Origin of the sequence: Sphingomonas sp. (assembly GCF_035998645.1) — a bacterium.
Lineage (GTDB): Bacteria > Pseudomonadota > Alphaproteobacteria > Sphingomonadales > Sphingomonadaceae > Sphingomonas.
The window spans coordinates 227998-283339 of sequence record NZ_DASYHL010000004.1 but is presented as its reverse complement, the minus strand read 5'-3'; the positions used below and the strand labels follow the sequence as shown (position 1 = coordinate 283339).

Genomic DNA, 55342 nt, shown 5'->3' with positions numbered 1-55342 from the left:
GCCACGTCCAGTCGGTGGTCGAGCGGCGCAATACCATCCCCATCCTGTCCAACGTGCTAATCGAGGCATCGCTGGACGGATCGCTGCGCCTGATGGCGACCGATCTCGACCTGCAGATCGACGAAACGGTGCCGGCAGCGGTGGATCAGGCAGGCGCGATCACCGTGCCTGCGCACACGCTGTTCGACATCGCACGCAAGCTGCCCGAAGGGTCGCAGGTCGAGCTGACCGCGGCCGACGGTAAGATCAAGGTCAATGCCGGCCGCGCGAAGTTTGAGCTCGGCACGCTGCCGCGCGACGATTTCCCGGTGATTGCGGAGGGCGAACTGCCCACCGTGTTCGAGCTGCCGGCCGAAACGCTCAAGCAGATCATCGACAAGACCCGATTCGCGATCTCGACCGAAGAGACGCGCTATTATCTCAACGGCATCTTCCTACACGTCGCCGACGACATGCTGAAGGCTGCCGCGACCGACGGCCACCGCCTCGCCCGTGTCACCGTGCCGCGTCCCGAAGGCGCCGAAGCGATGCCCGACGTGATCGTGCCGCGTAAATGCGTGGCCGAGCTGCGCAAGCTGCTCGACGAGGTCGACGGATCGGTCGGCGTGTCACTGTCGGGATCGAAGATTCGTTTCGACCTTGGCGCAGCGATCCTGACCTCGAAGCTGATCGACGGCACCTTCCCCGATTACAGCCGCGTCATCCCGACCGGGAACGACAAGATCCTGAAGATCGACCCCAAGAGCTTCATGCAGGGCGTGGACCGCGTCTCGACCATCGCGACGGAAAAGACCCGCGCGGTGAAGATGGCGCTCGACCGCGACCGGATCACCTTGTCGGTCACCAGCCCCGACAATGGCACCGCGGCCGAGGACGTGCCGGGCGAATATGCCGCACAGCCGTTCGAGATCGGGTTCAACTCGCGCTATCTGATGGACATTCTCGGCCAGATCGAAAGCGATCTGGTCGAAGTCCACCTCGCCGACGCCGCTGCGCCGACGCTGATTCGTGAGAATGATAAGTCGCCCGCGCTCTACGTGCTGATGCCGATGCGGGTGTAAGGATTTGGTGCCGCTGTGGCGGCACCCATTCCTATAATTCGCCAAGCCCGCGACGCGTGCCGATGACTGCCGAGGCGACAAGATAGGTCCCCATCAGCACGGTCACCATCGTCCAGCTGTCGATATCGGCGACAAGCACGAGCTTGGCGAGCACTGCCCAAACGAACAGCGCCAGCTGCAAGCCAAAGAAGCACCACGCGCCCGCGATCATCGAAACCTGGCGAACCATCTCGTCGCTTTCGCGAAACACACGCCAGTTGAGCCAGGTCTGGAACGCAAGCACCAGCAAGATCACCACCGCGGCCAGCATCCGCGCGCTGTCGGTCAGGCCAAGATGCACGACCACCGGGGGCGCAGCGAGGAGCGGGCCAGCGAGCATCAGCACATAGGCCTGCCGCCGCAGCCAGGGCAGCGACTCGGCGTCGGCTGGCTCGGTCCCCGGCTGCCGATAGGCGACGATCTTTCGGTAGCGATCGATGTTGCCGGTCATGAACGCCATAAACCCGCCCAGCACCAACAACATCAACGCGATGGCGAGCGACGCGAACTCGGCAACCGTCCAACGCTCGACACCCGTTTCCATGACGAAATAAGCGCCGCCAAAGCCCATCGCCGCGCCGAACACTGCGCCGATCGTCGCTTCGATCAGATGCCGGGTCCACCTCTTCTCGCGGCTCAACGGCTCAGTCACGGGCGGGTGCGATCCAGTCATCGAGGAAGATTTCATCGACTGCCACTCCAAAGATTTTCGCCATCCGCAACGCCAGCGGCAGGCTGGGGTCATATTTGTCGGTCTCGACCGCATTGATAGTCTGACGCGAGACGCCGAGCAGCCGGGCAAGGTCACCCTGACTCAAGTCCGCCTCGGCACGCAGGACCTTGAGCCGATTGTTCACAACTTCTGTCCAGAGGTCTTGTCCATATGACAAGAGTTCTTGTCATAACGGCGAACGGCCTGTCAAGAGGTCTTGTCATGCTTGCACTGCGGCCGGTAATCACTTATTGACACGATTGTCAGTAAGGACGGTCTATGGCGACGCAAGCAATCGACTGGAGCAAACCCCGCAGGCGCGAATGGGGGACCGCGCTGGCCGCGCTGCGCCGCCTGCTCGCCAATGGCGATGATACCGTGCAGGTGTTCCGCATCATGCGCGCGCTGAACGGCGACACGCTGGCGCGCAACTACCGCAGGCTGCTCACCACCCCCGAAGGCGGGCGGATCGCCTACCGCCGGACCGAACTCGCCGAGAAATTCTCCGACCACGCATGGCTCGAGTCGCTGCCCGCAGGCAGCGTCGGCGCGGCCTATCGCGCCTTCCTCGACCGCACCGGCTATTCAGCGCAGGGGCTGGCCGATGTCAGCTATGCCGATGCTGATGTCGAGCGCGGGATCGAACATCCGCACGCTTGGTATGGCCGGCGTGAGCGCGACGTCCACGATATCTGGCACGTGATCACCGACTACCAGGCCGACGAGCCGCTTGGCGAGGCTTGCCTTGTCGCCTTTTCCTACGCGCAGACCGGCGGCCTCGGCTGGGCATTCATCGCGGTCGGAGCGGCGCTCAAGAGCTTGCGCGTCACCGGATCGCGCAGCTTCGCCAAGGCGGTGCGCGAAGGCTATCGCCACGGCAAGGCCGCACGCTGGCTGTCGGGCGAGGATTATGAACTGTTGCTCGCCGAACCGCTCGATGCCGTTCGTGCGCGGCTGAACATCGGCGACCCGGCGCTGTACCGCGCGGCACAAGCCGAATTGCGCGACAAGGGTCTGATCGGGATCTAGCGCCTCCCCCGCAGGCGCTATCGCGCGGCGAGCGGGACCGCTAAGGCGCAGCGATGGCCCTCACCCGCCTTGTCCTGACCGACTTCCGCAATCATCGCGACACGATCCTGACCCCCGGGCCGGGCTTCGTTGTGCTGGCGGGGGACAATGGCGCGGGGAAGACCAATGTGCTGGAGGCAGTCTCGCTGCTCGCCCCTGGCCGCGGGCTGCGCCGCGCACCGCTGACCGAGATGGCGCGGCAGGGCGGAAATGGCGGGTTCGGGGTGGCGGCCCAACTAGATGGTGAGATCGAGATCGGCACCGGCACGCAGGCCACAGCGCCGGAACGGCGAATCGTGCGGGTCAACGGCGCCACCGCCGCTGCGACCTCGCTCGGCGAATGGCTGACCGTGCTGTGGCTCACCCCCGCGATGGACCGGCTGTTCGCCGAGCCCGCGAGCGAGCGGCGACGCTTCCTCGATCGACTGGCGCTCGCGCTCACACCCGGCCACGCGCATCACAGCGCGCGCTACGAAGCCGCGATGCGCGAGCGTAACCGGTTGCTCGGCGCGGAGGAACCCGCCGATCCCGATTGGCTCACCGCGCTTGAAGCCCGCATGGCCGAACATGGCGCAGCGATCGACACCGCGCGCCGCGACACCGTGGCGCAGCTTGCCGAAGCCCTTGCCGGACAGCCCGAAGGCCCGTTCGCACGCGCCGGTCTGGCAATCGAGGGCGACGACGCCAGCGACCTCGCGGCCCGCCTGCGCTCGGGCCGGGCGCGCGATGCCGCTGCGGGGCGCACATTGGTCGGGCCGCATCGTCAGGACCTCGCGGTTACGCACCTGTCCAAACGACAGCCGGCGCATCTCTGCTCGACCGGAGAGCAAAAGGCGCTGCTGCTCGCCATCGTCCTTGCCCATGCCGAACTGGTCGCGGCGCGGACGCAGCGCGCGCCGATCCTGCTGCTCGATGAGGTCGCCGCCCATCTTGATCCTTCGCGCCGTGCGGCGCTGTTCGATCGGCTTGCAGGGCGGGGACAGGTGTGGATGACGGGTACCGAGCCGGGCCTGTTCGCGAACATGCCGGGCCCGCTCCGCCACTATCGCGTCACGCGCGGAACGCTCGACGAGAGGTGAGCGCCCATCTTGTGCCAAGTACCGGCGACTGAACTTTTTCAGATCGCGTGCGTATCGAAGGCTGTTGAAGAACCGGAGCATCGATGACCAGAGCCACCCCCGCCAAGCTCGAAATCCGCAACGCGACGCCTGAAGACATCCCCGGCATCCTCGCGCTGACTCGCAAGACCTATCGTAACGTCGACAATTACAGCGTCGGCATGATCCGCGGACATATCAACAATTATCCAAGCGGCGTATTCGTCGCGCTCTATGAAGGTGAGGTGGTCGGCTATTGCGCCGCGAGCCGGATTGACGAGGAAGTGGCGCTCGCCCCGCACGATTGGGAATCGATCACCGGCAACGGATTTGGCAGCCGCCACGATCCCACGGGCGACTGGCTCTACGGCTATGAGATGGTCGTGGCGTCGAAGCAGCGCGGATTGCGCATCGGCAAACGGCTATACGACGCGCGCCGTGTGCTGGTCGAGCGCCTCGAGCTTAAGGGAATCGTGTTCGGGGCGCGGATTCCCAATTACCGCCGCTTGATGGCCAAGGTTGACGGTCCCGCCGATTATATCGAGCGCGTCGTCGAGGGCGAGATCCGCGATCCCACGATCGGTTTCCAGATCGCCAACGGCTTCCGCCCGATCGGCGTGCTTCCCGACTATTTGCCGGAGGACAAGCCATCCGGCGGCCATGCCGCGCACATGATTTGGCGCAACCCCTATGTCGATCCGAACGAGCCGCCGACCCATCGCGTGCCGCGCGACATCGAAAGCGTGCGCCTCGCGACCGTCCAGTTCCAGGCACGCGCCGTGAAGGATTTCGACGAATTCACGCGCAACGTCGAATATTTCGTCGATGTTGCGGCAAATTATCGATCAGACTTTGTCGTCTTTCCAGAGCTGTTTACCCTGTCGCTCCTGTCTTTCGAGGGCCGCGACCTCTCCCCCGCCCAGGCGATCGACCGGCTGACCGGCTGGCGCAAGCCGCTGGTCGAGAAGCTGTCGAATCTGGCCTTGTCCTATAATGTCAACATCATCGGCGGGTCGCACCCGACCTATACCGAGGATGGCGAGATCCAGAATGTCGCCTATGTCTGCCTGCGCGATGGCTCGGTCCATGCGCAGGAGAAGATCCACCCCACCCCAGACGAGGCCTATTGGTGGCGGATCAAGGGCGGCGACAGCGTCGATGTGATCCAGACCGACTGCGGCCCGATCGGCGTTCTGATCTGCTACGACAGCGAGTTTCCCGAACTCGCCCGGCGGCTGGTGGACGAGGGCGCGCGGATCATCTTCGTCCCCTTCTGCACCGATAGCCGCCAGGGCTATATGCGCGTACGCTATTGCGCGCAGGCCAGGGCGATCGAAAACCAGTGTTTCGTCGTCATGAGCGGAAATGTCGGCAATTTGCCGGGCGTCGAGAACATGGACATCCAGTATGCGCAAAGTTGCATCCTGACTCCGTGCGACTTTCCGTTTGCGCGCGACGGCATCGCCGCAGAGGCGAGCGAGAATATCGAGACGCTGACGATCGCCGATGTGAACCTTGCCGACCTGACCTGGGCACGGGCGGAGGGCACGGTCCGCAACCTCACCGATCGCCGTTTCGACCTCTATCGAATCGACTGGACGCAAAGCCCCCGTGGCGAGCAAAAGATGCCGATCGGCCATGGCCATGAAAAGAAGGGGCCGGGCGGGGGGTAAAGCGCCGTGCAGGCCCATTTTGCTTCCGTTTTGTGACCGCTGATCCTATATGCCGGGCATGGCATCCCAAGACGATAAAACCCCCGAAAATACCCCCAACGCAAACGCCTATGGCGCGGATAGCATCAAGGTTCTCAAGGGCCTCGACGCGGTGCGTAAGCGGCCGGGCATGTATATTGGCGACACCGATGACGGGTCGGGTCTGCACCACATGGTGTTCGAGGTCAGCGACAACGCGATCGACGAGGCGCTGGCCGGGCATTGCGACAGGATCATTATCCAGCTGAATGCCGATGGCTCGGTTTCGGTCGAGGATAACGGCCGCGGCATCCCGACCGGCATCCATAGCGAAGAAGGCGTATCGGCGGCCGAGGTCATCATGACCCAGCTGCACGCGGGCGGTAAGTTCGAGAATACCTCGGACGACAACGCCTACAAGGTGTCGGGCGGTCTGCACGGCGTGGGCGTGTCGGTGGTCAACGCGCTGTCCGAGTGGCTCGACCTCAACATCTGGCGCGACGGCGAAGAGCATTATATGCGCTTCGCGTTCGGCGATGCAGTCGCCCCGCTCAAGGTTGTCGGTCCGGCCGTCGACGAGAACGGCAACCCCAAGAAGGGGACGCGCGTCACCTTCCTCGCCTCGCCCGCAACCTTCAAGATCACCGAATATGATTTTGAAAAGCTCGAGCATCGCTATCGCGAGCTGGCGTTTCTGAACTCTGGCGTCCGCTTGTTTCTGCGCGATGCGCGGCACGAGGAAGTCAAGGAAATCGAGTTGTTCTACGAAGGCGGGATTGCCGCGTTCGTAAAATATCTCGATCGCAACAAAACGGCGCTGATGCCCGACCCGGTCGCGATCGCCGGAACCCGCGACGACGTCACGATCGACGTCGCGCTGGAGTGGAACGACAGCTATTACGAAAATGTCCTCTGCTTCACCAACAACATCCCGCAGCGCGACGGCGGGACCCACCTCGCCGCCTTCCGCGCGGCGTTGACCCGCACGATCAACAATTATGCGGACAAGTCGGGGCTGTTGAAGAAGGAAAAGGTCACCCTCACCGGCGACGACATGCGCGAAGGACTGACCGCGATCGTGTCGGTCAAGCTGCCCGATCCGAAGTTCAGCAGCCAGACCAAGGACAAGCTGGTCAGCTCAGAGGTGCGCCAGCCGCTCGAAAGCCTGATGGCCGACAAGATGAGCGACTGGCTGGAAGAAAATCCCGCTGTTGCAAAGCAGATCATCCAGAAGGTGATCGACGCCGCCGCCGCGCGTGAGGCGGCGAAGAAGGCGCGCGAACTGACCCGGCGCAAGGGCGTGATGGACATCGCCTCGCTCCCCGGCAAGCTCGCCGATTGTCAGGAGCGCGATCCCGCCAAGTCCGAACTGTTCCTGGTCGAGGGTGATTCGGCAGGTGGATCGGCGAAGCAGGGCCGCGACCGCCATTTCCAGGCGATCCTCCCCCTGCGCGGCAAGATCCTGAACGTCGAGCGCGCGCGCTTTGACCGGATGCTGTCGTCCAAGGAAATCGGCACGCTGATTCAGGCGATGGGCACCGGCATTGGCCGCGACGACTTCAACCTCGAAAAGCTGCGCTACCACAAGATCGTCATCATGACCGACGCTGACGTCGACGGCGCGCATATTCGCACGCTGCTGCTCACCTTCTTCTACCGCCAGATGCCCGAGATCATCGAAGCCGGGCATCTCTTCATCGCTCAGCCGCCACTGTACAAGGCGACCAAGGGCCGGTCGGAAGTGTATCTGAAGGACGATGCCGCGCTCGACGATTATCTGGTCGAGGCGGGGGTCGGCGGCAACCGGCTGGAGACTGCCGCGGGGACGCGCTTTGGCGACGACCTTGCCGGGCTGGTCGACCATGCCCGCCGCATGAAGACGCTGATGCGCTATGTCCCTCGCCGCTATGATTCCTCGATCATCGAGGCGCTGGCGCTGGGCCGTGCGCTCGATCCCGAAGCGACGCGCGAGCAGCGCGCCGAGCGGCTGGCGGCAGTGACGCAGCGGCTCGACCTGACCGATGCCGATGCGCGCTGGACCGCGCGGGTGACCGAGGATGGCGGCTTCCACTTCGAGCGCTGGTGGCGCGGCGTTACCGATCATCACATCATCGAAGCCGCGTTCCTGATCTCTGCCGAGGGACGCAAGCTCCACACGCTCGCCGCCGAACAGGCCGACAGCTACGCACAGGTCGCCAAGCTCGTTTCGGCAAAGGCAGCGCAGGCGGAGGACGCCGCTCCCGCCACCGAGGGCGACGAAGATCTCCCCGTCGCTGCGGCGAAGGGCGAGACGCTGGTCGCGCGGCCGAGCGAATTGCTCGACGCGATCCTCGCTTCGGGCCGCAAGGGCCTGTCGATTCAGCGCTACAAGGGGCTGGGCGAGATGAATGCCGAACAGCTGTGGGAAACCACGCTCGACCCGTCGAACCGGTCGATGCTGGTTGTCCAGGTCGATCAGGCCGATGTCGCGGATGAAATCTTCACCCGCCTTATGGGCGACGTGGTCGAACCGCGCCGCGAGTTCATTCAGGAAAATGCGCTCAGCGTCGCCAATCTCGACGTTTGATCGCAGAATCCAAACAGAGCGGCGCTGGACGGATTGCCGTCCGGCGCCGTCTCTGTTTCACAGGCGGTCCGAACGAGGGGCTGGGACATGTGGGGACTCATTGCTGGCAGTTTGCTGCTCGCCGCCGCGCCCGTCGCGGCGCAGGATGCTGCGCCCGCCGCCCCTGCCCCCGCGTCCAGCGTGCTCGCGAGCGGCATGGCCAGCTTCTATGGCGACGCCCATGCCGGCAACCGCACCGCGAGCGGTGAACGCTTCGACCCCGACGGGATGACCGCCGCACATCGCAGCCTGCCCTTCGGCACCAGGCTGCGCGTGACCGATCCGTCGACCGGGCGCAGCGTGATCGTCCGCGTCAACGACCGCGGGCCATTCCACAAGAGCCGCATTCTCGACCTGTCCGAAGGCGCCGCACGCGAACTGGGCATCGTCCGTCGCGGCCGCGCGGTGGTCGAGATTGCGCTGGCTGACACTGCGGAAGCGACCGCAGCCGAGTAATTCCCGTTTCGGGTACGTAAGGTCCATGCTATCATCGCACCGGGAGGTCTGATGCCATGTCCCTGTTGCTGCTTGCCCTCGCATTCCAGTCCGGCGCCGACGACGCGGCGATCCGCACCTATCGCGAGAAGACGCGCGCTTCGATTCCGTGTCAGAAAACCGCCGATCCCGACGAGGTGACGATCTGCGCGTTGCGAGAAGCGGACAAGAAGTACCGCGTCCCGTTCATCACCGCCCGCGCGGTCGACAACCGGCCTGCCGAGACGGCACGGGTGCTGGAAGACACGATGTTCCAGTGCGGCGTGTCCGGACCATTTCTCACGCAATGCGGCGGGATGGTCGGAGTGACCGTCGGTGTCGGGTTCGACGGCAAGGTGGTGCGCAAGCGCGAACCGGCGCCTTAGCCAAACAATCCTCCCCCGCCAGGGGGAGGTGGCGCCGAAGGCGACGGAGGGGGAGGATGGGAGTGACCTATCGCCTCAATCCGTCGTGCTTCCGCCCCCTCCGTCAGCTACGCTGACACCTCCCCCTGGCGGGGGAGGATTGATCAGGAAATCGCTTCTCACTCGCCGAGGATATGCATCCACATCGGCTCACCCGCGAGGCTTTGTGACCCGCGCAGCTTCTCGAGCGCCTGCGCGACACAGCGCTCCGGCCCCTCATGCGTCACGATCGCCAGCAGCACGCTGCCGTCGGCGATTGCGCCGCGCTGAATCAGCGATTCGATCGACACGCCCGCGTCACGCATCGCCGCCGCGATCTCCGCCAGCACGCCGACCTTGTCGGGCACGGTAAAGCGCAGATAGGCGCGGCTGCGGCGCTCTCCGGTGGGGGCGGCGGGTTCCTTGGCCAGGCTGGCGGCCGGCATCGCATAGGGCGGGCCGAATTCGGTCCGCGCGATGTCGATCAGGTCGGCGACCACCGCGCTTGCGGTCGGGCCGTCGCCTGCACCGGCACCCTGGAAAAGCAGACGGCCGACAAAATTGCCTTCGGCAACCACCGCATTGGTCGCGCCGGTGACGTGCGCCAGCGGGTGGGCGAGCGGGACGAGGTGCGGATGGACGCGCTGGAACAGTCCGTCGCCGTTCAGATCGGCAATGCCGAGCAGGCGGATGCGATAGCCCAGCGCCGCCGCTTCGGCGATGTCGGCGGCGAGCAGGTGGCGGATGCCGCCGATCGCAACATCGCCGAATGCCGGCTGGGTGCCAAAGGCGAGGCTGGCAAGGATCGAGAGTTTGTGCGCGGCATCGACGCCGTCGATGTCGAAGCTCGGGTCCGCCTCGGCAAAGCCCTTGGCCTGCGCCTCCGCCAGCACTTCGGCGAAGTCGCGACCCTCGGCCTCCATCTTGGACAGGATGAAATTGCAGGTGCCGTTGAGGATGCCGTAAACGCGGTCGATCACATTCGCGGCAGCACCCTCGCGCAGCCCCTTGATGACGGGCACGCCACCCGCGACCGCCGCCTCGAACTTCATCGGCGTGTCGGCCTGTTCGGCGACATGCGCGAGTTCCAGCCCATGATGCGCGATCATCGCCTTGTTGGCGGTGACCAGCCCCTTGCCCGCCGCCAGCGTCGCGCGGGCGAGTGCCAGTGCCGGGCCGTCCGATCCGCCGATCAGCTCCACCACGACATCCGCGCGCGGATGCTGCGCCAGATCGCGCATGTCATCAACCCAGTCGAACCGGGTGATATCAACGCCGCGATCCTTGGTCCGGTCGCGCGCGGAGACCGCGACGATCTCGATCGGCCGCCCCGCGCGGCGCGCGATCAGATCAGCGTTGGCGTCGATCAGACGAATGACACCCGCGCCCACCGTGCCAAGGCCAGCCAGTGCAACGCGGAGCGGTTCAGTCATGTCTTCATCCCTGTAAGCGGCAACGGCCCGGGCATCGCCCGAGCCGACTGTGCCGCCCATACCCCCCTCCCTTGCCGGGAGGGGAGATATTTTTTCTATTTCTTCGTCAGCCCGATCTCGGCCAGGCGTTCGGCGAGATAGTCGTGCGCGGTGATCGGCGGCTCGCGCTCCGGGTTCTGCGCGGTCACCGTCTGCGGCAGCGCCTTGATCAGAAAATCGGGCGCGGGGTGGAGGAAGAAGGGCATCGAATAGCGCGAATGGCCGCGCCGCTCGACCGGAGGGTTGACCACGCGGTGAGTGGTCGACGGCAGAACATGGTTGGTCAGCCGCTGCAGCATGTCGCCGACATTGACCACCAGCGCACCTTCGGGCGGCTTGACCGGCAGCCACTCGCCATCCTTGTCGAGCAGTTCGAGCCCGGCCTCTTCCGCGCCGAGCAACAGCGTGATGAGGTTGATGTCCTCATGCGCGCCTGCGCGGACATTCGGCGCATCCTCGGTCACCGGCGGATAATGGAGCAGGCGCAGCACCGAATTGCCGTCTGCGACCGCATGATCGAACCAGTCGGGCGCAAGGCCAAGATGGACGGCGATCGCCGAAAGCAGCTTGTCGCCGGCCGTGTCGAATGCCGCGAACAGCTCGATAAATGTCTCGCGGAAGCCCTCGGGCTGGTCGGGCCAGATATTCGGCGCCATCAGTTCCGAGAAACGGTGGCCCGCCGCCAGCTCGCGGCCGATATGCCAGAATTCCTTGAGGTCGACATGAGTCGCGCCCTTGGCGATCTCGGTCTTGAACGGGGTATAGCCGCGCGCGCCGCCGCCGCCGGCGACGAAATAGCTGCGCTTCACATCCTCAGGCAGGTCGAAAAACGCCTTGGTCATCGCCCAGGCACGATCGACTAGGTCCTGCGGAATGCCGTGATCGGCGACCATCGCAAAGCCGAACCGCTCGAACGAGCCACCCAATGCGGCGGCAAATCCCTGCGGGTCGCTGGCCTGATCGGCGAGGCTGACGAGCGGAACCTGGGCGAGGATGGTATCGGGCATTTCAAAGCGACTCCGGGAAACGATTCCGGTTCAGATAGTCGCTTGCGTCACGAACGAACAGAGGCGGGAAACTCCGGATTGAAGGCGCGGGAGAGGCGCGGGTGCCGTGCGCCCCTCCCGCTGCGCCGTCCGCCTGCGCGTGGACGGCGTATAGCAAGATTAGTTGCCCGAAACGGTCAGCGTCCCACGGCTCTTCGCATCGCCCGTGCTGTCGATCTTGAGCGTATAGGGGCTGCCCGACTTGGTCTTGCCGGTCAGTTCGTCGCGGTTGCCGGTGACGGTGAAGCCCGCCCCCTCCATCTGCTCACGGAACCAGTCGCGCACGCGGGTCGCCTCGGCCGGCGCGTCAAAGGTGACGTTCACGCCGCCCGACTTGGTGCCGTCCTGGCGGTCGTCGATATTCAGGCTGGCGACGGTCGCGCCGGGATAGAGCTTGACCCCGTCGACCTCGAAATTCTCCGCACCGATGTTGAACTTGGGCAGCTTGATCGAGCCCTCGAACCCGGGGACTTTGACCGATACCTTGCCGTCCTTGTCCGCTGCGGCGGTGACCGACCCATTGTCGCCCTGGATCGAAATGCTGGTCCCATCACCCTCTCCGCCACAGGCGGCGAGCGCGGCGGCGAGCGGAAGCACAAGCCAGATAGGTTTCATCACAAACTCCACGCGTGTTATTTGAGCAATACACTATCGCGCTTTAGCGCACAGGTCAAATCCCGGGGGTGACGCTTTGGTTGCAATGCGGCATGGGCGGCGCATGGACGTGCGTACCCAGACTTCGCAAGCCGCCGCGCCGGAAAACCGGTCTCCCATCCCGATGGGTGAGTTCGTGGCGCTGATCGCATCGATCATGGCGCTGACCGCGCTTGGCATCGACTCGATGCTGCCTGCCCTGCCCGCGATTGCCGATCAGCTGGGGGTAAGCGAGCCGAACCACCGCCAATATGTGATCACCGCCTTCATGCTGGGCTTTGCCTTCGCACAGCTGGTCCACGGCCCCCTTGCCGACCGCTTTGGCCGCAAGCCGGTGATCGGAGTCGCGCTGGCATTCTATGTCGTGACCAACCTGATTGCAGCGAGCGCGAGCAGTTTCGAACTGCTGCTGGTCGCGCGCGCGGCGAGCGGTGCGGCGGTTGCCGCCGGACGCGTCGTGACCGTGGCGCTGGTGCGCGACTGTTTTCAGGGGCGGGCGATGGCGCGGGTGATGAGCCTTGCCTTCATGACCTTCATGATCGTCCCCGTTCTGGCGCCCGCCTGGGGCCAGCTGATGGTGATGATCTTTGGATCGTGGCGGCTGATCTTTGGCGGAATCGGGATCGTCTCGGCGCTGGTGCTCACCTGGTTCCTGTGGCGAATGCCCGAGACGCTGGATCCGGCATCGGTCAACCGGCTCGACCTGCGCGAGATCTGGCGGGGCTATCGCATCATGTTCCGCGACCGCTGGGCGGTGGGATACACGTTCGCGACCGCTGCGATTTCCGGCTGTTTCTTCGCCTTCATCGGCTCGATCCAGCAGATCGTTTATGACGTGTTCAAGCGCCCCGAGCTGCTGACGGTCGTGTTCGCGTCGATCGCCGGGCTGATGGCGGCGAGCGCCTTTGCCAATTCGCGGCTGGTGATGCGGTTCGGGATGCGCTTCCTGTCGCACCTCGCCATCGTCGTCACGACGTTGCTCGCCGCGATCCACCTCGCGATCATCCTGTTCTACGGGGAGACCTTGTGGATCTTCATCGTGCTGCAGGCGCCGATGATGGCCGCGATGGGCCTCGCCAATTCCAATTTCTCGGCGATGGCGATGGAGAATATGGGCGAGATCGCCGGGCGCGCATCGAGCCTTCAGGGCTTTATCTCGACATTGGGTGCGGCGGTGATGGGCGCAGTGATCGGTCAGGCGTTCGATGGGACGACCGTGCCGCTCTATATCGGCTTTACCACGCTCGGCCTGACCGCGCTGGCCATCGTGTTTGTTACCGAGCGCGGCAGGTTGTTTCGCCGCAACTGAAGGCGTCCGTCGCACCGCACGGAACCAGCCGACCCCGCCCGCCGTTCGCGTCTCCAGTTAGATACAGGAGATGGCGATGGGTGGTCACCAGGTGCAAGGTCATGGAACCGGCGACGACGGTTATGACGAAGACGGCTATGACGAGAGCCAGCGCGCGGAGATTCTCGAGGCGACGGTCGGCGGCCCGGGCAACGGCACGCTGCTGACCGATCTGGCCCCCGACCTTGGCGCGGATGTCGATGCCGATGAGGACGAGGATGAGATCCTGATGGTCGCGGACGAGACCGCCGATGAAGAGATTGGCGATCCCGACGAGGACGATGATGCGATCGAGGACTCGCTTCAGACGGAGTTCGACACTGGCGAGGTCGATAAAGACGATCTCGACGATCCCGAGGCAGCGGCGCTCAATCCATAACGCCGCGATTTACCCGGGGCGCAGCGTTTCTGCGCCCCGGCACTTCCCCGCACAATTCAGCTTGCCACGGGCGTTGAATATGCCATGATACATCATCTCTTATTGAGAGGAGGTATCGATGCCCCGTGCACTTGCCTATAGCCGCGCCAGCGAAGACGAACCGTTCAGCGCGCTCAACATAACCCCGTTGATCGATGTCATGCTGGTGCTGCTGATCATGTTGATCGTCACCATCCCCAGCCTAACGCACAAGGTTTCGGTGGATTTGCCGCAGGGGGAAGGCAAAGCGCTCCCCGCCCTGCCCCATCAGCTCGACATCACCGCCGACGGATCGCTGCTGTGGGACGGCACGCGCATTTCCGACGCGCAGCTTCCGGCTTTGCTGAAGGCGCAGGTCGCCGCCGACACGGCGCTGCTGGTCAAGACCGACGAAGCGGCCCGCTATGCGCGGTTCGACGCGATCCTGGCGCAGGTAAAGCGGGCCGGCATCAGCAAGCTCGCCTTTGTCGGGCATGAGCGGATGAAGATCGACTAAGCCCCCTCGCAGGAGGATCGTGCCGCCGACGCTTCCACGGCCCGCGATCCTCCTCTATTCCGCCTGCATGAAGCGCTTCACCCGCACGATAACCGCCGCGCCCGAAGACATTGACGAGCTGGGCCATGTCAACAACGCGGTCTGGGTCCGCTGGATTCAGGATGTGGCTGTGGCGCATTGGGCCGCCGTCGCCCCGCCCGAGCACCGCGACGCCTATGTCTGGGTCGTGACCCGGCACGAGATCGACTATCGCGGCAATGTGGTGGCGGGCGAGACAGTGTCCGCCGAGACCTGGGTTCCGGAGCCGCCCAAGGGCGCGCGCTTCGACCGCCATATGCGCTTCACCGGCGCCGATGGGCGGGTGAAGGTGGAGGCGGTGTCGACCTGGGCGATGATCGACCGCGCCACCGGGCGGCTGGTGCGGGTGCGGCCCGAAATCGCAGCCCCGTTTATGGGCGATGCCTAGCCCGAATTGCGCAGCGCGGTCGCGATCGCGTTGATCGACAGCAGGATGCCCTGTTCGATCTTGGGATCGGTCTCGCCCGCGCGATGGCGCTTGAGCAACTCGACCTGCAGCAGGTTGAGCGGCTCGATATAGGGCAGCCGTAGCTTGATCGATGTTTCGAGCGCCGGGTGCTTTTCGAGCAGCCGCGTCTGGCGCGTCACTTCGAGCAGCTGGTCGTGCGTCGTGCGCCAGCCATCGCGGATGCCGCCGAAAATCCCGTCGGCGAGCGCGCGATCCTCGACCAGCGCGGCGTAGCGCTCGGCAATGCCCATGTCGGACTTGGCCAGCACCATCTCCATGTTCGCCAGCGTCGAGGCGAAGAGCGGCCAGCCCGCCGCCATCTCTCGCAGCAAACCGCGATCGGGGAAGGCGGCCAGCGCATGGCCGACGCCGTACCATCCGGGCAGCATCACCCGCGCCTGCGCCCAGCTGAACACCCAGGGGATCGCGCGCAGATCCTCGATCGCGTCGCTCTTCTTGCGGCTTGCCGGACGGCTGCCGATCTTGAGGCCGGCAATCTCGGCGATCGGGGTCAGCTGGCGGAAGAAGGTGGTGAAGCCGTCGGTGCCATAGACCAGGTCACGATACGCCTTGAACGCGGTCGTCGAGAGCTGCTCCATCGCGCCTTCGAACCGCGCGGCGTCGGCGTCCGACAGCCGCTGCGGCTCCAGGCTCGCGAGCAGGGTGGCCGAGGCCATTGCTTCGAGGTTGGTCTGCGCGCTTTCCCGCGTGCCGTATTTCGCCGCGATCACCTCACCCTGTTCGGTGATGCGAATGCGGCCCTGCACCGTGCCGGGGGGCTGCGCCTGAATCGCGGCGAACGACGACCCACCGCCGCGCCCGACCGCGCCGCCGCGACCGTGGAACAGCTGCATGCCGACTCCAGCTTCCTCGAACACCGGGCGCAGCGCGGTCGATCCTTTGCTCAGGCCCCAGGTCGAGGTCAGGTAACCGCCGTCCTTGTTCGAATCGGAATAGCCGATCATCACTTCCTGATGCCCGCGCTTGCCCGCAATGGCCGCAACCTCGGGCAGCGCGAACCAGGCGCGCATGATGTCGGGCCCGGCGTCGAGATCGCCGATCGTTTCGAACAGCGGCACCGCCATGATGTGCGCGACCGCCGGTTCGCCGGGGATATACAGACCGGCTTCCTTGAGCAGAACATGCACTTCGAGCAGGTCCGACACCGACTGCGCCATCGACACGATATACTGGCTGATCGCCGCGCGGCCGTAGCGGGCGTGAACCTCCGCTGCGGCGTTGACGATCGCCAGTTCGGACGCGGTCTCGTCCGAATAGGTCGTATAGCGGCTGGTGAGCGGGCGCGGGCTCGCGAGTTCGCGGCGCAGCAGCGCAATCCGCGCCTCCTCGTCGAGCGCAGTGTAATCGGCCTCGACCCCGGCGACCTTGAGCAGCTCGGCGACGACGCGCTCATGCACCGCGCTGTTCTGCCGCATGTCGAGCGTGGCGAGGTGGAAGCCGAAGATGTCGACGGCGCGGATCAGGCGACCCAGCGAGCCGCTCGACGCCAATGTTTCGCCACCTTGCGCCGCCAGCCCCTTGGCGATGGCCGACAGGTCGGCACGGAACGCCGCCGGATCGGGATAGCGTTCACCCTTGAGCGCGCCCGGACGCGACGGCGCCTTGCCGGTCAGGTCGCGATAGGTCGCGGCGAGGCGCGCATAGATACCCGAAATGGCGCGGCGATAGGGCTCGTCACTGCGGCTCGCGGCATCGTCGCCGCTGGCATCGGCGAGCGCCTGCACCCCGGCATCGATCTGCGCATGATGCGCCGAGATCGAGATTTCGGCACCGAGCGCGTGGACCGCGTCGAGATAGTAAGCGAGCACCGTCTCGGCCGAGCGCGCCATGGTGAGGCGCATCGAATCGGCAGTAACGAACGGGTTGCCGTCGCGGTCGCCGCCAATCCAGTTGCCGGGGCGCAGGAATGCCGGAACGCGGCTGCCCAACGCGCGGTCCCAGCGGGCATAAAGCGCGGGCAGGGTCGGCAGGAATACGTCGCGGAGATAGGACAGCACATTTTCGATCTCGTCAGCGACATAGAGCCGCTCGAAGCGCAGCACGCGGGTCTGCCACAGCAGTCCGACCTGCCGCACGATCGCCTCATCGACCAGATCGCCGTCCTGCGTTTCGGTGACGCCCTGATCCTTCAGGCGCATCAGTTCGGCGATGCGGTTGCGGTGATCGAGCATCGATTTGCGCCGCACCTCGGTCGGGTGCGCGGTCAGCACCGGGGCGACCAGCGCTTCGGCGAGCAGCTCGGCGATCCGCTCACGCCCGATGCCATGTTCCTTGAGCTTGGCCACCGCATGCTCGATATCCGCGCCCGGTTCGGCGGCGATGCCCTGACGGTCCTCAGCCAGATTGGCGAGCATCGAGAACAGCATGAAGCTGCGCACGAAATCGAGCGTCTCGTCGAGGCTGAGGCGGTCGAGGCCCGGATCGATCGAGTCCGCCCCGGCAATGCCGCGATGCCGGTCGACCGATGCCGACCGGATATATTCGATCCGCCTGAACAGCGCCTCTCCACCATAAGCGCGGATCACGTCGCCAAGGACGCGACCAAGAAAACGGACATCGGGATTGTTGGTGATGGGAGGTGCGCTAGCCATGCCGCGCGTGCTGCACTGCAAGATGGATCGCGTCAACGAGTCCGTAACGTCAGTTACCATTCCGGCGGTGATGCGAATTTGCTGGCGATGACAGCGTTGGCGGGCATCGACAAGCCTTGCCCACCCCCCTATCGCCCCCCTCAATCAAGGCAGAAGAGGACAAGCCAGCCCCATGCAGACCGCCAGCCAGGTTCTCGACCGCGTACTCGTCCTCGAAATGGTCCGCGTGACCGAAGCCGCCGCCATCGCCGCATCGACGCTGACCGGGCGCGGCGACGAAAAGGCCGCCGATGCTGCCGCCGTGGAGGCGATGCGCGCCTCGCTCAACGAGCTGTACATGGACGGCACCGTCGTGATCGGTGAGGGCGAGCGCGACGAAGCGCCGATGCTGTATATCGGCGAGAAGGTCGGATCGGCGCCGGGCAAGGGGCCGAAGATCGACATCGCGCTCGATCCGCTGGAAGGCACCACGATCTGCGCCAAGGCGGGTCCAGACAGCCTCGCCGTCCTCGCCATCGCCGAGGAGGGCAATCTACTCAACGCCCCCGACGTCTATATGGACAAGATCGCGGTCGGCCCCGGCTATCCGTCTGAGGTGATCGACCTCGACCGGTCGGTGACCGAGAATATCCGGGCCATTGCAGCGGTGAAGGGCGTCGAACCGCATGAGATCATGGCCTGCGTGCTCGACCGCCCGCGCCATGAAAAGCTGATCGCCGAGCTGCGCTCGCTCGGCTGCGGCGTGGTGCTGATCGGCGATGGCGATGTTGCCGGGGTGATCGCGACAACCAATCCCGACACCACGATTGACGTCTATATGGGCCAGGGCGGCGCGCCCGAGGGCGTGCTGGCCTGTGCGGCGCTGCGCTGCGTCGGTGGCCAGTTCAAGGGCCGCCTGCTGTTCCGCAACGAGGATGAGCGCGCCCGCGCCCGCAAATGGGGCATCACCGACCTCGACAAGCAATATGACCTGTCGGAACTGGCCAAGGGCGATTGCATCTTCGCCGCGACCGGCGTGACCGACGGATCGCTGCTCGCCGGCGTCAAGCGCAAGAAGGGCAAGATGACGACCGAGAGCGTCGTAATGCGCGCCAGCAGCGGCACGGTGCGCTGGGTCAAGGGCGAGCATCGCATCGATTGATGGGCGTCGCGCTTCTCGACGCCTTTTTGTTGATCGCGCTGATCGGCGCGTATCTCTGGTATATCCGCGGCGACCGCAGCGGGCAGGCACCCGCCGACCGCATCACCAGCTATCGCCGCTGGATGCGCCGCGCGCCGCTGGCATTCGGGGCGAGTGCGCTGGTGGCGCTGCTGCTCACGGGCCGCTGGGATGCGATCGCGGTGCTGCCGCCCGAATTTGCATCGCTGGTCCCCGCCGCGCGGCGGCTCGCAGGGTTCGGCGGCAATGTCCTGCACCTCAAGATCGCGGTGCTGGCCGGGTTTGCCGGCGGGGCGGTGATCGGGCTCGGCATTGCGTGGTGGCGCGCACGCGCAGGCAAGCGCCAGTTGGTCGCGGGCAAGTTCGCCGCTTTGCTGCCCCGCACCCCCGGCGAGACCGGCTGGACTGCCGCGCTTGGGGTGACGGCGGGTGTGGTCGAGGAGCTGTTCTTCCGCCTCGCCTTGCCGCTGTTCGCGGCGCTGGTCACGGGCGATGCGCTGCTCGGCATGGCGCTCGCGACCGCGTTGTTCGCCTACGCCCATCGCTATCAGGGCTGGGCGGGAGTCGCGGCATCGGCGCTGGTCGGCGTGACGGTCGCGATCCTCTACCTCGCCACCGGCCAGCTATGGTTCGCGATGCTGGTCCACGCGCTGCTCAATCTCAACGCGCTGGTCCTGCGACCCTTGCTCGTGCCCGTCAGTTCTTTAGCCGCCAGCCGGTCTTGAAGATCCAGCCGATCACGGCGAGACAGACGATCAGGAACGCGGCGGTGAAGCCCAGGCTCACCCCGATCGCGACATCGCCCTTGTCGAAGAACGCCCAGCGGAAGCCGCTGACGAGATAGACGACCGGGTTGGCGAGGCTCACCGTGCGCCAAGGTTCGGGCAGCATGTTGATCGTGTAGAAGGCGCCGCCGAGGAAGGTCAGCGGGGTGACGATCAGCGCCGGGACGAACGACAGCTGCTCGAACCCCTTGGCCCAGATGCCGATGATAAAGCCGAGCATCGAAAAAGTGACTGCGGTCAGCACCAACATCGTCATCATCATGAACGGATGCGCGATCGGCACATCCACGAACACCATCGCGGTGAACAGGATGATCAGGCCGATCGCGATCGATTTGGTCGCCGCCGCGCCGACATAGCCGATCACCATCTCCCATGCGGTCACCGGGGCGGAGAGCAATTCGTACACCGTGCCGGTGAACTTCGGAAAGTAGATGCCGATCGAGGCGTTCGAGATCGACAGCTGCAACAGGCTCATCATGATCAGGCCGGGCACGATGAAGCTGCCATAGGCGACCCCGTCCAGCTCCTGCATCCGCGACCCGATCGCGCCGCCGAACACGACGAAGTAGAGCGCGGTGGTGATCACCGGCGTGACCAGACTCTGCCACAAGGTGCGCAGCGCGCGCGCCATTTCAAAGCGATAGATCGCCCACACGCCGTGATGGTTGAAACCCTTCACGCCGCTTCCTCCTGTTTGGCCGCCACAAGGTCGACGAAAATGTCCTCAAGGCTCGACTTGGACGTGTCGAGATCCTTGAACGCGATGTTGAGCTCGGCGAGCTTACGCAGCAGCGACGGGATGCCGGTGCGCTCCGCCTGCGCGTCGAACGTGTAGCGCAGCCGCGTCCCTTCGTCGGTCAGGGCCAGTTGCCATTCGGCGAGATCGTGAGGAATGTGGTCCATCGGCTCGACCAGCGCGATGTCCATTTCGCGCTTGCCGAGCTTCTTCATCAGCACCGCCTTGTCCTCGACCAGCAACAGCTCGCCCTTGTTGATCACCCCCACCCGGTCGGCCATTTCCTCGGCCTCCTCGATATAATGGGTGGTCAGGATGATCGTCGTGCCGCGTTCGCGCAGGCGGTGGACCAGCTTCCACATGTCGCGGCGCAGTTCGACATCGACGCCCGCGGTTGGTTCGTCGAGGAACAGCACTTCGGGCTCATGCGCCAGCGCCTTGGCGATCAGCACACGGCGCTTCATTCCGCCCGACAGTTCCATGATCTTGGAGTTGCGCTTGTCCCATAGCGACAGGTCTTTCAGCACCTGTTCGATATGAGCATCGTCGGCGGGGCGGCCGAACAGGCGGCGGCTGTAGCGGGTGGTCGCCAGCACGGTTTCGAACATGTCGACCGACAATTCCTGCGGCACCAGACCGATCATCATCCGCGCGGCGCGCGCATCGGAGATCGCATCGTGGCCGCCGACGGTGATCGTGCCGGACGAGGGCGTCACGATCCCGCAGATAATGCTGATCAGTGTCGTCTTGCCCGCGCCATTCGGGCCGAGCAGCGCGAAAATCTCGCCCTTGTTGATCTCGAGATCGACCGCGCCCAGCGCCTGATGCCCGGAGGCATAGGTCTTGCTGACGCCCCGGACGGAAAGTATCGGCTGCATGCATGGCCCCCGCATGTGGAGGGCGCCATCTAGGCACGGGACAAAGCCCGAACAAGGCCGGGCGGATTATTTCCCCTTGCGCCGCGCCGCTTCGACCGCCTGTTTCAGAACTTCATAGGGGACCATGCCCGAAATCACCTGATCGCCGATCACCCAGCTTGGCGTCCCGGTGACGCCGAGCTTGCCGGCGGTGTCGAGGTTGCGGGCAACCTCTGCCTCGACGCGTTCGCTGGCGATCGACTGTTGCGCGCGCGCGGTGTCCAGCCCGGCCGATGCGGCGGCGGCATCAATCGATGCCTGACTGAGCTGCCCGCCCGAATAGAGCGCGGTGTGGAATGGCTTGAACTTGCCCTGCTCGGCGGCGGCGAGTCCCCAGCGCGCGGCGACGCGGCTGCCCTCGCTCAGCACCGGCAATTCGCGGTAGACGACGCGGAGCTTCGGGTCCTCCGCCACCAGCCGCGCGACGATCGGCAGGCTGGCGCGGCAATAGCCGCAGGCATAGTCCATCCACACCGATAGGGTGACGTCGCCCGACGGATTGCCCTCCCACGCCCCGGCATAGGCGTCGAAGATCGCGGCGCGGTTGGCGGCGACCGCCTTGCCGCTTTCGCGTTCCTGCAGGCGCTTCATCGCCTCGGGCAGGATTTCGGGGTTTTCGAGGACATAGTCGCGCACGACCTGCCCGATCGCCTTGTCGTCGCGCGCGGCCCCGTCGGGCGTCAGGGCCTGTACGCCGACCACGACCAGACCGCCGACCACGCCGGACAGCACGAGGGTGCCGGCCAGCGCCAGCGGGCTCTTCGCCAGTTTTTCGATCACTTGCGCTTCCTGTCCTGTATCATCGCCTGGCCCGCCATGACGATATCCTGCGCGCGAATCCAGTCGGGCGTGCCCTGCGTCAGTCCCGCCATCGCCGCCTGCGCGCTGGGAATGGCGCGGCCGAAGTCGCCCATCATGCTCGCCCGTTCGGCGGTGGCGAGCGCGGCGCGCGGACTGTCGCCCTTGCGCTCATATAGCATGCCGAGCTGATACCATGCGAACGGGTTCTCCTTGTCGCGGACCACCGCCTGACGCAGCACCTTCTCCGCCTCTTCGAGGTGCGTCGCATCCTCGGTCGCGAGTAGCGCATGGCCAAAACTGGTGGCGATCAACGGCTGGAAATTGGTGCGCGTCGTCGCCGCACGCAACGGAGCCAGCGCTTCGCGCGGCTTGCCGGATTCGAGCAGGATCTGGCCCTCCAGCTCGAGGAAATAGGGATTGTCCGGCTCGGCCCGGACCAGCGCCGCCGCCTCTCCCGCTGCTTCCTTGGGATAGCCGCTGAGATGATAGGCATAGGCGCGGGCATAGCGCGCGGGCACGGTGACGTCGGTTGCCGGATAGCGGCGCAGCGTATCCTTGGGTTCGGCGACATAGCCGCGCAGCTTCGCCTGCACCCGCTTGAAGCGTGCTTCGATCTGCGGATCGTTCGGCCTGTTCCACGCCGGATCGGATTGAAGGTCGGCCGTCAGCGTCGCGATGCGATCACCCGACATCGGGTGGCTCATCACGTAGCTGGTGTCGCTGCCGCGCTTCAGGCCCCAGCGATATTCCTGTTGCTGCAGCTTCTTGAAGAAATCGAGCATGCCGCGCCCGCTGACGCCCGCGCCGGACAGGAACTTGACCCCGGCGGCGTCGGTCGTCGCCTCCTGCGCGCGGCTGAACGCGAGGTAATTGCCCATCGCTGCGCGCTGGCCCAGCTGCATCAGGCCCATGCCCGCATCGGCCGAGCCCGCCGCCATCGCCGCCGCGCCGAGCAACAGGCTGAGGATCGTGATGCCGGTCGCGCCCTTGCCCATCCGGTCGCCGAGCGGGACGTGGCCGCCGGTGATATGGCCGAGTTCGTGCGCGATCACGCCCTGCACCTCATTCGCGCTGGAGGCGGCATCGAGCAGGCCGGAATGAAGATAGACCGTCTGCCCGCCTGCGACGAAGGCGTTGATCGACTGATCGTTGATCAGGACGATGCGGACATTGGCGGGCGACAGGTTCGCCGCCTTGATAATGTCGCGCGACATGTCGGCGAGCAACGCCTCACTCTCCGCATCGCGCAGGATCGATTGGGCGTAGGCCGGGCTGGTGACGCACAACAGCAGCAGCGCGAACAGGGATACAAGCCGCTTCATGCCACACATCATGGTGGTTTTTCCCCCGCGATCAACAGTCGGCATGACCGAACGCAATTTGAGTTTGTTTCAGCAAAGCTGAAACGACTGCGGCACCAGCCCGCTCCCCCACCCGGCCACCCAACGCCAGTATCCTATGGGTGGCCGGGCGGGGGAGCGGGCTGGTGCCGCGATTCAGCGCAGCTGAATCCAGCTCTAGATGCGGTGGCCGGGGCGCCATGAACCCGCGATGAAAAAAGGGCGGGAGCATCGGCCCCCGCCCCTGTTTTCGCGATCAGGCCCCGAAGGTGCGCTGCCACCAGCCGCCGCGCCGTGGCGCGCCGCTGTCGGCATTGGCTTCGTCGGTGCCGCCATCGGTTGCTTCGGCTTCGGCTTCGGCTGCCACCGGCGTGGCTTCCGCCTCCGCAGGTGCCGCTTCCTCAGCGGGTTCGGCGACGGCTGCTTCGTCCGCCTTTTTGCGACGGCTGCGCTTGGGCTTGGCCGGAGCTTCCTCGGCGACCGGAGCTTCGGCCGCCTCGACCACCACCGGCGCTTCGACCGGTGCGGCTTCGGCGGCGGGAGCCTCTTCGCCCTTCTTGCGGCGGCTGCGCTTCGGCTTGGCCGGGGCTTCCTCAGCGACCGGAGCCTCGACGGGCGCGGCTTCGGCCACCGGCTCGGCGGCGTCCGCTACCGGCTCGGCGTCGGCCTTTTTGCGGCGGCTGCGCTTGGGCTTGGCCGGCGCTTCTTCGGCTACCGGTTCTGGCTGCGGCGCATCGGCCTCGACCGAAGCGTCTTCGCCGGCCTCGACCGCGCCGTCCTCGACCGCACCGTCCTCGCCAGCGCCATTGCCGCGACGACCGCCACGACGGCCACGACGACGGCGCTTGCGGCCCTCGCTCGACTCGTCGGCAACGGGTGCGTCGGTGGCCGCCTCGACAGCCTCAGCCGCGTCGCTGGCGTCGCCATCCTCGTCCGCGCCTTCAGCGTCCGACGTCTGCTCGCCCTCGGCACCCGGCGTGCCTTCGCCGTCCTCGCGACGGCCGCGACGACCACGACGGCGGCGGCGACGCTTGCGGCCCTCAGCCTCGGTCTCGGTGCGCTCGCTACGGTCGCGACGCTCACGCGGGGCGCGGGCCTCGACCTGCTCTTCCTCTTCTTCTTCCTCTTCCTCGTCGTCGACCTCCTCGACGATGTCGTCTTCGATCTCCTGGATCGCGGCAGCGAATTTCGGTGCGTGCGCGGGCGGCGGGCCGCTCGCCTCGACCGACATGCGCGCGCCTTCCAGCTCGCCGTCCGACAGGATTTCGACGCGGACGCCGTAGCGATCCTCGATCTCGGCGATGTCGGCGCGCTTGTTGTTGAGGACGTAGAACGCCGCTTCCTGGCTGCAGCGCAGCGTGATGTGCGACCCGCGACCGCGTGCGGCCTCATCCTCGATCAGGCGCAGCGCCGACAGGCCCGCCGACGACGCGGTGCGGACCAGGCCCGTGCCCTCGCAATGCGGGCAGGTGACGGTCGACGCCTCGAGCACGCCGGTGCGCAGCCGCTGGCGGCTCATTTCCATCAGGCCGAATGCGCTGATCCGGCCGACCTGGATGCGGGCGCGATCGTTCTTCAGCGCCTCCTTCATCGCCTTCTCGACCTTCCGGACGTTGGACGAATGGTCCATGTCGATAAAGTCGATGACGACGAGGCCAGCCATATCGCGCAGGCGCAGCTGGCGCGCGATTTCCTGCGCGGCTTCGAGGTTGGTGGCGGTCGCGGTCTGCTCGATCGAATGCTCGCGGGTCGAGCGGCCGGAGTTGATGTCGATCGACACCAGCGCCTCGGTCGGGTTGATGACGAGATAGCCGCCGGATTTGAGCTGCACCACCGGGTGGTACATCGCCGACAATTGCTCTTCGACCCCGGCGCGCTGGAACAGCGGCACGGCGTCGCTGTAATGCTTCACCTTCTTGGCGTGGCTCGGCATCAGGAGCTTCATGAAGTCCTTGGCCTGACGATAGCCGTCATCGCCCTCGACGATCACCTCGTCGATATCCTTGTTGTAGATATCGCGGATCGCGCGCTTCATCAGGTCGCTGTCGCCATAGACCAAGGCGGGCGCGGACGATTCCAGCGTCTTTTCGCGAATCTCGTCCCACAGCCGGGCGAGATAGTCGAAGTCGCGCTTGATCTCGGTCTTGGTGCGCTGAAGCCCCGCGGTGCGGACGATGCAGCCCATCGACGCCGGCAGTTTGAGGTCCGACATGATCGTCTTGAGGCGCTTGCGGTCGGCGGCCGAGCTGATCTTGCGGCTGATCCCGCCGCCATGCGCGGTGTTGGGCATCAGCACGCAATAACGGCCGGCGAGCGACAGATAGGTGGTCAGCGCCGCACCCTTGTTGCCGCGCTCTTCCTTCACGACCTGAACCAGCAGCACCTGACGGCGGCGGATCACGTCCTGGATCTTGTAGCGGCGGCGCAGGTTCATGCGGCGCTGACGCAGCGCCTCAACCTGATCGTCGCTGCCCTTGCGACCGCGACGGCGGCGGCCGCCCTTCTCGCCTTCACCCTCGCCTTCGGACTCGCCGGTCTCGGCGCCGTCCTCATCCTCGTCGGACGGGCGTTCGAGCACCTCGAGGTCGCCGTCCTCGTCGTCATGGTCGTCGCTGTCGTCAGCCTCACGCAGCGCTGCTTCTTCAGCCGCGTGCTCGGCCTCTTCGCGCAGCAGCGCGTCGCGGTCTTCCTTCGGGATCTGATAGTAATCAGGGTGGATTTCGCTGAACGCGAGGAAGCCGTGGCGATTACCGCCATATTCGACGAACGCCGCCTGAAGCGACGGTTCGACGCGGGTTACCTTGGCGAGATAGATATTTCCTTTGAGCTGCTTGCGCTCGGCACTCTCGAAATCAAACTCCTCGATTCGATTTCCTTTGACGACCGCCACGCGGGTCTCTTCCCGGTGGCGTGCGTCGATCAGCATACGCATGGTCATTATATGGTCTCCGGGCGCGCCAGGCGGGTGTCAGCCGCGGCGCGCGAACAAGATTGCGCCCCGTCAAAATGGGGGCGCAGGGGTTTGGTGATGCCTCTGCTGCATTGGCACGGCAGGACCCGTAGGTGCCCGCCTCCGCCGCCTCGCGCGCGACCGCCTGAGCGGTGCGATGCGGGATGGACGGAAATTGCCTCATTGCAGCGTCAACCTGAAATTACCGGGCCAAATGGGGCCGGCGATGGATACCGAATGACCCAGAGTTGGGCTCGGTCGGCACGATGCCTAGCATCGGTGTGGCCGCGCGGCAACATTTCGCGTGCGTACCGCAAATACGGCCCGCGCCCCGGCAACGCATTGCCGCTTGCCGGCAAATAAATGCCGAATCGCAAATTAACCGCATGGCTTCACCGTGCCGGAAGGTGCCGGTGATTATCCCGGTCGCGTCAGGGAGACTTTATTTTGTGAGTACACGTGCATGCTTTTGGGCTGGACCCCCCCCAGCCCGGCGCGGCATATCGCCCGGGTGTCTTTTTTCCTTGCCCTCCTCGCCGGCTTTTTAAACGGCGCGCCGAGTTGGGCTGGGACCATACGTGCCATCGACGTGCAGTCGAACCGGATCGTGATCCGGTTCGACGAACGGGTCGCCGGCGCCAGTAGCTTCGTCCTTGCGGGTCCGAACCGGATCGCGTTGGACCTTATGGGTGCGCGCCCCGGTGCGGCACCCGACCTTAATCGTGGCCCGGTCGCTTCAGTGCGGCAGGCCGCGCAGGGCGATGGTGCGCGCGTCGTGTTCGACCTGGCGCGTCCGGCGATCGTCACCGAAGGAAAATTCGGCGCCGACGGGTCGACGCTGACACTCGAGCTGCGCACCGTGGACGAAGCGCGTTTCGCCCGCGCCGCAGCGGAAGGGCGGCTGAGCTTCCTCCCGCCATTCAGCTTCGTGCGCGCATCCAGCCGGCACAGCTATAGCGTGTCGGTGCCGGTGCCGCCCAAGCCGATGCCGTTCGCGATGCCGCGCATCTATGGTGCGGACGATGATCGCCCGCTGGTGGTGATCGATCCCGGCCATGGCGGTCACGATCCGGGCGCGATCTCGGCTGACGGCATTCAGGAAAAGGAACTGGCGCTCAAGATCGCCAAGGCGATCCGCGACGAACTGGTTTCGTCGGGCCGGGTGCGGGTCGCGCTGACCCGTGAGGACGACCGCTATCTGCTGCACCGCGACCGGTTCGAGATTGCGCGGACCTTGGGCGCGGCGCTGTTCATCTCAGTGCATTGCGACGCTGCGCTGCACACCGGGGCGAGTGGCGCAACCGTCTACACCCTGTCTGAAGTCGCGTCCGACAAGGAAGCGGCACGGCTGGCGGCGCGCGAGAACAAGTCGGACGTGATTGCCGGGATCGATCTGGCCGGGCAGAATCGTGACGTCTCGTCGATCCTGATCGACCTGACCCAGCGCGAGACGATGAACGCGTCCGCGGCGTTCGCCCGGCTGCTGGGCCGCGAGGCGCAGGGGCTGATCCCGGTCAAGGACAACCCGCACCGCATGGCGTCGCTGCTGGTGCTCAAGGCGCCGGACATGCCGTCGATCCTGTTCGAGGCGGGCTATATCTCTAACGCCGGCGACGTCGCGCTGCTCAAGACGCAAGACGGGCGCAAGCGCGTGGCGCAAAGCGTCGACCGCGCGGTAGCGATCCACTTCGCCACGCGGATGGCGGCGCGGTGAAGCAATTCCTCCCCCGCCAGGGGGGGGGTCAGCGCAGCTGACGGAGGGGGCGGAAGCACAGGGGCAAGAGGCTCAAGTGCGAAGCCGTCCTCCCCCTCCGTCGCCTTCGGCGCCACCTCCCCCTGGCGGGGGAGGATTTTCCTATTCATGCTCCGCCGCCCCCTCACCCCGTCGCATCCCCCGCTGGCAAGGCGGCGATATCCTGCTAAACCCCGCGCGCAATGGCGGACCAGACCCAACCCAATTTCGTGCTCAAATTCACGCGTGAGGACGCTGGCGATCGCTTCGCGCGAATCCGTCGCAAATGGTGGTTCAAGGTGCTGGCCTGGCTCGCACTGCTTGCGGGCCTTGGCACGATCGCGCTGTGGGCGCTGTTCCTGCGCGACCTGCCTTCGGTCGACAAATTGCGCAGCTATGAGCCGCCGCTGCCGACCAATATCCGTGCCGGCGATGGAACGCCGCTGCGTAGCTATGCCCGCGACCGCCGCGTCGAACTGTCGTTCGAGGAATATCCCAAGCTGATGGTCGGCGCGTTCCTCTCTGCCGAGGACAAGACGTTTTTCCAGCATAGCGGTGTCGATTATCCGGGACTGGTGCGCGCGGCGTGGCAGGGGCTGACCAGCGGCGAGACGCCGCGCGGGACGTCGACGATCACGCAGCAGGTCGCCAAGAACCTGCTGCTGACCAACGAGGTCAGCTATGTCCGCAAGGCGCGCGAGGCGATCCTGGCATTCCGCATCGAGAATTCGCTGTCCAAGGAACAGATTCTCGAACTCTACCTCAACCAGATCGCGCTTGGCCGGAATGCGTTCGGGGTCGAGGCGGCGGCCAATGCCTATTTCGACAAAAGCGTCGGCGAACTGACCGTCCCGCAATTCGCCTATCTCGCGATCCTGCCCAAGGGGCCGAGCAACTATATGCCCGAGCGGCACGAGAAGCGCGCGATCGAGCGGCGCAACTGGGTGCTCGGGCAGATGCTCGAAAACGGCTATATCGATGCGGCACAGCATAGCGCCGCCATCGCCGCACCGCTGGGCGCGGTCCCGCGCAAGACGCCCAAGTCGGACCCGCTCGGCGGCTATTTCATCGAGGAAGTGCGCCGCCAGTTGATCGACAAGTTCGGCGAGAATGAGGAAGCGGGACCGTATAGCGTCTATGCTGGCGGGCTGTGGGTCCGCACCTCGTTCGACCCGGAGCTGCAAAAGGCAGCGCAGAAAGCACTGCGTGACGGTCTGATCCGCTATGATCGCGGGCGCGGCTGGGCCGGACCGATGCGTGAAAAGTCGTTCGAGGGCGATGGCTGGCGCAGCGCCCTGCTCAACGAGAATATCGACCTCGACTACGAGGATTGGCGCGCGGCGATCGTCATTTCCAAGAGCGCGGGCAGCGCCGAGATCGGCTTTGGCAACGGCACGACCGGCGTGTTGCCGCGCGGCGCGGCGCAGACGCCGGTGCGGGGCAAGGGCGGCACCGCCTTCGCTGCACTGAAGCCGGGCGACATTATCGCGGTCGCGCCCGAGGGCAGCGGGTTCGCCCTGCGCTCGATCCCCAAGATTTCGGGCGGCATGGTGGTCGAAGACCCGCGATCGGGCCGCATCCTGGCAATGCAGGGCGGGTTCGACGCGACGGTTCAGGCGTTCAACCGCGCGACTCAGGCGCAGCGCCAGCCGGGTTCGACGATCAAGCCGATCGTCTATGCCGCCGCGCTCGAAAGCGGGATGACCCCGGCCTCGATCATCGTCGATGGCCCGTTCTGCGTGTGGCAGGGTGCGGCGCTGGGCGAGAAATGCTTCCGCAACTTCGGCAATACCCGCGGCGCTGGACCGCGCACGATGCGCTGGGGCATCGAACAGTCGCGCAACCTGATGACCGTGCAGGCGGCGAACCAGACCGGCATGGACAAGGTCGTCGACCTGATGCAGCGAATGGGCGTCAGCCAGCAGAAATATCCGCCCTATCTGTCCTATGCGCTGGGCGCTGGCGAGACGACAGTGATGCGGATGGTCAACGCCTACTCCATTCTGGTCAATCACGGCCGCGCGCTCAATCCGACGCTGATCGACTTCGTCCAGAACCGCCATGGCAAGGTGGTGTGGCCCGAAAACTGGCGTCCGTGCGACCGCTGCAACATGCCCAATTGGGATGGCAAGCCGATGCCGCGCCCGGTCAACCGCGCGCGTCAGGTGCTCCACGCGATGAGCGCGTATCAGATGGTCCACATCACCGAAGGCGTGATCCAGCGCGGCACCGCCACGGTCCTGCGCGACCTGAACCGTCCGATCATGGGCAAGACCGGCACCTCGTCCGGCCCGCGCGACGTGTGGTTCATCGGCGGCACGCCGCAGATGATCGCCGGCATGTATATGGGCTATGACACGCCTGTGAATCTGGGCGGCTATGCCCAGGGCGGCACGATCGCCGCGCCGATCTTCAAGGCGTTCGCGCAAAGGGCGCTGGAGAAGGAGGATGTCCTGCCCTTCACCGCCCCTGCCGGCGTCCGCATGGTCCGCATCGACCGCACCACCGGCAAACGCGTGTTCGGCGCCTGGCCGGGCACCGACCCCAAGGGCGCGGTGATCTGGGAAGCGTTCAAGCCCGAAAGCGAACCGCGCCGCCGCAGCCGCCGCGACGAGGAGGCGCCCAAGGCCGAGGTGAAGAAGAAAGCCGTGCAGCGCGAGCAGCGCGATAGCGACTTCTTGCAACGCGAGGGTGGAATCTACTAGGCCCGCGCTGGCGCGGACCCTTGGGCCGCGTCAGCGCGGGCCGTATCCCGGCGCAGGCCGGGATCGCCAGCGTCAGGCGAACGGCGGGTGGCACGCGGGTCTTCGGGGGTTCGTTGGGACGTTCGGCCGATGCCATGTGGCGGCCCCGGCCTTCGCCGGGGCGACGAGTAGAGTTTGGCCCCGGTCTGTGCCGGGGCGACGAAGGTTATTTGAAAGGTTTCCCGATGCGCGCCGAAGCGCAGGCATATGCCGACAAGATCAACGCCGCGCTCGCACTGCTGCGCCGCTTCATCGACTGGGACAAGGCGCTGCGCCGGCTCGACGAGCTGAATGCGCGCGTCGAGGACCCGACCCTGTGGGACAAGCCCCGCGAGGCGCAGGAGGTGATGCGCGAGCGTCGTCGTCTCGACGAATCGATCACCGCGACCCGCGCGATCGAGCGCGAACTGGCCGAAACCGCCGAGCTGATCGAGATGGCTGAGGCCGAGGGCGATGAGGAGATGGCGGTCGAGGGCACGCAGGGCCTCGCCGCGCTCGCCGAACGCGCCGAGCAGGACAAGGTCAAGGCGCTGCTGTCGGGCGAAGCGGACGCCAACGACACCTATCTCGAAGTGCATTCGGGCGCAGGCGGCACCGAGAGCCAGGATTGGGCCGAAATGCTCCAGCGCATGTATTCGCGCTGGGCCGAACGTCATGGGTTCAAGGTCGAGCTGGTCGATTATCACGCCGGCGAACAGGCGGGCATCAAGTCGGCGACGTTGCTAATCAAGGGCGAGAACGCCTATGGCTATGCCAAGACCGAAAGCGGCGTGCACCGGCTGGTGCGCATCTCGCCCTATGACAGCTCGGCGCGGCGGCACACCAGCTTCTCGTCGGTGTGGGTCTATCCGGTGATCGACGATTCGATCGAGATCGAGATCAACGAGAGCGACCTGAAGATCGACACCTATCGCGCGTCCGGCGCGGGCGGGCAGCACGTCAACACCACCGATTCGGCGGTGCGCATCACCCACGTGCCCAGCGGCATCATCGTCGCCAGCCAGCAGGACCGGTCGCAGCACAAGAACCGCGCGACCGCGATGGGGATGCTGAAGGCGCGCATGTACGAGGCTGAACTCGCCAAGCGCGAAGAGGCGGCACTCGGCACCTATTCGGCAAAGACCGAAATCGGCTGGGGCCACCAGATCCGCAGCTATGTCCTCCAGCCCTATCAGCTGGTGAAGGATCTGCGCACGGGGGTCACGTCCACCGCGCCGTCGGATGTGCTCGACGGGGCTCTCGACCCGTTCATGGCAGCTGCGCTATCACAGCGCGTGACCGGCGAAACGGTCGAGGTGGAGGACGTCGATTGAGACTGGCCGGCGCTGCGTTGTTCCTGACCCCGGCGCTGTTGATCGCCGGGTGTGACGAGACGCGCCCGCGCCCCGAGCCGGAACCGAGCGAAGAACTGGCGTTCCCCGCCGCCGACCGCCCGGTCGCACCGATCGTGTCGTCGCGCTGGTCCACCGAAGAAGCGCGCGACCGGCTGAACGAAGCCGATACGGTGATGAACCTCGCTGAGATCCGCCCCGGCACGACGGTTGCGGATATCGGCGCAGGCGAAGGCTATTACACCGTCCGCCTCGCCGCGCGGGTCGGTGCCAAGGGCCGGGTGCTGGCGCAGGACATCGTTCCCGAGGTCCGCGACGCGCTGGCGCAACGTGTGGCGCGCGACCGGCTCGACAATGTCAGCGTGCGGCTGGGCGAGCCGGAAGATCCGAAGCTGCCCGACAACAGCTTCGACCGCGTGTTCATGGTGCACATGTATCACGAGATCGAATCGCCCTATGAATTCCTGTGGCGGATGCGCCCGTCGCTGCGCCGCGACGGGCTGGTGGTGGTGGTCGATGCGGATCGCGCGACCGAGAATCACGGCACGCCCCGCGCGCTGCTGAAATGCGAGTTCGCGGCGGTCGGCTATACGCAGGTCGCGATTCGCGACATGCCATCGGCTGGCGGCTATCTGGCGATGTTCAAGGCCGACGGACCGCGCCCCGACCCCGCCGCGATCCGCGCCTGCCCCAACCGCCCGAGCGCGAAGGCGAGCGGCAAGCCGATGGGCGACGAATAGGGGCTTTTTTGTTTGCGGCACCGGCCCGTTCCCCCACCCGGCCACCCAACGACAGTGTATTCTATGGGTGGCCGGGTGGGGGAACGGGCCGGTGCCGCGTTCAGCGCAGCTGAACCAAATTCAAAGCAGCCCCGCCGCGCGGAAGCTCCACGTCGCACGGTCGCGTCCCACCACGACATGATCGACCAGCCGCGTATCCACCGCCGCGAGCGCGCGGGCGAGGCGCGCGGTGACGTCGCGGTCGGCGCGGCTGGGCCAGGCCTCGCCCAGCGGGTGATTGTGCGCCATCACCACGCGCACGGCGTCGAGCAACACCGCGTCGGCGACGATCCGGCGCAGTGGCAGCTGTACGGAGAGGGCGCAGGGCGACAGGATTCGCCGCGTGCCGAGCACCGTCCCGCGCGAATCGCAAAAGGCGAAGGTAGCGACCTCGCGATGCTCATCGGCGATGTCCGCAGCAAGCCGGCTGGCCAGCGCGTCGGGGGGGAGTTCCGGGGAGATAACGGACGACGCGCCAGCCATGGGCAGAGCGTCGCGCGCCGCCGCTGCCGGGTCGAGCGCAACTCGATCCGCGATGGTGAGACTTAACACCAAAATGGTGCGACCGCGCTTGGCGGCTTCGGGACGCTCGGCTAGGCTCGCCGCATGCGGCAATATCTCGACCTGATGGAACGCGCGCTGCGCGATGGCGCGGTGCAGAACGACCGGACCGGCGTCGGCACGCGCAGCGTGTTCGGCCACCAGATGCGCTTTGACCTCAGCGAGGGCTTCCCACTGCTGACCACCAAGAAGCTGCACATCCGGTCGATCTTCATCGAATTGCTGTGGTTCCTGCGCGGCGACACCAATGTGAAGTGGCTGCAGGATCGCCGGGTGAGCATCTGGAACGAATGGGCGAATGAGGCGGGCGATCTCGGCCCGGTCTATGGCAAGCAATGGCGTGACTGGGAGGCGCCGGATGGCCGCCATATCGACCAGATTCAGGAGCTGATCGAGACGCTCAAGACCAGCCCGGCCTCGCGTCGCATGATCGTGTCGGCGTGGAATCCGGGCGAATTGCACGCGATGGCGCTGGCACCGTGCCATTGCTTGTTCCAATGCCATGTCGCCAACGGCAAGCTGTCGCTGCAGCTGTATCAGCGCAGCGCCGACATCTTTCTGGGCGTGCCGTTCAACATCGCGAGCTATGCGCTGCTGACCCATATGCTGGCGCAGCAATGCGACCTGGAGGTCGGCGAATTCATCTGGACCGGGGGCGACTGCCACCTTTACTCCAACCATGTCGAGCAAGCCGAATTGCAGCTCGCCCGCGCGCCCGGTCCGCTGCCCCGGCTCGAAATCCTGCGCCGCCGGCCGTCGATCGACGCTTACGAGTTCGAAGATTTCGCGCTGCACGACTATGTCGCGCAGCCGCACATCAAGGCTGAGGTGGCGGTTTGAAGCGGGAGCAATTCCTCCCCCAACGGGGGAGGTGGCAGCGCGCAGCGCTGACGGAGGGGCCGCCCCGCAGAGGGCGGAATTTTGCCGAGCTGTTCACGGCTGTCTACGCAGCCGCCCCTCCACCATGCTTCGCATGGTCCCCCTCCCCTGCTGCGCAGGGGAGGAATTGATGGGGATCACCTTTCACCTCGCGCGTGCGGAGAATGGCGTCATCGGGGTCGATGGCGACCTGCCCTGGCGGCTGCCTGCCGATTTGAAGCGCTTCAAGGCGCAGACGATGGGCAAGCCGATGGTGATGGGGCGCAAGACGTTCGAGAGCTTTCCCAGCCCCCTGCCCGGCCGCCGCCATATCGTGCTGACCCGCGACCCGCAGTGGCAGTCGGTAGGGGCGGAGGTGGTCCATTCGGTTGATGAGGCGCTGGCTTTGGCGGGCGAAGGTGATGTCGCGATCATCGGCGGGGCGGAGATTTTCGCGCTGTTCCTGCCGCTGGCGGAGCGGATCGAGCTGACCGAGGTGCATGTATCGCCCCAGGGCGACTCGGTGGTGCCGGGGTTCGGTGCGGAGTGGCGGGAGGTGGCGCGCGAGGATCACGCCGCCGACGGCGAGCGCCCGGCGTACAGCTTCGTCACGCTGGACCGGCGTCCCTGATTGTCGCCCCGGCCTTGTGCCGGCGTCCACGGTGCCGCAAAACCCCAAGCGATCGGATGCGCGGCACGGTGGATGCCGGAACAGGTCCGGCATGACGAGCTGGGGACAATGTCGTGAAAAAATGGCTGTGGGGCGCGCTCGCGCTGATCGCGGTGGCGGGCGCCGCCTTCCTGATCCTCGCCCCCGGCATGATCGAGCGCGGCATGAACAATGTGGCCGCGACCAAACTCCCCACCGTCACCGACTCGACCCGCAAACTCCACGCGACGCTGCAGATCGCAGACCTGCATGAGGACACGTTGCTGTGGAAACGCGACCTGCTCGAGCGGGCGGACCGCGGCCATGTCGACCTGCCCCGGCTGATTGAGGGCAATGTCGCGCTGCAGGTGTTTTCTTCGGTCACCAAGACGCCGAAGGGGCAGAATTACGACGCCAACAGCGCCGAGACCGACAACATCACGCTGCTGGCGGTGGCGCAGTTGCAGCCGCCGCGCACCTGGACCTCGCTGCTGGAACGCTCGCTCTATCACGCGCAGAAACTGGAGCGTGCCGCCGCGCGGTCGGACGGGCGGCTGCACGTGATCCGCTCGCCCGGCGAACTCGACGCGCTGCTCGCGGCGCGGGCGGCGGGGCAGAAGGCGGTCGGCGGGCTGCTGTCGATCGAGGGGCTGCAGAATATGGAGGGCAAGCTCGCCAACATCGACCGGCTCCACGCGGCGGGGTTCCGCATGGCGGGGCTGGTGCACTTCTTCGATAATGAGATCGCCGGGTCGATGCATGGCGAGAAAAAGGGCGGGCTGACCCCGCTCGGCCGCCAGACGATCGCGCGGATGGAACAGCTCGGCATGATCGTCGACATCGCCCATTCGAACCACGCGACCGTCGCCGAGGTACTCAAGATCGCCAGGCGCCCAGTCGTGTCCAGCCATGGCGGGGTGCAGGCGGTGTGCAAGGTCAACCGCAACCTGTCCGACGCCGAAATTCGCGGCGTGGCGAAGACCGGCGGCGTGGTCGGGATCGGATACTGGGACGCGGCGATCTGTGGCACCGAGCCGGAAAAGGTCGCGGCGGCGATCGCGCATGTCCGCGATCTGGTGGGGATCGACCATGTCGGGCTGGGGTCGGATTTCGACGGCGCGGTGACGACCGGGTTCGATGCGGCGCAGCTGGTTTATGTGACACAGGCTTTGGTCGATCGCGGGTTTACGCCCGAGGAGATCGGCAAGGTTATGGGCGGCAATGTGCTGCGGGTGCTGCGCGCGGGGATTGCGCCGGCCAACTAAATCCTCCCCGGCACGGGGAGGTGGCAGCGCGCAGCGCTGACGGAGGGGGCCCACCTCGAACCGACTCGGCTGCCTCGGGCCCCCTCCACCGGCTTCGCCGGTCCCCCTCCCCGTTCCGGGGAGGATTTGAAATTTGCACCGTTCGCCCTTCGCACTATAGCCGCGCCGATGGAGCGGCTGGACGGAGCGGCTGCGGTCCCCGGGCATTTGCGCGGCGGAATCGTTGCGCTGGGGAATTTCGATGGCTTTCACCGCGGCCACCAGGCGGTGGTGGGCCGCGCCGTGGCGCGCGCGCGCGATGAAGGGCGTCCGGTCATCGTCGCGACGTTCGACCCGCATCCGGTGCGGCATTTCCGGCCCGACACCCCGCCCTTTCGCCTGACCACGCTCGACCAGCGTCAGGCGCTGTTCGCCGCAGCAGGCGCGGACGCGATGCTGGTGTTCCAGTTCGACGGCACGCTGGCCAGCCTGTCAGCGCGTGCGTTCGCGCAACAGCGGCTGTGCGACCTGATCGGCGCGGGTGGCGTCGTTACCGGCGCGGACTTTACCTTTGGCAAGGGGCGCGACGGCAATGTTGGGGTGCTGGCGGAACTCGGCGCGGAGCTGGGGTTCAGCGTCGATACCGTGGCGCCGGTCGCAGCGGAGGGTGAGGTCGTCTCGTCCAGCCGCATCCGCAACGCGCTGCGCCAGGGCCGGCCGCGTGAGGCCGCCGCCTTGCTCACCCGTCCCTTCGCGATCGAAGGCGTGGTCGAGGGTGGCGCGAAGCTGGGACGCGAGCTGGGCTATCCCACCGCCAATATCCGGCTCGGCGCCTATCTGCGCCCGCGTTACGGGATTTATGCGGTGCGCGGGCGGCTGGCGGATGGCCGGGTGCTCGACGGCGTCGCCAATCTCGGCATCCGCCCGACGATCGATCCACCGGTCGAGCTGCTCGAACCCTATTTCTTCGACTTTTCGGGCGATCTCTACGGCCAGAGCGTCGAGGTCCAGCTGATCGACTTTCTGCGTGACGAGGCGAAGTACGACGATCTCGACACGCTGAAGGCGCAGATTGCGCGCGATTGCGACGCGGCACGCGAAGCGCTGCGAATTACCTGACTCCCCTCCCGCTTGCGGGAGGGGTCGGGGGAGGGCATGTCCCCGCAACGGTTCGCTTGCAGTCGCGCGACAGGCCCTCCCCTAGCCCCTCCCGCAAGCGGGAGGGGAACGCTCTTTCCGCCACCATCGCTTTCCTCTAATCGGCGCAGACCCATGACCGACACCAACGAACCCGCACGCGACTGGCGCGACACTGTCTTCCTGCCGAAGACCGATTTTCCGATGAAGGCCGGCCTTGCCGCCAAGGAGCCGGAAATCCTCGCCCGCTGGGCCAAGCTTGGCCTGTATCACCGGCTGCGCGAGCAGCGCGCCGGGCGGGAGCGCTTCATCCTGCATGACGGCCCGCCTTATGCGAATGGCGACATTCACATGGGCCATGCGATGAACAAGATCCTCAAGGACATCATCGTCCGCAGCCAGTCGTTAATGGGCAAGGACGCGCCCTATGTCCCCGGCTGGGACTGTCACGGCCTGCCGATCGAGTGGAAGATCGAGGAAGCGTATCGCGCCAAGAAGCTGAACAAGGACGAGGTGCCGGCGGCGGAGTTCCGCGCCGAATGCCGCGCCTATGCCGAGAAATGGGTCGCGGTGCAGCGCGGGCAGTTCGAGCGGCTCGGCGTGATGGGCGATTGGGAAGATCCCTATCTGACCATGAAGTTCGACGCCGAGGCGACCATCGCGGGCGAGTTGCTGAAGTTCGCAGAGTCGGGTCAGCTCTATCGCGGCGCCAAGCCGGTGATGTGGTCCCCGGTCGAAAAGACCGCGCTGGCCGAGGCCGAGGTCGAATATGAAGACGTGATGTCGACGCAGATCGACGTCGCGTTCGAGATTGTCGATGCGCCGAATGCGCCGGAACTGGTCGGCGCGCAGGCGGTGATCTGGACGACCACGCCGTGGACGATCCCGGTGAACCAGGCTTTGGCTTATGGGCCGGAGGTTGACTATGCGGTCGTACGCATCGGCGGGAAGCTCTGGCTAGTTGCCGAGGAACTGGTTGAGACGTTCCTGAAACGGCTGGCGGCGACCAATTTGGAGGCGCGTAGCTTCGATTGGGACGGCGGTGATCTCGCAGCCACCGAAAACGTTCAACATATCAAAGGCTCCGACCTCGCCGGCGCCACCGCCCGCCACCCGATGCACGCACTCGGCGGTTTCTTCGCCAAGCCGCGCCCGTTCCTGCCGGGCGAGTTCGTCACCACCGACGCCGGTACCGGCCTCGTCCATATGGCGCCCGATCATGGCGAGGACGATTTCCTGCTGTGCAAGGCGCATGGCATCGAACCAGTGTTCGCGGTCGATGGCGCGGGCATGTACCGCGCCGATTGGGCGTGGCTGGGCGGTCAGGGATCGGTGATCAACAAGAAGTTCGTCGCAGCCGACGGGCCGATCTGCACCGATTTGCGCGAAGCGGGCGCGCTGCTCGCCGCATCGGACGATTTCGCGCACAGCTATCCGCATAGCTGGCGGTCGAAGGCGAAGATCATCTTCCGCGCGACGCCGCAGTGGTTCATTCCGATGGATGGGAGCCGCTCATCCGTCGTCCCGGCGCAGACCGGGGCCGCTGCGACAAGCGCGGGGGATGAGCCTCTGGAGGCCCCGGCCTCCGCCGGGGCGACGGGAAGGGATGTCGCGGCCGAACTGCCCGGCTTTGCCGCGCCTGCGGGGTTCGGGCCGGTCGTCAATCCGTCCAACGCCCCGACCCTGCGCAACCTCGCGCTCGATGCGATCGAGCGGACGCGCTGGGTGCCAGAACGCGGCCAGAACCGCATCCGGTCGATGGTCGAAGGTCGCCCGGACTGGGTGATCAGCCGCCAGCGCGCCTGGGGCGTGCCGATCCCGCTCTATGTCCACCGCCAGAGCGGCGATTATCTGCGCGACGAAGGCGTCAACGCCCGCATCCTCGACGCCTTCCGTGCCGGGGGCGCGGACGCGTGGTTCGGGGCGGACCATCAGGCGCTGCTTGGGCCGGACTATGCCCTCGCCGATTATGAGGTGGTCAACGACATCCTCGACGTGTGGTTCGACTCAGGTTCGACCCACAGCTTCGTGGTCGAGGCGCGCTATGGCGAGGGCGTGCGCGCCAATTTGTATCTCGAAGGGTCGGACCAGCATCGCGGCTGGTTCCAGTCGTCGCTGCTGGAGAGCGCGGGGACGCGCGGGCGCGCGCCCTATGACGCGGTGCTGACGCACGGTTTCGCGCTCGACGGGCAGGGCCGCAAGATGTCGAAGTCGCTCGGCAATGTCGTCGACCCGCTCAAGATCATCGGCGAGAGCGGCGCGGATATCCTGCGCTTGTGGGTCGCGCAGACCGATTATTTCGACGATGTCCGCATCGGCAAGGAAGTGCTGGGCGGCACGGGCGATGCGTATCGCAAGATCCGCAACACCTTCCGCTATCTGCTCGGCGCGCTCGATGGCTTTGCCGATGCCGAGAAGGTCGCGGTCGAGAAGATGCCGGAGCTGGAGCTCTATATCCTCCACAAGCTCGGCATGCTCGATGTCGAGCTGAAGGCGGCGGCGGAGGCTTACGAGTTCAACCGCTACGCCCGCGCGCTGTCGGACTTCATGAATGAGGACCTGTCGGCCTTCTTCTTCGATATCCGCAAGGATTGCCTCTACTGCGACGCGGCGGACAGCCCGAAGCGGCGCGCGTATCGCACGGTGCTCGACACGCTGTTCCACGCACTGGTCCGTTATGCCGCGCCGATCCTCGCCTTCACGGCCGAGGAAGTGTGGCAGGCGCGTTTCCCGTCCGAGGACGGGTCGGTCCATTTCCTGGAATGGCCCGAACTGCCCGCACTGCCCGGCGACGACGCCGTCTCGACCGAGTGGGAGGATATCCGGCGCCAGCGTGTGGCGGTGACCGAGGCGATCGAGCCGTTGCGGCGGGAGAAGGTGATTCGCTCGAGCCTTGAGGCCGAGGTGACGGTGCCGAACCTGCTGCGCCCTGCGGCAGAGCTGGCCGAGGTGTTCATCGTCGCCGATGTCCATCATGGATCGGACGACGGCGTCGCGGTGACGCGGACCGAGCACAAGAAGTGCGGCCGCTGCTGGCGTCTGCTTCCGGAGGTTGAAGCCGATGGCGCGCTGTGCCACCGCTGCGACTCGGTAGTTTCCTGAAAAGCGTGGGACCCATGACTCGCAACCGCACGATCGGCTTCGCCCTCGCCCTGCTGATCTTTGTCGCCGATCAGGCGATGAAGGCATGGGTGGTCGAGGGGCTGGGCATCGACGCACCGGGCAAGGCGATCGAGGTCGTGTCGTTCTTTGACCTGCGCTTCGTCGCCAATATCGGCGTGTCGCTGGGCCTGCTCGCCGCAGAGACCGATACGATGCGCTGGGCGCTGGTCGCGCTGACCGCGGGGATCGCGGGCGGCGTGGGCTGGTGGATGCTCAGGGAAGAGAACCGCAACGACATGCTGGCGCTATCGCTGGTGCTGGGCGGCGCGCTTGGCAACATCGTCGACCGCATGCGCTTTGGCTATGTCGTCGACTATGCCGATCTGCACTTTGGCGAATGGCGCCCTTTTTTGGTCTTTAACGTCGCCGATGCTGCGATTACCATCGGCGTCCTGATCCTGCTCATCCGGGCGCTGTTCGTGCGAGAAAAACCCAAGGCCGATGACACCGGCGCCCCTGTGGAGAATGCCAATGCGTAAGTCCGTGCTTGTTGTCGCTGTGTGCGGCGCGGCGACCCTGCTCGCCAGCTGCGGCAGCAGCCTGTTGGGCGACCGCAAGCGGCCCGACGAATTCGCCGTGGCGCGTCAGGCGCCGTTGGTGATCCCGCCCGACTTCGCAATGCGCCCGCCCCAGCCCGGCGCGCCGCGTCCGCAGGATGCCGGCGGCCCCGCGCAGCAGGCGCTGGACGCATTGTTCGGTGGCAGCGCCCCGCGCAGCGCGAGCGAGCGTGCCGCGCTCGACGCAGCGGGCGGTCGCACCAGTGCTGATCCCGGCATCCGCTCGGGCGTCGGCAGCCCCGACACCAGCGTGGTGGACAAGGGCAGCACGACCCGCGACATCGTCGCCGCGCCGCAGGGCGATGGCCGCGACGCGCAGACCCAGGCGGGCACCCCCGCCCCGGCCGCTTCGCCGACGCCGCAGAACTGACGGTTTAAAAGCCACCTCCCGCGAAAGCGGGAGGTGCCAGGACAGCAAAAGGGCCGCGGAACGTGAGTTCCGCGGCCCTTCGCTTTGCCTGCGATCGACTGGCTTAGAAAGCCGCGCCGAGCGTGAACAGCACCGCGCCGTCCGCGCCAAAGGTTTCCTTGAACGGTGCGTCTTCGTTGGTGTTCACATAGGAAATGCCGAAGGTCAGGACCTTCCAGCTCGCTTCGGCACCGATCGAATAGTCGAGCACCTTGCTGTCGCCGTCATAGCCGCCGAGGAAGCTGTCGCTCCACGAATGACCGAGGCTTCCCTTCAGCTTGAAGGGCGTGTCGGGAATCGCGACCGTGGCGGTGGCCGAGGTATAGAATGCGCCGGCATCGCCCAGCGCGATCTGGCCCTTCGGCGCCCAGGCGACCATGCCCTTGATCGTCGCCGGACCGACGGTGCCGGTCAGCGCGAAATAGGGCTCGATGATCGTCGTGTCCGACGCGCCGGGATAGAGATAGAGGGTCGCACCGATGTCGGCGGTCAGGCCCGACGCGACTTCGGTGGCGAAGCCCGCGAACACGTCGATTTCGGTGCCGTTGGCAAAGCCGATGCCCGAGCCCCAGGTGCCAATATAAGCGCCGCTCTCATGCGCGACGGTGAAGCCGCCCTGGATCGTCGCTTCTTCGTTGGTCTGGCTGAAGCCGCGGAAGCGATAGTCGCTGACGACCGTCGCAGAACCGGTGATGGTGAAGGCGTCGGGTGCATCGGTCTCGTCCTGCGCAAAGGCAGGGGTGGCGGTGGCGGCGAGCAGCAGCGCGCCGGCGATGGACTTGGTCAAACGCATGGGATCCCTTTCGTCTTGGTGCGATTTCGGTCCCCACCTGCAGCGGAAGGGCTGCCGCATTGGCTCGGAACCTGCGTTCCGGCGCGGCTATTGCCTCCCACTGCGCGAAAGTTGCAGCATTTCGTTGCGCTGCACAATTCCATTTCGCCTGGTCAACGCAATTGCGCCGCCGCTGTTGCGGCGGCGCAACAGGATTGTCACACTTGTGACCGTCCCCGTTCGTTACTTAACCGCGATGATCGCGTCGATCTCAACCGCAGCACCGCGCGGAAGCACCGCGACGCCGACCGCCGCACGCGCGTGACGGCCAGACTCGCCGAACAGCTTTTCCATCAGCTCCGACGCGCCGTTGGCGACCTGGGGCTGTTCGGTGAAGGCGGGATCCGAGTTCACGAACACGCCGAGCTTCACGATCTGCTCGACCCGGTCGAACCCGCCCAGCGCCTTGCCGATCTGCGCGACGACCATCAACGCGCAACGCTCGGCGGCTTCCTGACCATAGGCCAGGTCGCGATCCTCGCCGAGGCGGCCGGTCATCACCACGCCATCCTTGAACGGCAGCTGCCCCGACACATGCATCAGCCCGCCCGCCGTGACCGTGGGGACATAGGCCGCGACCGGCGCAGCGGCTTCGGGCAGTTCGAGGCCGAGTTCGGCGAGGCGGGCGTGGATGTCGGTCATGCTCAATCTCCATGAGGGGTGTGATGCGGGGCGGGCGCGCCATCGGCGAAGCGCGCGATGATCCAGCGCTGCGCCTCCCGCCAGTCGTCGATGCGGGCGTGCGCGTGCGGCGCGACCGGCACATGCGGGGCAAGCCTGGGCTCGGACACCATGTGCAGGCGGAAGACGTGCGGGGCTTCGCGCGCGACCGATTCGTGATGGGTCGCGAGATCATCGACGAACACCGCAACGCTGGCGCCATGTCCCTCGACGAGTTGCGCGACCGGACGCCCCTTCCCGCCCTGATTGCACTCGACGCGGTGGACGATCCCGTGGGTGTCGAGCTGGGCGATGCGGTGTTCGCGGCAATTGTCGCGGAGATTGGTGAGGATGACGATGTCGGCCTGCTCCGCCAGCGCCGCGAGCGATTCGCGCGCGTGCGGCACCAACGTCTGCCGCGCCATTTCGGCGGGGAAGAAGCCGTCGAGATAGCCCCACATCGCCTCGGGCGTCAGCGTGCTGCCGTCACGCGGCTTCATCGCCCGCGCCCATTCATGGCTGGTCAGGTCGAACGCGATGTCATGCGTCTCGTCGAGCCAGGTCCCGAAATGCCGCACCATGTGCAGCAGCACTTCGTCGCAGTCACAGATCAATAGCGGCTTCATGCGGTCTCCAGCGCGTGGCGGGCAGCGACGAGTGCGGCGGGGGTGGTCCCGGTCGCCTCGGCACAGGCGATCAGGTCGGGCTCATGCGCCTCAAGAAACCTCAGCACGGCGGCGAGCACTTCGGCATCGCCTGCCCGCGACCGCAGGTCGTTGGGCGACAGGCCGGTCAAATCGAGCAACCGGTGCGCCCGCGCTGCGTCGGACAAGGCCCAGGCCAGCGCGCCCAGCGCCAGCGTCCCCGCGTCCTCATTTGTCACCGCGCCACGCATCGCCTAGTGCTTCGCCCAATCGTTCGTTGGCCAATCGTTCGTTGAAGGGATCGCGTGGCAAAAAGGGTGCTGGTTGTCGAGGACAACGAACTCAATCTCAAACTTTTCTGCGACCTGCTGCGCGCGCACGGGTTCGAGACCGCGCCGGTGCGCGACGGGCGAGAGGCGGTGGCAACCGCACGCAGCTTTGCGCCCGACCTCGTCATCATGGATATTCAGCTGCCGCATATCTCCGGCATCGACATCATCGGCAGGATGCGCGGCGACCCGGTGCTCAAGTCGATCCCGGTGATGGCAGTCACCGCCTATGCCGGGCACGAGGATGAGGCACGGATCCGCGCTGCGGGGGCGAACGCCTATGTCACCAAGCCGATTTCGGTGATGCGCTTTGTGGAAGAGGTGCAGGGGTTGTTGTGAGCCACCCCGTCGCCCCGGCGCAGGCCGGGGCCGCCAGCGGCAGACCGCTCCGGCTCAACACACAAAAAGCCGCAGAAGCGATCCTTCTGCGGCCCCGCATGTGGCGCGCGGCCCCGGCCTGCGCCGGGGCTGCGTAAACTTCGCTTGCGCGAAGCTTACTTGATCTTCGCTTCCTTGAACTCGACGTGCTTGCGCACGACGGGATCGTACTTCCGGAAGCTCAGCTTCTCGGTCTGGTTGCGCGGGTTCTTCTTGGTCACATAGAAAAAGCCGGTGTCAGCGGTGCTGACGAGCTTGATCTTGACGGTAGTCGGCTTGGCCATCGCCCGGGTCCTGCAATAATCAAAAAAGAATAAGCGGCCCGCGCTGGCAGACCGCTGTCAGGAGGGGGCGCATGCCGCCTTGGCACGGCAATGTCAAGCGCGTGGTCGACCATTAGCGCGTGTTAGCGGGTTGTTCACCATGTTGTCGCACGCTCGTGTCATGCGGTGAAAAAGGCGATGGAGGCAAGCATGGCAGAGGGGCTGAACTGGGTTCTGACGAACGAGCTGCACCAGCGAATCGACTCGATCGGGGCGCGTGCGTCGCGCGCCGCGACCTCGGACCTTGCCGCCGATCTCGACGCGATTCGCCGAATCGCCATGGCCAATGGCCTGACCCCGGCGGTGTGCATCGTGCATGCCCTTGAATCCGCGCTCGCATCGGGGCAGCGCGGGCCGATGATCACCGATGGGCTTTCCCTGCTGCGTGACGCCGTCGCGTGTGGGCGCACCGATTCGCGCACCGGCGCGGCGTTCGCCGCCGCCTGCTCGATCCGACTCGCCAGCTGAGCGATCGTCTATGGAGGCGGTGGTCCCTGCGTTCATCGCCGCATTGCTGACCCAGGCCGGGGATCGTTCGCCCTGGCTCGTCGCGATTCTGGCCGATCGTTATGGCCGCCCCTTCACCGTGGCGCTGGCCGCGCTGTTCGCCCATGCCGCCGGCAACGCCATCGCCGCGACGGGCGCGCTGTTGATCGCCCCCCTGCTCACCCCCAATGCCAAGCAGCTGCTGCTTGCGCTCGCGCTGATCTTTGCCGCGATGGGCGCGCTGTGGCGGCTCAAGGCGCCCGACCGGCTGGAAGGCTGGCGGCTGGGCACGTTCCTCACGCCGCTGCTCGGCATCTTCATCCTCGCGCTTGGCGATACCACGCAGTTCTTCACACTGGCATTCGGTGTACGCGGCCCGACGCCGTGGTTCGCGTTGGGCGGGGCCTGCGCGGCGATCTTCGTCGTCAATCTGGCTGCGGCGCTGATGGGAGAGCTTGCCTGGCGGCAGCTTCCGATTCGGCAGTTTCGGATCGGCTTTGGACTGCTGTGCCTGCTCGCGGGCGGCATCATCGGTGCGGCGGCGCTGCGCCTGATCTAGCGTTAGTCCACGATCGAGCGCGTCAATTAGCCTGATCGGGCAATTGCGTCTGAACGAATGGACCCCAAATGGCAGAGAGTCGTTTCATCTCCGACTCAACTATCATCGAGGGACTCCATCATGGCCGACACCGACGCCGCGCTGAAAACGCCGACCGACCTCAACCGCAACGATACCAAGAGCGTGGCCGAGGCGCTGAACGGGATTCTGGCGGACAGCTTCGCGCTGTATCTCAAGACCAAGAATTTTCACTGGCACGTCTCCGGCCCGCATTTCCGCGACTATCACCTGATGCTCGACGAGCAGGCGGCGCAGATCCTGGCGACCACCGACGTGATCGCCGAACGCGTGCGCAAGACCGGCAACACCACGCTGCGCTCGATCGGCGACATCGCCCGGCACCAGACGATCAAGGACAATGACGCCGAGTTCGTCAGCGCCGACAAGATGCTGGCCGAACTGCGCGAGGACAATCTCAAGCTGGTCGAACTGCTGCGCGAGGCCAAGGACATCGTCGACGAGGCCAAGGACAACGCCACCAGCGGCGTGCTGGACGACTGGACCGATCAGGCCGAGGAACGCGCCTGGTTCCTGTTCGAGACCAGCCGCAAGGGGTAATGCCCGCCCGCCGGGTCGCGCGACGGCGCGGTCCGGCGACTGGCTGAACGATAAGAAATTGGCGCACCCGACAGGATTCGAACCTGTGACCTCTGCCTTCGGAGGGCAGCGCTCTATCCAGCTGAGCTACGGGTGCGTGGCGAACGCGCCTAGCAAAGCGCGATGCGGTGCGCCAGCCTAAACGGTGGGCGCTTTCGTCTTCGGCGCGGGCGTCTTTGGTTTGAACGCGCACAGGTCCGTGACCGGGCAGCGCCAGCATTCGGGCGTGCGCGCCTTGCAGATGTAGCGGCCGTGCAGAATCAGCCAGTGGTGCGCGTGGAGGCGGAAGGGCTGCGGCACTCCCTTTTCCAGCTTTTTCTCCACGGCCAGCGGCGTCTTGCCGCGTGCCATACCTGTGCGGTTGCCGACGCGAAACAGGTGCGTATCGACCGCGAAGGTTTCGTGGCCGAAGGCGACGTTCATCACCACATTGGCGGTCTTGCGCCCGACGCCGGGGAGTTTTTCCAGCGCGTCGCGGTCCTCCGGAACCTGACTGCCATGCTGCGCGATCAGGGCTTCGCTGAGCGCGATGACGTTCTTGGCCTTGCTGTTGAACAGGCCGATCGTCTTGATGCGCTGCTTGAGGCCCTCTTCGCCCAGTGCGACCATCTTTTCAGGCGTATCGACCTCAGCGAACAACCGCCGCGTCGCCTTGTTGACGCCAGCATCGGTCGCCTGCGCCGACAGCACGACGGCCACCAGCAGCGTATAGTCGTTGACCGATTCGAGTTCGGTTTCGGGATGCGGATTGGCCGATGCCAGCCGCTCGAAAAAGGCGAAAACGTCTGCCTTCTTCAAAGTCCGAGCACCGAGTCCATCGTGTAGCGCCCGGCGGGCTGGCCCGCGAGCCACAGCGCCGCGCGCACAGCGCCACGCGCGAAGATCGCGCGATCCTGGGCAAAGTGCGCCAGTTCGATCCGCTCGCCCTCGGTCGCCAGCATCACGCTGTGATCGCCGACGATGCTGCCCCCGCGCAGCGAGGCAAAGCCGATCGTCCCCTCTGCCCGCGCGCCCGACAGGCCGGCGCGGTCGGCGACGCGGACCTCGCCCAGCGCGACGCCGCGCCCGGCGGCTGCCGCCTCGCCCAGCATCAGCGCGGTGCCCGAAGGGGCGTCGAGCTTGTGCCGGTGATGCGCCTCCACGATCTCGATATCCCAGTCGGGACCGAGCCGCGCCGCAGCCTCACGCACCAGCCGGGTGAGCAGCACCACGCCAAGCGAGGTGTTGCCGGTCTGAAGCACTGCGATGTCGCGTGCGGCTTCGTCGATCGCGGCATGGTCGGCAGGGCTGAGGCCGGTGGTGCCGATCACGATCGGCGTCCCGGCATCGCGTGCGGCGGCGAGATGCGCGGCGAGCGCCGAGGCGCTCGAGAAATCGACCAGCGCATCGGCGGCGCGGGCGAGTTCGACGGGATCGTCCCCGGCATCCGCGCCGCCCGCGAGGCGGACGCCCTGAACGGCCAGAATGTCGCGGATGGCGGTGCCCATGCGGCCAAGGCTGCCGTAGATGCCGATGCTGGTCATGGCCCGTGCTTGGCGGCGGATGCGGGCGACTGCAACAGTGGAATTGTTGCGGTGTCGCGCCGCTTAGCTTTTCGCTTGCCGCCCAGCCGGTTGGTCGCGAAGCAGTGAAGATGCTCCTTCGTTCGTTCGCCCTCGCCGCCGCCCTGCTCACCCCTGCCGTCGCATCGCCGGACCAGTTGTTCGAGGATGTCCGCATCCTCGCTGCCGATGACATGGCTGGTCGGCTGGTCGGCACGCCGGGATCGGCCAAGGCCCGCGCCTATCTGACCGGGCGGATGCAGGCGATTGGGATCGAGCCCTATGGCGCAGGCTATGAGCAGCCCTTCACCGCGCAGCACAAGGACGCGGCGCTGAACGGGGTCAATCTGGTCGGCCGCATCCGTGGGACGGGTACGAGCGACCGGGTGCTGGTGATCGGCGCGCATTACGACCATTTCGGGGTTCGCGGCGGCAAGGTGCTTAATGGCGCGGACGACAATGCGTCGGGGGTCGCGACGTTGCTGTCGATCGCCGAGGATTTTGCGCGCGCTCGGCCCCAGCATGACGTGATCTTTGCGCTGTGGGATGCCGAGGAACAGGGGATGTATGGCGCGCGTGCCTTTGTCGAGACGCCGCCGGTACCGCTCAGGCGAATCGCGCTGAACCTCAATCTCGACATGATGAGCCGCAGCGACAAGGGCGAATTGTGGATCGCCGGGGCGCATCACGCGCCGTTCCTGCGCGCGCGGTTCGAGCGGCTGGCGGGCACCGCGCCGGTCACGCTGAAGATCGGGCATGACGGACCGCCGTGGAAGGGAAGCGACGACTGGACCGCCGGGTCGGACCATTATGCGTTTCACCGCAAAGGCATCCCGTTCGCTTATCTGGGGGTTGAGGACTATCCCGACTATCACCAGCCGGCCGACGATTTCGAGACGATCCCGAAGGCGTTTTTCGCGCGATCGGCGGCAACGGCAGTGATGGCGGCGCGGTTGTTTGATCGGGAGTTGGGGGCGATTGCGAAGGAGGCGGGTCGGGGGGAGTAATGTGCCCCTACCCCCGTTTGCCCTGAGCCTGCCGAAGGGCCGGCTAAATCAGCTGTGGCACTGCGCCCTTCGACAAGCTCAGGGCTAACGGAGTGGGTCGGCCAGGGCGCTAAGCCCCCTCCAGCGCCTTCTGCCGTCTCCGCTGGACCGAACTGCCAATCCCCATCGATTCGCGATATTTGGCCACCGTGCGCCGGGCGATGTCGAAGCCCTTGGCGTTGAGCATCTCGACCAACGTATCGTCGGACAGGATCTTCTTGGGATCCTCGGCCTGGATCAGCGTGCGGATGGCGCTCTTCACCGCCTCCGCCGAAACCGCATCGCCGCCTTCGGATGACTGGATTGCGCTGGTGAAGAAGTACTTCAGCTCGAACAGGCCGCGCGCGCAGCTGAGATACTTGTTCGACGTCACGCGGCTGACGGTCGATTCGTGCATCTCGATCGCGTCGGCGATCTGGCGCAGCGTCAGCGGCTTTAGATGGCTGACGCCGTTGCGGAAGAACGCTTCCTGCTGCTTCACGATCTCGCTGGCCACCTTGATGATCGTGCGCTGGCGCTGGTCGAGCGCCTTGACCAGCCAGTTGGCGCTGGCGAGCATGTCGCTCAGCCACGCCTTGCTGCCCTTGTCCTGCGGCCCCGCCGACACTTCGGTGTAATAGGCGCGGTTGACCAGCACGCGCGGGAGTGTCGCGCTGTTGAGTTCGACTGCCCAGGCTTCGGCGCGCCGCGCGACGAAAATGTCGGGCGTGACCGCCGGCACCGGCTCACCACCATAGCGGCAGCCGGGCTTGGGATCGTAGCTGCGCAGCTCGCGGATCATGTCCGCCATATCCTCGTCATCGACGCCGCAGATGCGCTTGAGCCGCGCCAGTTCTCCGCGCGCGAGCAGGTCGAGATTGGCGATCAGCGCGGCCATGCACGGGTCGTAGCGATCCGCCTCCTTCGCCTGCAGCGCGAGACATTCGGCCAGGTCGCGGGCGCCGACCCCGGTCGGGTCGAGCGTCTGGATCACCGCCAGCACCGCCTCCACGCGCGCCAGCGGCACGCCGAGCCGGGTCGCGATGTCGAGCAATGCGGCGGTCAGATACCCGCACTCGTCGATCTGATCGATCAGATGCTGGGCGATGAACAGGTCCGCGCCGTCGATCACCGCGCCGACCTGCGCCGTCAGATGGTCGGCGAGGCTGAGGTCGGGGGAGGAAAAGCTGTCGAAGTCGGTGCCATCCTCGCCCCCGGCCCCGCCACTGCCCGTGCCACTCATGCCCAGGCCACCGTCGAGCCCGCCGACCGAATCGGCGGCGCTGTCATGATGGAAGGTCTCGGCGGTCAGATCGACGTCGAGTGCAGCCTCTCCGGTCGCTTCGCCCGACGACAGCAATTCGCTCGAATCCGCCGGGCCGTCGTCGCGTTCGGTGAAGGTGTCGGACGGTTCGACCGGCTCGGCCGCCTCCCCGCGCTCCTCCTCGCTGCGCCCGGTTTCGAGCAGCGGGTTCTTCTCGATCTCCTCCGCGATGAAGGTCTCGATCTCGAGATTGGACAGCGCGAGCAGCTTGATCGCCTGCTGCAACTGCGGCGTCATCACCAGCGATTGCGACTGGCGCAGATCGAGGCGAGGGGCCAGACTCATCGGATTTAGAGCGAGAAGCCTTCACCGAGATACAGGCGGCGCACATTCGTGTCGGCGACCAGATCGGCGGGCGACCCGGCAAACAGCACGCGGCCGTCATAGATGATCGACGCGCGATCGACGATGTCGAGCGTCTCGCGGACATTATGGTCGGTGATCAGCACGCCGATGTTGCGCGTCTTCAGCTCCTTCACCAGATCGCGAATGTCGGCGATCGAGATCGGGTCGATGCCCGCGAACGGTTCGTCGAGCAGCATGATCGACGGGTCGGCGGCGAGCGCGCGGGCGATTTCGGCGCGGCGGCGTTCACCGCCCGACAGCGCCATTGCCGGCGCGTCGCGCAGGCGCGTGAGGCCGAATTCGTCGAGCAGCTTTTCCAGCTTGGCCTCGCGCGCCGCCTTGTCCGGCTCGGCCAGCTCGAGCACGGCGGAGATATTCTTGGCGACCGAAAGCCCGCGAAAGATCGAGGTTTCCTGCGGCAGATAGCCAAGGCCCAGCACCGCGCGGCGGTACATCGGCAAGGGGGTGATGTCGTTGCCGTCGAGCATGATGCGGCCGGCATCGGGCTTCACCAAGCCCATCACCGAATAGAAGCAGGTCGTCTTGCCCGCGCCGTTCGGGCCGAGCAGCCCGACCACCTCACCGCGCCCGACCGTCAGCGACACATCCGACAGCACGACGCGCTTGTCATAGGATTTCGCGATCGACACGACGGCAAGGCCCGATGCGGGCGGCGCGCTCGCGTCGATGGTTTCGGGTTCCAGTGTCTCGACGTCTGCCATGCTGCTCTTCCTGATCGCAGGGGATGCTTACCGAATCCCCACCGCACAGTCACTTGGCAAGTTTTGTGCATGAAGAAGGGCGACGATCCGCCCGATTGGGTCGATCAGTCGCGCTTCGGGACGGTGAAGCGCCCGGTGACGCGCCCGCCCGATCGCACGACCGTACCATCGGGTGCGCGGGTGGTGCCGACGCCCGATCCGTCGATCGACGCGCGCCCGCTGTCGAGATCGAGCGTCAGCCGACCGCCGCTGACGGTGTTACCACCCTGGGTGAGCGAGACATTGCCGAGCATCGTGATGACGCGGCGGTTGATGTCGTACACGCCATATTGCGCGCGCGCCTTCTGGTCCGGTCGGGTGACCGTCACCCCGCCCGACGCGTCAAAGCGCGTGGCGGCGGGCGAGCCATCGATGATCTGACCGCTATAGGTCACCGTCACGCGCGCGGCGGTCAGGGTCATGTTCGCCTGAGTAATCTTGACCCCGCCGGACAAGATCGCGCGGTTGGCGCGGTCGTCGAGCTGGATGCTCTGCGCGTCGAAATCGATCGGCGCGTTCGAATTATGGCCCGACTGGCCCAGCGCCGCCCCGCCCAGCAGAGCGGTAGTGGCCAGCGCCGCCGAAGCGGCAATCAGGAACGGGCGGGATGTGCGGTGCACCATGTCACCTATTTGCGCGCTTGGGATCGATCCGCAAGCGGGCATTACCTTCTATTTTTACGGTTCGCTTGTCGAGATCGGCAGTCATCTTGTCGCCGCTGAAGTTTCCGAGCGGCGTGCTGCCCGCGACTTTGCCGGTTCCGGTCAGCTGGCGCGACTTCAGATCGATGGTCGAATCGCGCGTGTCGAGGCGATAGCCATCGGTGGTGCGGAACTGGATCGGGCCATCGACGGCGACCTGTTCGCTCTCCATGTCGTACCGACCCTTGTCCGCCTTGACCTGCGCCGGGCCATCCGAAAGCTGGATCCCCGCGATCAGATCCTGCAGTTGCACGATCGGCTCGGCCGAGCTTTTCTGCACCGCCGACCCGGCCTGAAGGACAAAGGCCTGGCCCTTGGCATCGGCGCCGCGATAGCGCGCCGACTGGATGCGCAGCCGCTCGCTCGCGACATCGACCTTGTTCTTGTCGAGCATGAACGACACGTCGCCGCCCATGAACAGCGGCGCCATCACCAGAAATGCGCCGAGCACGCCGATCCCGGCGGGCAGGACGGCGAGCAACGTCCGCACGATACGGTCGTGGCTGCTGCCAGGCCGCGCCCAGCGCTTGCGCCGCGAGCGTTCCTGGACAGCGATCTCAGACATATTTTGCACCTTCGGTGGAACGGCACCGGCCCGCTCCCCCACCCGGCCACCCATAGGATACTGGCGTTGAGTGGCCGGGTGGGGGAGCGGGCCGGTACCGCGAACCAAACTCACGCATGGGCAAAAATATCCGTCTCCGGCCAGCCCGCGAGGTCGAGGTCGGCGCGATGCGGCAGGAATTCGAAGCACGCCTGCGCCAGCACAGTCCGCCCCTCGCGCGCCAGACGGCGGTCGAGCTCCTCACGCATTGCGTGCAGGTAGCGCACGTCGGACGCGGCATATTCCTTTTGCGCGTCGGACAGCACCGGGCCGCCCCAGTCGGACGATTGCTGCTGCTTGCTCAGCTCCACGCCGAGCAGCTCGCGCACCAGTTCCTTGAGCCCGTGGCGATCGGTGTAGGTGCGGATGAGGCGCGACGCGATCTTGGTGCAGTAGACCGGCGCAGCGGTGACGCCGAGATAGTGGCGCACCGCCGCGAGATCGAATCGCGCGAAATGGTACAGCTTCACCCGCGCGGGATCGGCGAGCAGCGCGCGCAGGTTGGGCGCGGCATAATCGCTGTCCGGTCCGAACCGGACCAGATGCTCGTCCGCGCCGCCATCCGACAGCTGGATGAGGCACAGGCGATCACGCGGGGTGATCAGCCCCATCGTCTCTGTATCGACGGCGATATCGGCCCCGGGCGCGAACACGCCCTCGGGCAAATCTTCTTCATGCAAATAAACGGCCATGGCCTGCGCCTAGCCGCTTATCGCTTAACGCTCAATAACCGTGCCGATCACTCGGCGGCGGGCGGCGCATTCTTCGCGGCACGGCGGCGCGACGCCATGTTGAGCGTTTCGACCAAAGCCGAGAAGGCCATCGCGGCGTAGATATAGCCCTTGGGCACATGCACGCCGAAGCCATCGGCGATCAGCACCGCGCCGATCATCAGCAGGAAGCCGAGCGCGAGCATCACCACCGTCGGATTGTTCTTGATGAAGTTGGCGAGCGGATCGGCGGCGACCAGCATCACCCCGACGGTGACGATCACCGCGACGAACATGATCACGATCTCGTCGGTCATGCCCACTGCGGTCAGGATCGAATCGACCGAGAAGACCATGTCGAGCAGGATGATCTGAAAGATCGCCGACCCGAAATTCATCGTCGCGACCTGCTTCTTGTCGAGCACGCCATGATCGGTCGGGACCGGATCGATCGTGTGGTGGATTTCCTTGGTCGCCTTCCACAGCAGGAACAGGCCACCGGCGATCAGGATCAGGTCGCGCCACGAAAAGGCGGTTTCAAAGCTCGGCTCGCCGGTCGGACCGGTCGCGCCCTGAATGCCCAGGTCGAATACCGGGGTGGTCAGCGAAACGATCACGAAAATCATCGAAAGCAGCAGGATGCGCATGACCAGCGCCAGCCCGATGCCGATTCGCCGCGCCTTTTGCTGCTGATGCTCGGGCAGCTTGTTGGTCAGGATCGAGATGAAGATGAGGTTGTCGATTCCCAGCACCACCTCCATCACAATAAGGGTGATGAGGGCGGCCCAAGCGGCCGGATCTACGATCAGTGCGGCGATATCCATGCCGCCTCTGTGCCGTCGAGAAGCGCGCCGCGCAAGTATCCGTCGAAACGGTGGCAAAAACGCGACGAAATCGTTCGCGCATCTTCGCGATCTGGTCTATGTCCTGATTCCATAGGCGTGTCGCAAACGCCGGAATAGCTGCGCCTTCGTCCGGTTCAGCCATTCGATTCGAATATGGGCGAACCGGGAAGACGAACAGGGCAATGAGTTTTGATCGAGGGCGCCGCGGCGAGCGCGGCGGACGTGGCAGAGACAAGCGCGACGGCTTCGGCGGCGACGATTTCGGCGGTGGTAGCAGCAGCTACGGCGATCGCGGCGGCTTCGGCGGCGGCGGTTTCGGTGATCGCGGCGGCTTCGGCGGCGGCGGCGACCGCTTCGGCGGCGGTGGCGGCGGCGGCGGCGGTGGTTACCGCGGCGGTGGCGGCGGCGGCTTTGGCGGCGGCGGCGGCGGCGGCTTTGGTGGCGGCGGCGGCGGCGGTGGCCGCGGCATGCCCCCGCAGGTCGTTGGCGAAGGCACCGGCGTCGTAAAGTTCTTCAACGCGCAGAAGGGCTTCGGTTTCGTTGTCCGTGATGACGGCGGCGAAGACGTGTTCGTGCACATCAGCGCAGTCGAGCAGGCCGGCCTGACCGGTCTGGCCGAAGGTCAGCCGATGGGCTTCACGCTCGTCGATCGCGGTGGCCGCATCAGCGCGACCGACCTGAAGATCGACGGTGAGCCGATGCCGGTCGAAGACCGCGGCCCGCCGCGCGATCGTCCGGATCGTCCCGAGCGCAGCGGCCCGGGCGGCGGCGGCGGCATGGGTGGCCCCCAGCGCCAGCTGACCGGCGAGAAGGCGACCGGCACGGTCAAGTTCTTCAACGCGATGAAGGGCTTCGGCTTCATTCAGCGCGACGACGGACAGCCCGATGCGTTCGTGCACATCAGCGCCGTGGAGCGCGCCGGCATGCCGACGCTCAACGAAGGCGACCGGCTTGAGTTCGAGCTCGAGGTAGACCGTCGCGGCAAGTACGCCGCGGTGAACCTGACGCCCGGCTCGTAAAGCACGTCCCATGTTCCGGCTG

The 55342-nt window shown here is 66.0% G+C and carries 56 protein-coding genes and 1 tRNA gene (2 of these 57 running past the window's edge); 31 read left to right on the top strand and 26 right to left on the bottom strand.

Translation table 11 applies throughout. The features are described from left to right. A protein-coding gene (gene dnaN, locus VGN66_RS10830; protein WP_327518827.1) for a DNA polymerase III subunit beta crosses the window boundary here: on the top strand, positions 1–1061 show its 3' portion. 43 nt of this gene lie to the left of the window's left edge; the window shows 1061 of its 1104 coding nt (coding positions 44–1104); its start codon lies beyond the left edge, outside the window; its stop codon occupies positions 1059–1061. A 31-nt stretch (positions 1062–1092) separates the two neighbouring features. Here the strand turns inward: dnaN and VGN66_RS10825 are convergent, their stop codons facing one another. Together VGN66_RS10825 and VGN66_RS10820 are read right to left on the bottom strand one after the other, a co-directional pair. Next, the gene (locus VGN66_RS10825; protein WP_327518826.1) at positions 1093–1752 is read right to left on the bottom strand and encodes a hypothetical protein; all 660 of its coding nucleotides are present in this window, start codon (positions 1750–1752) and stop codon (positions 1093–1095) included. Then, positions 1745–1957, bottom strand: a complete 213-nt coding sequence (locus VGN66_RS10820) for a helix-turn-helix transcriptional regulator (protein ID WP_327518825.1) — start codon at positions 1955–1957, stop codon at positions 1745–1747. The genes VGN66_RS10825 and VGN66_RS10820 overlap by 8 nt, the downstream gene beginning before the upstream one ends. Positions 1958–2091: 134 nt before the next feature. Between VGN66_RS10820 and VGN66_RS10815 the strand changes: the two genes are divergently transcribed. The 6 genes from VGN66_RS10815 (at position 2092) to VGN66_RS10790 (ending at position 9133) form a co-directional block, all read left to right on the top strand. After that, positions 2092–2841, top strand: a complete 750-nt coding sequence (locus VGN66_RS10815) for a Coq4 family protein (RefSeq protein WP_327518824.1) — start codon at positions 2092–2094, stop codon at positions 2839–2841. 53 nt (positions 2842–2894) lie between these two features. Continuing rightward, the gene (recF, locus tag VGN66_RS10810) at positions 2895–3959 is read left to right on the top strand and encodes a DNA replication/repair protein RecF (protein WP_327518823.1); all 1065 of its coding nucleotides are present in this window, start codon (positions 2895–2897) and stop codon (positions 3957–3959) included. 83 nt (positions 3960–4042) lie between these two features. Beyond that, positions 4043–5650: a GNAT family N-acetyltransferase gene (locus VGN66_RS10805; protein ID WP_327518822.1), complete on the top strand. Its 1608-nt coding sequence runs from the start codon at positions 4043–4045 to the stop codon at positions 5648–5650. 58 nt (positions 5651–5708) lie between these two features. Further along, positions 5709–8234 (top strand): DNA topoisomerase (ATP-hydrolyzing) subunit B, encoded by a 2526-nt coding sequence (gyrB, locus tag VGN66_RS10800; protein WP_414713203.1) that lies wholly within the window; start codon positions 5709–5711, stop codon positions 8232–8234. A gap of 87 nt (positions 8235–8321) precedes the next feature. Next, positions 8322–8729, top strand: coding sequence for a septal ring lytic transglycosylase RlpA family protein (locus VGN66_RS10795; protein WP_327518820.1), 408 nt, complete (start codon positions 8322–8324; stop codon positions 8727–8729). 56 nt (positions 8730–8785) lie between these two features. Further along, complete coding sequence (locus VGN66_RS10790) at positions 8786–9133, top strand: hypothetical protein (RefSeq protein WP_327518819.1); 348 nt, start codon at positions 8786–8788, stop codon at positions 9131–9133. A gap of 158 nt (positions 9134–9291) precedes the next feature. On the opposite strand, the gene VGN66_RS10785 is transcribed toward VGN66_RS10790, so the two are convergent. The 3 genes from VGN66_RS10785 to VGN66_RS10775 form a co-directional block, all read right to left on the bottom strand. Further along, complete coding sequence (locus tag VGN66_RS10785) at positions 9292–10584, bottom strand: homoserine dehydrogenase (RefSeq protein ID WP_327518818.1); 1293 nt, start codon at positions 10582–10584, stop codon at positions 9292–9294. Positions 10585–10679: 95 nt separating this feature from the next. Next, positions 10680–11630 (bottom strand): isopenicillin N synthase family dioxygenase, encoded by a 951-nt coding sequence (locus VGN66_RS10780; protein WP_327518817.1) that lies wholly within the window; start codon positions 11628–11630, stop codon positions 10680–10682. Between the two features lie 159 nt (positions 11631–11789). Beyond that, on the bottom strand, positions 11790–12284 hold the full coding sequence (locus tag VGN66_RS10775; protein ID WP_327518816.1) for a hypothetical protein: 495 nt from the start codon (positions 12282–12284) through the stop codon (positions 11790–11792). Positions 12285–12387: 103 nt separating this feature from the next. On the opposite strand from VGN66_RS10775, the gene VGN66_RS10770 reads away from it, so the two are divergent. The 4 genes from VGN66_RS10770 to VGN66_RS10755 all read left to right on the top strand — a co-directional run bounded on the left by VGN66_RS10770 (position 12388) and on the right by VGN66_RS10755 (position 15051). After that, complete coding sequence (locus VGN66_RS10770) at positions 12388–13632, top strand: multidrug effflux MFS transporter (RefSeq protein ID WP_327518815.1); 1245 nt, start codon at positions 12388–12390, stop codon at positions 13630–13632. 76 nt (positions 13633–13708) lie between these two features. Next, positions 13709–14050: a DNA primase gene (locus VGN66_RS10765; RefSeq protein WP_327518814.1), complete on the top strand. Its 342-nt coding sequence runs from the start codon at positions 13709–13711 to the stop codon at positions 14048–14050. Positions 14051–14168: 118 nt separating this feature from the next. Next, positions 14169–14585, top strand: coding sequence for a biopolymer transporter ExbD (locus VGN66_RS10760; protein WP_327518813.1), 417 nt, complete (start codon positions 14169–14171; stop codon positions 14583–14585). A gap of 67 nt (positions 14586–14652) precedes the next feature. Next, the gene (locus VGN66_RS10755; RefSeq protein WP_327518812.1) at positions 14653–15051 is read left to right on the top strand and encodes an acyl-CoA thioesterase; all 399 of its coding nucleotides are present in this window, start codon (positions 14653–14655) and stop codon (positions 15049–15051) included. On the opposite strand, the gene ppc is transcribed toward VGN66_RS10755, so the two are convergent. Beyond that, positions 15048–17723 carry a phosphoenolpyruvate carboxylase gene (gene ppc, locus VGN66_RS10750; protein ID WP_327518811.1) on the bottom strand — a complete coding sequence of 892 codons (2676 nt, stop codon included), beginning with the start codon at positions 17721–17723 and terminating at the stop codon, positions 15048–15050. The two genes, VGN66_RS10755 and ppc, sit on opposite strands and share 4 nt — an antisense overlap. Positions 17724–17895: 172 nt before the next feature. On the opposite strand from ppc, the gene glpX reads away from it, so the two are divergent. Beyond that, a complete protein-coding gene (glpX, locus tag VGN66_RS10745) occupies positions 17896–18864 on the top strand; it encodes a class II fructose-bisphosphatase (protein ID WP_327518810.1) in 969 nt (322 codons plus the stop codon). After that, complete coding sequence (locus VGN66_RS10740) at positions 18864–19607, top strand: CPBP family intramembrane glutamic endopeptidase (RefSeq protein ID WP_327518809.1); 744 nt, start codon at positions 18864–18866, stop codon at positions 19605–19607. Before glpX ends, VGN66_RS10740 begins: the two co-directional genes overlap by 1 nt. Here VGN66_RS10740 and VGN66_RS10735 read toward each other — a convergent pair. The 5 genes from VGN66_RS10735 to VGN66_RS10715 form a co-directional block, all read right to left on the bottom strand. Next, positions 19579–20349 (bottom strand): ABC transporter permease, encoded by a 771-nt coding sequence (locus tag VGN66_RS10735; RefSeq protein WP_327518808.1) that lies wholly within the window; start codon positions 20347–20349, stop codon positions 19579–19581. The two genes, VGN66_RS10740 and VGN66_RS10735, sit on opposite strands and share 29 nt — an antisense overlap. After that, positions 20346–21284 (bottom strand): ABC transporter ATP-binding protein, encoded by a 939-nt coding sequence (locus VGN66_RS10730; protein ID WP_327518807.1) that lies wholly within the window; start codon positions 21282–21284, stop codon positions 20346–20348. Before VGN66_RS10730 ends, VGN66_RS10735 begins: the two co-directional genes overlap by 4 nt. 66 nt (positions 21285–21350) lie before the next feature. Then, positions 21351–22103, bottom strand: a complete 753-nt coding sequence (locus VGN66_RS10725; RefSeq protein ID WP_327518806.1) for a DsbA family protein — start codon at positions 22101–22103, stop codon at positions 21351–21353. Beyond that, on the bottom strand, positions 22100–23446 hold the full coding sequence (locus VGN66_RS10720; protein WP_327518805.1) for a M48 family metalloprotease: 1347 nt from the start codon (positions 23444–23446) through the stop codon (positions 22100–22102). The genes VGN66_RS10725 and VGN66_RS10720 overlap by 4 nt, the downstream gene beginning before the upstream one ends. A 274-nt stretch (positions 23447–23720) precedes the next feature. Beyond that, a complete protein-coding gene (locus tag VGN66_RS10715) occupies positions 23721–26402 on the bottom strand; it encodes a ribonuclease E/G (RefSeq protein WP_327518803.1) in 2682 nt (893 codons plus the stop codon). Positions 26403–26925: 523 nt separating this feature from the next. Here VGN66_RS10715 and VGN66_RS10710 point away from each other — a divergent pair. The 4 genes from VGN66_RS10710 (at position 26926) to VGN66_RS10695 (ending at position 32961) form a co-directional block, all read left to right on the top strand. After that, positions 26926–28128, top strand: coding sequence for an N-acetylmuramoyl-L-alanine amidase (locus tag VGN66_RS10710; RefSeq protein WP_327518802.1), 1203 nt, complete (start codon positions 26926–26928; stop codon positions 28126–28128). Between the two features lie 221 nt (positions 28129–28349). Next, positions 28350–30851, top strand: coding sequence for a penicillin-binding protein 1A (locus tag VGN66_RS10705; RefSeq protein ID WP_327518801.1), 2502 nt, complete (start codon positions 28350–28352; stop codon positions 30849–30851). A gap of 224 nt (positions 30852–31075) precedes the next feature. Next, on the top strand, positions 31076–32203 hold the full coding sequence (prfB, locus tag VGN66_RS10700; protein ID WP_224921014.1) for a peptide chain release factor 2: 1128 nt from the start codon (positions 31076–31078) through the stop codon (positions 32201–32203). Beyond that, positions 32200–32961, top strand: coding sequence for a class I SAM-dependent methyltransferase (locus VGN66_RS10695; RefSeq protein ID WP_327518799.1), 762 nt, complete (start codon positions 32200–32202; stop codon positions 32959–32961). Before prfB ends, VGN66_RS10695 begins: the two co-directional genes overlap by 4 nt. A gap of 120 nt (positions 32962–33081) precedes the next feature. Here VGN66_RS10695 and VGN66_RS10690 read toward each other — a convergent pair whose 3' ends face one another. Then, positions 33082–33615, bottom strand: coding sequence for a JAB domain-containing protein (locus VGN66_RS10690; protein ID WP_327518798.1), 534 nt, complete (start codon positions 33613–33615; stop codon positions 33082–33084). Here VGN66_RS10690 and VGN66_RS10685 point away from each other — a divergent pair. From VGN66_RS10685 to VGN66_RS10655, 7 genes are all read left to right on the top strand, one after another. After that, positions 33607–34401 (top strand): thymidylate synthase, encoded by a 795-nt coding sequence (locus VGN66_RS10685; protein ID WP_327518797.1) that lies wholly within the window; start codon positions 33607–33609, stop codon positions 34399–34401. The genes VGN66_RS10690 and VGN66_RS10685 overlap by 9 nt on opposite strands. A 169-nt stretch (positions 34402–34570) precedes the next feature. Next, entirely contained in the window at positions 34571–35050 is a 480-nt protein-coding gene (locus VGN66_RS10680) for a dihydrofolate reductase (RefSeq protein ID WP_327518796.1), read from the top strand. 113 nt (positions 35051–35163) lie between these two features. Beyond that, positions 35164–36333 (top strand): dipeptidase, encoded by a 1170-nt coding sequence (locus VGN66_RS10675; RefSeq protein ID WP_327518795.1) that lies wholly within the window; start codon positions 35164–35166, stop codon positions 36331–36333. A 168-nt stretch (positions 36334–36501) separates the two neighbouring features. Beyond that, the gene (locus VGN66_RS10670; protein ID WP_327518794.1) at positions 36502–37431 is read left to right on the top strand and encodes a bifunctional riboflavin kinase/FAD synthetase; all 930 of its coding nucleotides are present in this window, start codon (positions 36502–36504) and stop codon (positions 37429–37431) included. A gap of 153 nt (positions 37432–37584) precedes the next feature. After that, positions 37585–40551 (top strand): isoleucine--tRNA ligase, encoded by a 2967-nt coding sequence (locus VGN66_RS10665; protein WP_327518793.1) that lies wholly within the window; start codon positions 37585–37587, stop codon positions 40549–40551. A gap of 14 nt (positions 40552–40565) precedes the next feature. Further along, on the top strand, positions 40566–41090 hold the full coding sequence (gene lspA / locus VGN66_RS10660) for a signal peptidase II (RefSeq protein ID WP_327518792.1): 525 nt from the start codon (positions 40566–40568) through the stop codon (positions 41088–41090). Continuing rightward, positions 41083–41538 (top strand): DUF3035 domain-containing protein, encoded by a 456-nt coding sequence (locus tag VGN66_RS10655; RefSeq protein WP_224921006.1) that lies wholly within the window; start codon positions 41083–41085, stop codon positions 41536–41538. The genes lspA and VGN66_RS10655 overlap by 8 nt, the downstream gene beginning before the upstream one ends. Before the next feature lie 103 nt (positions 41539–41641). Here VGN66_RS10655 and VGN66_RS10650 read toward each other — a convergent pair whose 3' ends face one another. The 4 genes from VGN66_RS10650 to VGN66_RS10635 all read right to left on the bottom strand — a co-directional run bounded on the left by VGN66_RS10650 (position 41642) and on the right by VGN66_RS10635 (position 43964). Further along, a complete protein-coding gene (locus tag VGN66_RS10650; protein ID WP_327518791.1) occupies positions 41642–42370 on the bottom strand; it encodes a TorF family putative porin in 729 nt (242 codons plus the stop codon). A gap of 222 nt (positions 42371–42592) precedes the next feature. Then, positions 42593–43051: a RidA family protein gene (locus VGN66_RS10645; RefSeq protein ID WP_327518790.1), complete on the bottom strand. Its 459-nt coding sequence runs from the start codon at positions 43049–43051 to the stop codon at positions 42593–42595. A gap of 2 nt (positions 43052–43053) precedes the next feature. Next, complete coding sequence (locus VGN66_RS10640; protein WP_327518789.1) at positions 43054–43695, bottom strand: HAD family hydrolase; 642 nt, start codon at positions 43693–43695, stop codon at positions 43054–43056. After that, positions 43692–43964, bottom strand: a complete 273-nt coding sequence (locus VGN66_RS10635; RefSeq protein WP_327518788.1) for a DUF3572 family protein — start codon at positions 43962–43964, stop codon at positions 43692–43694. The genes VGN66_RS10640 and VGN66_RS10635 overlap by 4 nt, the downstream gene beginning before the upstream one ends. 54 nt (positions 43965–44018) lie before the next feature. On the opposite strand from VGN66_RS10635, the gene VGN66_RS10630 reads away from it, so the two are divergent. Beyond that, the gene (locus VGN66_RS10630) at positions 44019–44381 is read left to right on the top strand and encodes a response regulator (RefSeq protein WP_224921001.1); all 363 of its coding nucleotides are present in this window, start codon (positions 44019–44021) and stop codon (positions 44379–44381) included. 155 nt (positions 44382–44536) lie between these two features. On the opposite strand, the gene rpmG is transcribed toward VGN66_RS10630, so the two are convergent. Beyond that, complete coding sequence (gene rpmG / locus VGN66_RS10625) at positions 44537–44704, bottom strand: 50S ribosomal protein L33 (protein ID WP_066664926.1); 168 nt, start codon at positions 44702–44704, stop codon at positions 44537–44539. A gap of 189 nt (positions 44705–44893) precedes the next feature. On the opposite strand from rpmG, the gene VGN66_RS10620 reads away from it, so the two are divergent. The 3 genes from VGN66_RS10620 (at position 44894) to VGN66_RS10610 (ending at position 46406) form a co-directional block, all read left to right on the top strand. Then, entirely contained in the window at positions 44894–45211 is a 318-nt protein-coding gene (locus tag VGN66_RS10620; protein WP_327518787.1) for a hypothetical protein, read from the top strand. Between the two features lie 10 nt (positions 45212–45221). Continuing rightward, complete coding sequence (locus tag VGN66_RS10615; protein WP_327518786.1) at positions 45222–45788, top strand: TMEM165/GDT1 family protein; 567 nt, start codon at positions 45222–45224, stop codon at positions 45786–45788. A 120-nt stretch (positions 45789–45908) separates the two neighbouring features. Further along, positions 45909–46406, top strand: coding sequence for a Dps family protein (locus VGN66_RS10610; protein WP_327518785.1), 498 nt, complete (start codon positions 45909–45911; stop codon positions 46404–46406). Between the two features lie 59 nt (positions 46407–46465). Here VGN66_RS10610 and VGN66_RS10605 read toward each other — a convergent pair. The 3 genes from VGN66_RS10605 to dapB form a co-directional block, all read right to left on the bottom strand. After that, positions 46466–46542: transfer RNA gene (locus VGN66_RS10605), tRNA-Arg, on the bottom strand. Between the two features lie 41 nt (positions 46543–46583). Beyond that, positions 46584–47243 (bottom strand): endonuclease III, encoded by a 660-nt coding sequence (gene nth / locus VGN66_RS10600; RefSeq protein WP_327518784.1) that lies wholly within the window; start codon positions 47241–47243, stop codon positions 46584–46586. Further along, a complete protein-coding gene (gene dapB / locus VGN66_RS10595; RefSeq protein WP_327518783.1) occupies positions 47240–47968 on the bottom strand; it encodes a 4-hydroxy-tetrahydrodipicolinate reductase in 729 nt (242 codons plus the stop codon). The genes nth and dapB overlap by 4 nt, the downstream gene beginning before the upstream one ends. A 110-nt stretch (positions 47969–48078) precedes the next feature. Here dapB and VGN66_RS10590 point away from each other — a divergent pair, with 110 nt between their 5' ends. Next, the gene (locus VGN66_RS10590; RefSeq protein ID WP_327518782.1) at positions 48079–48993 is read left to right on the top strand and encodes a M20/M25/M40 family metallo-hydrolase; all 915 of its coding nucleotides are present in this window, start codon (positions 48079–48081) and stop codon (positions 48991–48993) included. 109 nt (positions 48994–49102) lie between these two features. Here the strand turns inward: VGN66_RS10590 and rpoN are convergent, their stop codons facing one another. The 6 genes from rpoN to VGN66_RS10560 all read right to left on the bottom strand — a co-directional run bounded on the left by rpoN (position 49103) and on the right by VGN66_RS10560 (position 54280). Further along, entirely contained in the window at positions 49103–50620 is a 1518-nt protein-coding gene (rpoN, locus tag VGN66_RS10585) for an RNA polymerase factor sigma-54 (protein WP_327518781.1), read from the bottom strand. 5 nt (positions 50621–50625) lie between these two features. Further along, positions 50626–51402: an LPS export ABC transporter ATP-binding protein gene (gene lptB / locus VGN66_RS10580; protein WP_327518779.1), complete on the bottom strand. Its 777-nt coding sequence runs from the start codon at positions 51400–51402 to the stop codon at positions 50626–50628. Between the two features lie 104 nt (positions 51403–51506). Further along, complete coding sequence (locus VGN66_RS10575) at positions 51507–52061, bottom strand: LptA/OstA family protein (RefSeq protein ID WP_414713202.1); 555 nt, start codon at positions 52059–52061, stop codon at positions 51507–51509. A 4-nt stretch (positions 52062–52065) separates the two neighbouring features. Next, positions 52066–52707, bottom strand: coding sequence for an LPS export ABC transporter periplasmic protein LptC (gene lptC / locus VGN66_RS10570; RefSeq protein ID WP_327518778.1), 642 nt, complete (start codon positions 52705–52707; stop codon positions 52066–52068). A 110-nt stretch (positions 52708–52817) separates the two neighbouring features. Then, positions 52818–53438 (bottom strand): ribonuclease D, encoded by a 621-nt coding sequence (locus VGN66_RS10565; protein ID WP_327518777.1) that lies wholly within the window; start codon positions 53436–53438, stop codon positions 52818–52820. Positions 53439–53485: 47 nt separating this feature from the next. Then, positions 53486–54280, bottom strand: a complete 795-nt coding sequence (locus tag VGN66_RS10560) for a TerC family protein (RefSeq protein WP_327518776.1) — start codon at positions 54278–54280, stop codon at positions 53486–53488. A 203-nt stretch (positions 54281–54483) separates the two neighbouring features. On the opposite strand from VGN66_RS10560, the gene VGN66_RS10555 reads away from it, so the two are divergent. Continuing rightward, positions 54484–55320, top strand: a complete 837-nt coding sequence (locus VGN66_RS10555; protein ID WP_327518775.1) for a cold-shock protein — start codon at positions 54484–54486, stop codon at positions 55318–55320. Positions 55321–55330: 10 nt separating this feature from the next. Then, on the top strand, positions 55331–55342 hold the beginning of the coding sequence (locus tag VGN66_RS10550) for a glutaminyl-peptide cyclotransferase (RefSeq protein ID WP_327518774.1). It continues 819 nt past the right edge of the window; only the first 12 of its 831 coding nucleotides appear in the window; its start codon is at positions 55331–55333; the stop codon falls past the right edge of the window.

What these genes read in the sequence shown, in the direction of transcription:
- VGN66_RS10815 (WP_327518824.1), top strand. Translation starts at nt 2,092, where the DNA reads ATGGCGACGCAAGCAATCGACTGGAGCAAACCCCGCAGGCGCGAATGG.
- recF (WP_327518823.1), top strand. Translation starts at nt 2,895, where the DNA reads ATGGCCCTCACCCGCCTTGTCCTGACCGACTTCCGCAATCATCGCGAC.
- VGN66_RS10805 (WP_327518822.1), top strand. Translation starts at nt 4,043, where the DNA reads ATGACCAGAGCCACCCCCGCCAAGCTCGAAATCCGCAACGCGACGCCT.
- gyrB (WP_414713203.1), top strand. Translation starts at nt 5,709, where the DNA reads ATGGCATCCCAAGACGATAAAACCCCCGAAAATACCCCCAACGCAAAC.
- VGN66_RS10795 (WP_327518820.1), top strand. Translation starts at nt 8,322, where the DNA reads ATGTGGGGACTCATTGCTGGCAGTTTGCTGCTCGCCGCCGCGCCCGTC.
- VGN66_RS10790 (WP_327518819.1), top strand. Translation starts at nt 8,786, where the DNA reads ATGTCCCTGTTGCTGCTTGCCCTCGCATTCCAGTCCGGCGCCGACGAC.
- VGN66_RS10785 (WP_327518818.1), bottom strand. Translation starts at nt 10,584, where the DNA reads ATGACTGAACCGCTCCGCGTTGCACTGGCTGGCCTTGGCACGGTGGGC.
- VGN66_RS10780 (WP_327518817.1), bottom strand. Translation starts at nt 11,630, where the DNA reads ATGCCCGATACCATCCTCGCCCAGGTTCCGCTCGTCAGCCTCGCCGAT.
- VGN66_RS10775 (WP_327518816.1), bottom strand. Translation starts at nt 12,284, where the DNA reads ATGAAACCTATCTGGCTTGTGCTTCCGCTCGCCGCCGCGCTCGCCGCC.
- VGN66_RS10770 (WP_327518815.1), top strand. Translation starts at nt 12,388, where the DNA reads ATGGACGTGCGTACCCAGACTTCGCAAGCCGCCGCGCCGGAAAACCGG.
- VGN66_RS10765 (WP_327518814.1), top strand. Translation starts at nt 13,709, where the DNA reads ATGGGTGGTCACCAGGTGCAAGGTCATGGAACCGGCGACGACGGTTAT.
- VGN66_RS10760 (WP_327518813.1), top strand. Translation starts at nt 14,169, where the DNA reads ATGCCCCGTGCACTTGCCTATAGCCGCGCCAGCGAAGACGAACCGTTC.
- VGN66_RS10755 (WP_327518812.1), top strand. Translation starts at nt 14,653, where the DNA reads ATGAAGCGCTTCACCCGCACGATAACCGCCGCGCCCGAAGACATTGAC.
- ppc (WP_327518811.1), bottom strand. Translation starts at nt 17,723, where the DNA reads ATGGCTAGCGCACCTCCCATCACCAACAATCCCGATGTCCGTTTTCTT.
- glpX (WP_327518810.1), top strand. Translation starts at nt 17,896, where the DNA reads ATGCAGACCGCCAGCCAGGTTCTCGACCGCGTACTCGTCCTCGAAATG.
- VGN66_RS10740 (WP_327518809.1), top strand. Translation starts at nt 18,864, where the DNA reads ATGGGCGTCGCGCTTCTCGACGCCTTTTTGTTGATCGCGCTGATCGGC.
- VGN66_RS10730 (WP_327518807.1), bottom strand. Translation starts at nt 21,284, where the DNA reads ATGCAGCCGATACTTTCCGTCCGGGGCGTCAGCAAGACCTATGCCTCC.
- VGN66_RS10720 (WP_327518805.1), bottom strand. Translation starts at nt 23,446, where the DNA reads ATGAAGCGGCTTGTATCCCTGTTCGCGCTGCTGCTGTTGTGCGTCACC.
- VGN66_RS10715 (WP_327518803.1), bottom strand. Translation starts at nt 26,402, where the DNA reads ATGACCATGCGTATGCTGATCGACGCACGCCACCGGGAAGAGACCCGC.
- VGN66_RS10705 (WP_327518801.1), top strand. Translation starts at nt 28,350, where the DNA reads ATGGCGGACCAGACCCAACCCAATTTCGTGCTCAAATTCACGCGTGAG.
- prfB (WP_224921014.1), top strand. Translation starts at nt 31,076, where the DNA reads ATGCGCGCCGAAGCGCAGGCATATGCCGACAAGATCAACGCCGCGCTC.
- VGN66_RS10685 (WP_327518797.1), top strand. Translation starts at nt 33,607, where the DNA reads ATGCGGCAATATCTCGACCTGATGGAACGCGCGCTGCGCGATGGCGCG.
- VGN66_RS10680 (WP_327518796.1), top strand. Translation starts at nt 34,571, where the DNA reads ATGGGGATCACCTTTCACCTCGCGCGTGCGGAGAATGGCGTCATCGGG.
- VGN66_RS10670 (WP_327518794.1), top strand. Translation starts at nt 36,502, where the DNA reads ATGGAGCGGCTGGACGGAGCGGCTGCGGTCCCCGGGCATTTGCGCGGC.
- VGN66_RS10665 (WP_327518793.1), top strand. Translation starts at nt 37,585, where the DNA reads ATGACCGACACCAACGAACCCGCACGCGACTGGCGCGACACTGTCTTC.
- lspA (WP_327518792.1), top strand. Translation starts at nt 40,566, where the DNA reads ATGACTCGCAACCGCACGATCGGCTTCGCCCTCGCCCTGCTGATCTTT.
- VGN66_RS10655 (WP_224921006.1), top strand. Translation starts at nt 41,083, where the DNA reads ATGCGTAAGTCCGTGCTTGTTGTCGCTGTGTGCGGCGCGGCGACCCTG.
- VGN66_RS10650 (WP_327518791.1), bottom strand. Translation starts at nt 42,370, where the DNA reads ATGCGTTTGACCAAGTCCATCGCCGGCGCGCTGCTGCTCGCCGCCACC.
- VGN66_RS10645 (WP_327518790.1), bottom strand. Translation starts at nt 43,051, where the DNA reads ATGACCGACATCCACGCCCGCCTCGCCGAACTCGGCCTCGAACTGCCC.
- VGN66_RS10640 (WP_327518789.1), bottom strand. Translation starts at nt 43,695, where the DNA reads ATGAAGCCGCTATTGATCTGTGACTGCGACGAAGTGCTGCTGCACATG.
- VGN66_RS10635 (WP_327518788.1), bottom strand. Translation starts at nt 43,964, where the DNA reads ATGCGTGGCGCGGTGACAAATGAGGACGCGGGGACGCTGGCGCTGGGC.
- rpmG (WP_066664926.1), bottom strand. Translation starts at nt 44,704, where the DNA reads ATGGCCAAGCCGACTACCGTCAAGATCAAGCTCGTCAGCACCGCTGAC.
- VGN66_RS10620 (WP_327518787.1), top strand. Translation starts at nt 44,894, where the DNA reads ATGGCAGAGGGGCTGAACTGGGTTCTGACGAACGAGCTGCACCAGCGA.
- VGN66_RS10615 (WP_327518786.1), top strand. Translation starts at nt 45,222, where the DNA reads ATGGAGGCGGTGGTCCCTGCGTTCATCGCCGCATTGCTGACCCAGGCC.
- VGN66_RS10610 (WP_327518785.1), top strand. Translation starts at nt 45,909, where the DNA reads ATGGCCGACACCGACGCCGCGCTGAAAACGCCGACCGACCTCAACCGC.
- dapB (WP_327518783.1), bottom strand. Translation starts at nt 47,968, where the DNA reads ATGACCAGCATCGGCATCTACGGCAGCCTTGGCCGCATGGGCACCGCC.
- VGN66_RS10590 (WP_327518782.1), top strand. Translation starts at nt 48,079, where the DNA reads ATGCTCCTTCGTTCGTTCGCCCTCGCCGCCGCCCTGCTCACCCCTGCC.
- rpoN (WP_327518781.1), bottom strand. Translation starts at nt 50,620, where the DNA reads ATGAGTCTGGCCCCTCGCCTCGATCTGCGCCAGTCGCAATCGCTGGTG.
- lptB (WP_327518779.1), bottom strand. Translation starts at nt 51,402, where the DNA reads ATGGCAGACGTCGAGACACTGGAACCCGAAACCATCGACGCGAGCGCG.
- lptC (WP_327518778.1), bottom strand. Translation starts at nt 52,707, where the DNA reads ATGTCTGAGATCGCTGTCCAGGAACGCTCGCGGCGCAAGCGCTGGGCG.
- VGN66_RS10565 (WP_327518777.1), bottom strand. Translation starts at nt 53,438, where the DNA reads ATGGCCGTTTATTTGCATGAAGAAGATTTGCCCGAGGGCGTGTTCGCG.
- VGN66_RS10560 (WP_327518776.1), bottom strand. Translation starts at nt 54,280, where the DNA reads ATGGATATCGCCGCACTGATCGTAGATCCGGCCGCTTGGGCCGCCCTC.
- VGN66_RS10555 (WP_327518775.1), top strand. Translation starts at nt 54,484, where the DNA reads ATGAGTTTTGATCGAGGGCGCCGCGGCGAGCGCGGCGGACGTGGCAGA.